This is a genomic window from Anaerobium acetethylicum, assembly GCF_900096945.1.
Taxonomy (GTDB): domain Bacteria; phylum Bacillota; class Clostridia; order Lachnospirales; family Lachnospiraceae; genus Anaerobium; species Anaerobium acetethylicum.
In genome coordinates, this window is record NZ_FMKA01000025.1 from 1 (window position 1) to 55,852 (window position 55,852).

Here is a 55,852-nt window from a genome sequence, read left to right on the forward strand (position 1 = left end):
CTTAGGCCGCGTACTTTGCGGCCTTACGTACCACTACGTCTTCATCTAAGCGAGAGCGCGCTGCGAATGAACATGTTTTGCATCACGTCCTGATTACCAAAACCCCTGCAAATTGACGGTTCCCATTCCGTAAATGGGCTTTTGACACTCCACTCTTACCGTTTAATAAACGTATTCTCATCCAGTTCCCGGAAGGCCAGATCCAGCTCTTCCTTTGTATTCATAACAATAGGGCCTCCCCATGCAATAGGTTCCTTCAGCGGTTTCCCTGAAAAAAGAAGAAACCGGATGCCTCTGTCCGTTGCCTTCACCCTGAACACTTCTCCGTCATTGAAGAGAACCGCATTTTTTTCAGGTATGGTCTGTTTCCCATCAGCATCAAACTCGCCTTCACCCTGCACGATATAAATAAACAGCGTTGCATCCGGCGCGCATTGATAGGACCATTCGTTTCCTGCCACGACTTCGACATCCAGATAATCAGCCTTTACATGGCTTCCTTCAAATGCCCCCTGGATCCCCTGATACGTTCCTGCGATGATGTGCACTCTGGTTCCAGCTTCCTCTGCTACAGGTATGCTTTCTCTTTTGATATCACCGTATTTTGGAGGCGTCATCTTGTCCTTTGCCGGCAGATTCAGCCATAGCTGTGCGCCAAACATCCTTTCAGCCGGCTTTGGCATTTCCTGATGAATAATGCCGGATCCGGCGGTCATCCACTGGCAGTCGCCATCGAGAATGCTGCCTTTGTTCCCAAGGCTGTCACCGTGTTCGATATCCCCCTGGATCAGATAGGTTATCGTTTCAATGCCTCTGTGCGGGTGCCACGGAAATCCCTTCGTATAATCATCCGGATTCGAAGAATCGAAAGCATCCAGCATCAAAAACGGATCGTAATCCTTTGTATCATGATATCCGATGACCCGGACCAGCTTTACGCCTGCTCCGTCAACAGCCTGCACGCCTCTGGTGATTTTCTTCACTGTTCTGATTTTACCCATAGCTTAAAAACCCCTTTCTTCTTCCATTTTTATAGAATTATGATTGCCACGATGATTGTTGCCGTAAATCCTGCAATTACAGGAATTATATTTTTTCTGACAAGATCCGCAGGCTCCACTCCGCATATGGCCGCTACCGGAATTACGGCCCATGGTATGATTGTTCTGTTGCATCGCCGCCAGCCATTATTGTATTTATTATAAACCCGATACACAAACAGGTGCAACTTATTCCGAATCATTTGCTTTTAGATACCGTATTTGTTATCATAAGATTTACAGTGACTATTCAGGACTATGTCCTCTCGAAACAGAGGTTCTGCACAGTTACGCTTTGCATGCTATCACAAACGAAATGAAATTTTGGAGGTTATATAATGGAAAACCAGGAAGGAAAGCACAAGCGACGCGTTCGATATAGCGGAACTCATCCGAAGGCTTTTAAAGAAAAATATAAGGAACTGCAGCCTGAAAAATATGCAGATACTGTAGCAAAGGTCATCCAAAAGGGAAGTACCCCTGCCGGCATGCATCGTTCAATCTGCGTGAATGAAATATTAGAGTTCCTGCAGATCACGCCCGGACAGACCGGACTGGATGCAACGCTTGGTTATGGCGGCCACACTTTGGAGATGCTGAAATGCCTGCATTCAGAGGGACATCTGTATTCCCTTGATGTGGATTCCATCGAGCTGCCCCGCACCAGGGAACGTCTGGCCAACTTAGGTTATGGACCTGAAATTTTAACAATCAAACACATGAATTTTTCCAATATAGATCAGGTTGCTTCAGAAGCAGGTCCTTTCGATTTCATACTAGCAGACCTGGGCGTCTCTTCTATGCAGATCGATAATCCGGACAGAGGGTTTTCATTTAAAATCGAGGGACCCCTTGACCTGCGCTTAAATCCAGAAAAAGGCGAGTCGGCAGCAGCCCGTTTGAAAACCATTTCGCAGGCAGAACTGCAGGGCATGCTCATAGAAAATGCGGATGAACCTTATGCCGTGGAAATCTCCCGCGCCATTATCTCCGCAATCAAAAAAGGAAAAGACATATCCACAACAACCCAGCTCCAGCAGATTATCAGGGATGCCCTTCAGTTCATTCCTGAAAAGACCAGAAATGAGGCAGTCAAAAAATCCTGTCAGCGATGCTTCCAGGCACTGCGCATTGATGTCAACAGCGAATTTGAAGTATTGAACGAGTTTTTGGAAAAGCTTCCTGACGCCCTTGCCGAAGGCGGACGTGTTGCCATCCTCACGTTCCATTCAGGAGAAGACCGTCTTGTAAAAAAATCTTTTAAACGATTCAAGCGCGAAGGCATTTACCGCGAAATCGCACCCGAAGCAATTCGTCCCTCAGCCGAAGAATGCAATTCCAACGGACGTGCCCGCTGCGCCAAATTGCGCTGGGCTATAAAAGCATAAGGTCATTCCCCGGCAGACTCTTTCGAAATATGATCAAAGTGGCTTCGCCCTCAGAATTGAAGGCGAAGCCACTTTTTAGTACAAAAGTTACACAATTTGTAACTATTCATGACTACTGAACAGTTATACGATCTGAATCTTTTTGCCTTTGGGGTCTCCCTCAAAAGCTTCAATGGCATGTTCCCATGCCTCTAATCCGATGTCCTGGTTATAGTATAATGGCACTTCATTCAAATGTGCCAGTGCGATTTTCCCCGTTGTCAAAGGATTGTCATCTGTTACGTTCGTGTCAGGATCAACGATTCCGTGCTCCAATTCTATATTGAGCCCTTCCAGAAATTCTTCCGGAGTAAATCTGGAATTTTCAAAATCCACCCCTAATTGTCCGGCAATATCCATCGCTTCAGGCAATGTGATTTTTTTCATACCATCACTTCCTTTCATTTTGGAGTGACCATTCAGGACTATGTCCTTCACGATCACAGATAATGTACACAAATTGCCAAACCAGCAATTTGGCACGGCTTAACGGGGGATTATACAAGGTCGAAGCGGTCTGCATTCATGACCTTATTCCAGGCAGACACAAAATCCTGCAGGAATTTTTCCTGGGCATCATCACAGGCATATACTTCTGCGATAGCCCTGAGCTGGGAATTTGAACCAAAAATCAGATCAACGCGGGTGCCTGTCCACTTGAATTCACCTGTGGCACGATCCCGGCCTTCGAACACGTCTCCCGCTTCAGAAACCGGCTTCCAGGCCGTATTCATATCCAGCAGATTCACGAAGAAGTCATTCGTGAGCGCCTCTGGCCTCGTTGTAAATACGCCGTGTGGAGACTGGCCGTAATTGATATTTAAAACACGCAGACCTCCCAACAGAACCGTCATTTCAGGAGCCGTCAACGTCAGAAGCTGCGAACGGTCGATCAGCAGCTCCTCTGCGGATACGGAAAATTTGGTTTTCAGGTAGTTGCGGAACCCATCTGCCTTCGGTTCAAGTACTGAGAATGAATTCACTTCGGTCTGCTCCTGGGATGCATCCGTCCGTCCAGGTACAAAAGGTACTGTCAGATTATGGCCGGCATTCTTAGCAGCATGCTCGATGCCCGCACAACCGCCCAGGACGATCAGATCGGCAAGTGATACCTTCTTTTTGCCTGACTGCGAACTGTTGAACTCCGTCTGAAGCTTTTCAAGAGCCTGGAGCACTGCCTGCAGCTGAGCCGGCTGGTTAACTTCCCAATCCTTTTGGGGTGCAAGACGGATACGTGCTCCATTTGCCCCGCCGCGCTTATCAGAGCCGCGGAATGTGGACGCTGAAGCCCAGGCTGTCGACACAAGCTGGGAAACAGACAGGCCAGATGCAAGAATTCTACTCTTAAGCTCTGCGATGTCCTGTTCGTCCGGCAATTCAAAATCAACCACAGGCACCGGATCCTGCCAGATCAGCACTTCCGCAGGAACCTCAGGTCCAAGGTATCTCGAGCGCGGACCCATATCACGGTGGGTAAGCTTGAACCATGCCCGGGCAAAAGCATCCTGAAATTCCTTTGGATTTTTCTGGTAGCGGCGGGCAATCGGTTCGTAGACAGGGTCAAAACGAAGGGCCAGATCCGCAGTCGTCATCATCGGCCTGTGTTTCTTCGACGGATCGTGGGCATCGACCACCATATCCTCTTCAGCCACATCCTTGGCAAGCCACTGGTTTGCGCCGGCCGGACTCTTGACCAGTTCCCACTCGTATCCGAACATCACGTTCAGATATCCCATGTCCCATTTGGTCGGGTTCGGCTTCCATGCGCCTTCAAGGCCGCTGCTGATGGTATCGCCTCCCTTGCCGCTTCCAAAGCTGCTCTTCCATCCAAGGCCCTGATCCTCGATGCCGGCAGCCTCCGGTTCCGGACCGACATGGGTTGCCGGACCGGCACCATGGCACTTTCCAAAAGTGTGGCCGCCTGCTATGAGGGCAACAGTCTCTTCATCGTTCATTGCCATTCTTGCAAAAGTCTCACGAACATCGCGGCCGGAAGCTACCGGATCCGGGTTGCCATTTGGTCCTTCCGGATTCACGTAGATCAGGCCCATCTGTACGGCTGCCAGGGGATTCTCAAGATCCCGTTCTCCTGAGTAACGTTTGTCGCCAAGCCATTCGGACTCAGAGCCCCAGTAAACATCCTCCTGCGGCTCCCAGACATCCTCGCGGCCGCCGGCAAATCCAAACGTCTTAAAGCCCATGGACTCCAATGCACAATTGCCTGCCAGTATCAAAAGGTCTGCCCAGGAAAGCTTCTTTCCATATTTCTTCTTGATTTCCCAGAGCAGACGCCGCGCCTTGTCGAGGTTCACGTTGTCAGGCCAGCTGTTGAGCGGTGCAAAACGCTGTGTTCCCATACCTGCGCCGCCTCGTCCGTCACCCATGCGGTAGGTACCGGCGCTGTGCCATGCCATACGGACGAAAAGCCCGCCATAGTGGCCATAATCGGCAGGCCACCAATCCTTGGAATCCGTCATCAATGCATACAGATCTTTCTTCACAGCTTCCAGGTCGAGCGTCTTGAATTCTTCAGCATAGTTGAAGTCAGCGCCCATGGGATTGCTCAGGTCTGAATTCTGATGAAGTATCCTGAGGTTCAACTGATTCGGCCACCAGTCCCTGTTAGAAGTTCCGCCGCCCGCTATGGCTTTTCCCGTTTTGCCTGTCACTGGACATCTCATTTCTTCCATAAAAATCCTCCTTATCGATATCACTGCTGAAAGGATGGCAGCCCAAAACTGCCTCTTTCGTAGTCACAATTGACCGTGGATCTGAAGAGTTATGTCATCTTATCAGTTATATTATACCCATTACAAATTGTTAATACAATATAAATATGTACTCTGTTGTTTTTTTCATTATTTTATTGTCGTTTCTAATTATCTGTGTGTTTCGCACTAATTTCCGAGTAACCATTCAATTTCTTCTGCAATTCAGGACTGTATTCTTCCCCCTTCACACAGAAGGATAAAGAGTCTGCCTGGGCAGACTCTCGCGCCGAGCGCGGTCGCTTTTGCGACACAATTCCCATCGCGCGAGTGTGCTTCCATGCGGAGCGTTTTTCATCTCATAGGACGAACTTTCCTATGAGATGAAAGAAAAATGGTTTCACCTTTACAGACAGGTGAAACCACGCTCTTAACAACGTATACAAAGTACATAACTGGCACTTCACTTATTTTTTTATGACATAATTCCCGCTCTTCTCGTTCTTGTTCAGATAATTGCTTCTGATTTCTTCCTCTGCTTCCTTGATTTCAGCTTTCAGCCCCTGCGCAGAAAGCCGTCCGGCACCATTTCCCAGCACGATCATCTGCTCTAGTGCATCAGATGTCGCCACTGTCACGTCGTACTTATGTCCGATTTCATGGACAGCCTTTTCGATGTACTGATCTGCAGTCTCCGCTTCTTTCGTGTAGACCACATGTATGTTATGGTACATGGAAATCCCGCCCCGGCCGCCTTCCACTTTGTAGGCGTCGAATACCAGGATGACAGTAATCTTTTTGTAGCTCTGGTAGTTGCTGAGAATATCCATCAGCTTGTTTCTGGCTGCCTCCAGGTTGATTCTGGCCAGCCCCTTCAGCTCATCCCATGCAAAAATGATATTATAGCCATCTACCAGCAGATACCGTTCCCTGATTTCCTGTTTTTTCAGCAGCACCCTTCTGGTTTCCGCTCCGTCACTCCCTTCCTGCTTTTCTGAGCCGGCAGAAATGATCCTCTTGGAAACAGGATTCCTGTCCCTTTTGATGGCGCCATAGGTGCGGACGAAAATTTCCTCCAATTCTTTTTCATCATACATTTCTGTGGCTGCACGGCTTCCGGTCACTGGTGTCTTCCGGGTTTTCTCTTCTCCTGCTTCTATACCAAAGGACAAGCCGCTGTCCACATGCATATATTGTTCCACCTGGTCCCAGGGCACTACGAATCCGGCTCCATGGGCACAGAAAACGGACCCCGTCGGATTCTCCGGATCCTTCTCCGGATCATAAGCATAGGAAGCGATGATTTCTTCCGTATTATGGCATGGTTTGTACCCTTTCGGGGTGCAGAACAGCCTGCCGCGGCCTTTCGTATAGGCAATCACTTCCATCTGGTAGTCCCGCATTCCTGCAACAGGTGCAATACCGCTCAGTATGGCCAGCGCATCTTCTATCAGCGGATCCGCAAAGCTTCCCTGCATTTTCTGGATGTCAGCCAGGGCCCTGCCGACCGATTCCCGCGGGATCTCCAGGCGGTACTCGTAAACCGGCTCTAACAGTATACTTTCAGCCTTCTTCAGGCCCTGTCTAACCGCACGGTAGGTCGCCTGCCTGAAGTCCCCGCCTTCCGTATGCTTCTGGTGGGCGCGTCCTGCCACCAGCGTGATCTTCATATCCGTGATTTCCGAACCTGTGAGCACGCCTTTATGTTTTTTCTCCTCCAGGTGGGTCAGCACAAGCCGCTGCCAGTTCCTGTCCAGGACATCCTCGCTGCAAGCGGCTTCGAACTGCAGACCGCTTCCCGGTTCTCCCGGCTCCATCAACAGATGGACTTCCGCATAATGGCGCAGGGGTTCAAAATGTCCAATTCCCTCTACCGGGCCTGCGATCGTCTCCTTATAGACAATGCTGCCGGCGCCGAATTCCACCTTGACGCCGAAGCGTTCTAAAATCATGCTCTTCAGGATTTCTATTTCAATTTCTCCCATGACCTTTGCATGAATCTCACCCAGCTGCTCATCCCACACGATATGAAGGTGGGGTTCCTCCTCTTCCAGCTGGCGCAGTTTGACGAGCATTCCGTGAACATCGCATTCCGGGGGCAGCTGGATCTCATAAGTCAGGACCGGCTCGAGTATGGGCATGTCAGACGCCGCTTCTATGCCCAGTCCCTCTCCTGAATAGGTCCTCGACAGGCCGGTCACCGCACAGATGGTCCCTGCCAGGGCTTCTGCTGCCGGCTGGAACTGGCTGCCGGAGTAGATGCGGATCTGGTCCGCCTTTTCTTTCCAGATTTCCCTGTTCCCAGGAACCTGCTTCTGTCCGTCTTCCGTTTTTTCATTTGTCAGGACTGCTTTCACCTTCAGGCTTCCGCCTGTTATCTTCATATGGGTCAGGCGGGTTCCCTGTGCATCCCGGGTGATCTTGAATATTTTAGCGCCGAACTCTTCCGGATACTCCGGTGGGATGGTATATTCTTCCATTCCATCAAGGAATGTGTCCACACCCTCTGCCTTCAATGCAGAGCCGAAATATACGGGGAAAATTTTTCTTTCGGCAATGCAGGCGGCAATCTCCCTCTTTTCCAAAGTCCCATTTTCCAGGTACTGTTCCATCAGGTGTTCGTCACACATGGCGAGCTTGTCCCAGAATGCCTCCTGGTCTTTATCATTTCCAAATTCTATGCACCTTTCATCAAGGCGTTTTTCCATCTCCTGAAGCAGTTTTTCCCGGTCCGTCCCTGCCTGGTCCATCTTATTGACGAACAGGAAAACAGGGATTTCATATATGTTCAAAAGTTTCCATAAGGTCAGGGTATGGCTCTCGATCCCGTCTGCACCGTTGATGACCAGAATGGCATAATCCAGCACCTGCAGGGTCCGCTCCATTTCTGCAGAAAAATCCACGTGGCCCGGGGTATCAAGCAGAGTCACCTGCTTTTCTCCCAGCGCAAACTCCGCCTGCTTTGAAAAGATCGTGATTCCTCTTGCCTTCTCCAGCTCGTAGGTATCCAGGAAGGCATCCTGGTGGTCTACCCGCCCCATTTTTCTGATGCTGCCGCTTACATACAGCATGCTTTCCGATAACGTCGTCTTTCCGGCATCCACATGGGCAAGGATGCCGGCTACGATTCTATTCGTGCTCCTCATACAGATTCCAGCAGCAGATCGATATCAGCCTCTGCTGTCGCCCAGTTTGTCGCCAGTCTGACGACAGTATGGGGTTCGTCATAAGATTCCCAAAAGCTGAAGGAAACGATTTCCGATAACCTGTCCATATCCTGGTTGTCCAGAATAAGAAACTGCTGGTTTGTTGGCGACTCAAAATAAAACTCAAACCCTTTTTCCAAAAGGCCGTTCTTCAGTTTTTCTGCCATTCTGATTGCATGTTTCCCGATTTCAATATATAGGTCATCCGTAAAAAGCACATCAAACTGGATTCCCAGAAGCCGTCCCTTGGCAAGCAGGCCGCCTTGCTGCTTCACAAGGGTAAAGAAATTTTTTACCAGGTCCGGTCTTGTGATCACGACAGCCTCTCCAAACAACGCTCCCACCTTGGTCCCGCCGATATAGAAAACATCACAGCACCGGGCAATCACTTCCAGGGTAACATCCGTATCCTCTGCCGCAAGGCCATATCCCAGTCTGGCCCCATCCAGATACAAGGGTATATCGTGTTTCCTGCACACTCTGCCCAGATCTTCCAGTTCCTTTTTCGTATAAAGGGTTCCATACTCTGTCGGATGCGAAATATAGACCATTCCCGGATGCACCATGTGGGCATTGTTCTGGTCATTATTGAATGTTTCCATATAGCGATCCACCTGCTCCGGTAAAATCTTTCCCTGTTTCTGGGGCAGCGTCAACACCTTGTGGCCGCCAGCCTCTATGGCCCCTGCTTCGTGGGTTGAAATATGCCCGCTGTCTGCTGCTACTACGCCCTCGTAAGAACGCAGCAGTGCCTTGATTACCGTGGCATTTGTCTGGGTCCCCCCTACCAGAAAATGTATCTCTGCAGCCGGGCAATTGCAGGCCATGCGTATCTTGTTTTTAGCGCTTTCACAGTACTTATCAGTACCGTATCCCGGCGTTTTTTCCATATTTGTTTCCATGAGCTTTTCCAAAATCAGAGGATGTGCACCCTCCATATAATCACTGTCAAAATATAACATCTTTTAGTATTCCTCACTTTCCATTTCTTTTGTCGAACATCTTATAAATGGATCTTCCCTTTTCGTAGTGCGCCGCTGATATGCACGAATTCACACTTTGGCTTTTCCTAAAGCAGTCTGAATAAATTGCATACTTTCCAATAACTCCCCAATCTGTTCCGGTTCAACCTCTTTCAGTATATCTTCAGCCTGCTTATCAGAAAGCACTTCCAGCTTATTGTATAATTCTCTGCCTGCTTCGGTTAACTTCAGCTGCTTTTTACGTCCGTCACCTGCGCTGGGCAGCCGGCTGATCAGTCCCTTGGTTTCCAGTTTGGCCAGAACCCTGCTTAAATAGCTTTTATCTATGTTCAGATCTTCCGCAATCCTGTTTGCCGAACATCCTTCATTCCGGCCGACCTCTCCTATAACACGGCCTTCCACTAAGGAATATGCCGTTCCGAGCACATAACGGTCAAAAACACTTAATTCCACTGCAAAAAAACGGTTAAAAGCACGTACCTGACTTAATATTTGTTCTTCCATATATACCTCCAGAGTAATACAGGTAATTTTATCATATATATAGTTATACGCCGATTAGTGGACTTCGTCAACCAACCAGCGTATCAGGCTTTCACTATTCCCAATTCAAAAAGTGCTGGTCGGAGATTTCCGACCAGCACTTTTTGAATTTATTCTTTTCTTCGAATCTTCTATTTCTTTAATTTACGACAACATCATTCTTAGTCACATGAAACTTCACATTACCTTCACCACCGAAGACTATTCGGTCTGATTCAATCGGTGTATGGATAATCGATGTCATTGCCTGTTCCCCATCATTCACGAAGACCTCAACCGAATATTTATCCATCAGGATACGTATTCTTATTTTGCCATCCTGATTTTTGACATACATCGATCTCTGATAAATCACGTCTCTTTTTAATCCCGAGTAATTACGGTCGAAAGTCAGCGTATTTTTTGATAAATCATAACAGATTGATGTGCTGTACTTTTCGCTATGCGCAAGATTTATCCTGAAGCAGCCGTAATATCCGGCTTCCACATCTATTGTCATATCCAGCTCACGGCCTCTGATACCCTTCAGTTCCAATGGCTTATCTGCTATTATGTCTTTGTATGTAACCGGATTCTGATAATAATTCTCGATTTCCCTGACTGGATTCTGACACAGTCTTCCATTTTTTATCGTGAGCTCTCTTGGTATTGTCATCATCCCAGACCATTCGAAGCCTTGGGGAACCATATGGTTGTCCCATGACTGCATCCAGCCTATCATGACTCTTCTTCCATCTTCAGTCAGAACTGTCTGTGGTGCATAGAAGTCAAGACCATAGTCGATACTGCCCACGCCTTCTCTCGAAAAATCCTGCTGTTCTCTGTCGTAATTTCCAATCAGATACATTGTTCCATTTCCATTATGGAATTCAAGTCCTTCGGACCTCATTTCCTGCGGGGAAGTCAGCAGTACGTATTTTCCATCCAGCAGAAAGAAATCCGGACATTCCCACATAAGGCCATACTGGTTATTGCATCTTTCCAGAATGGAGACAAACTCCCATTCCTTCAGATCCTTTGAAGAAAAAAGTGCGATCTGTCCGCTATTGTCCTCATGCCTGCTTCCAACAACCGCATAGAAGACTTCTCCCTCTTTCCAGATTTTTGGATCTCTGAAGTCCACGGCGCTGCTTCCCTCAGGAAGCTGCCAGCTTTGGATTACCGGATTGCAGCTCAGTTTTTCGTAGTTATAACCATCGCCTGCTGCGATGCACTGCGTCTGTCTTGAAACCTTTGTACCATCCTCCAGGACCTTGTCCTGAACTCCCGTATACATTAAAATATGTCTGCCCTCATGCTCTACGGCGCTGCCCGAGAAGCAGCCCTGTTGGTCATACTCTTCATCCGGTGCTATTGCAGCCGGAAGCTGATCCCATTTGATAAAATCATCAGTCTTACTGTGTCCCCAATGCATAGGCCCCCAGTTGGTGCTGTATGGATGGTACTGATAAAAAAGGTGGTATTCTCCTTTATATAAAGAAAATCCATTGGGATCATTAATCCATCCTATAGGCGCACTGACATGGAAGGCGGGTTTCTGACCCTGCGGAATTTCCTTCTGCTTTCTGTTTTCATATTCCCTGGCCTTTATTAATTTCTCACTTGCTAAAACTCCATTCATCTTCCCGTCTTGTCCTTTCACTGATACTTGGCAGCTATTCAGCCAGTAGTAAGGCTGAATAGCTGTGATTAAGTACTACAAATTTCTATTCTGCAAAATATGCATCCAGATATTTCTGCTTGATTTCAAGGAACTTGGACAATCCGAGCCCTTCCATCTTTTCTAAATACGCATCCCACTCTTCATCAACTCCGCCATTCAGGATCCATTCTGCCTTCTTCTGTTCTGCATATTTCCTGATCTCTGTTTCATACTGTGTAACCAGTTCCGCATCCTCCTGTGACATGAATGCAACTGGATATACGTATTCTTCCTTCATGTCTTTCACATATGTCTCGTGAAGGATATCAAGTCTCCACTGGGCATCATCAGGACATGTAGTCACTGTTCCATAGTAGCTGTCCAGGATTGCAAGCGGTCCGCCTACTGCCTGTGCCTCACGTACTTCCACCGGTGATTCTGTTCCAAGATCCATATGTGCTAAAGTACCATCTTCTTTTAATTCAAATATGTTGAACTTGCCTTCTTCTCCATAAGTTCCCCAATTGTTCTGCACTGACTGTATAGGTTCATACATCAGATCGATCCATTTCGCAGCCAGTTCCAGATTTTCACATGCGCTTGTAAGTACACAACGTCCTATATCAACACCACTTGTTGCACTTCCACTCTGTCTTGGTGCATTTACGGTTCCGTCCGGTCCCGCCAGTGCCGGCAGCGCAATGTAATCATCCTGATTTGAAACGATATTTCCGCTATCCCATGTAAAGAACATCCCGTAACGTCCGCTCTTTCCTTTCGCTACATAGGCCGCCCAATCCTGTGTAAATGCTTCAGGATCAATCAGGTTCTCTTGCTGCAGGGTATGAAACCACTCAATACCTTCTTTATAACCTTCCTGCACGTTTGCATAAACAACTTCTTTATCACTTGTTACAACAACATGGTCGCCCGGATCTCCATATCCGAAAGCTCCTAACAGGAATCCCGGATCCTCGCCCCCCTTGTTAATCATGAAGGACATTGGTATTACATCGTTCCTTCCTTCCGGACTGCTGTCACGGAACGCTTTCAATACTTCAACCAGCTCATCAGTTGTAGTCGGCACTTCGAGTCCGAGCTCATCAAGCCAGGTCTTGTTGATCCAAGGGATATCTGCTATAGCCTGGATTGCTTCCTTGCCGGAACCCAGCTGTTCAAGCCACGGGAAGGAATAAATGTGTCCGTCCGCTGCCGTAATCATTTTACGATAGTCAGGATTCTCATCTAAAACCTTTTTCAGATTAGGCATGTACTGGTCTATCAGCTCTTCAACCGGGATAATGACACCCTGCTTTGCGTAACGCAGAAGATCGTAAGTACTCATGCCTGCATTGAAAAGTCCGTCAGGCAGACTATCTTTTTTAGAAAGTGCCAGATTTTTCTTGTCAGCAAACTGATCTGACACGAAACATGTCCAGTCAATCTCAACGTTGGTCTTTTCCTGCAACCTTTTAAAAATAGTCCTTTCATTCGGATCCTGTGTTGAGGTTGGCGAAGCACTCGTGATGAATGACAGGGTTGCCGTTTCCTCTAATGGGAATGATACATCTGTCAACACTTTCTGTTCAGTCTTAGTGCTTCCTTTTCCACATCCAGCCAGCGAGCCTGCTGCCGTTACCGCAATCAACATGACTGCCAATGCTCTTCTTACACTTCTCTTCATTGAATTCTCCATGATTTTTTCTCCTTTTTATTCTTAATTTTTTAAGTTAACCCTTAACAGAACCTACCATTACCCCGCTGTCAAAATACTTCTGGAAGAACGGATACATAATCAGCAGCGGAAGACTTGATACTACAATAGTTGCATATTTTAAAAGTTCGGCTATTCGCGACATCTCTGCAGTACTCTGGATATCCGCAATCATACCGGGTCTTGGTGTGTTTTGAATCAGGATGGAACGAAGCACCAGCTGCAATGGCTGCATGTTGGCATCTTCCAGGTAAATCATAGCGTCAAAATAGCTGTTCCACATTCCGACGAACTGCCATAATGCCAGCACGGCAATGATCGGTTTGCAGACCGGAAGCAGAATCTTGAAAAAATGCATCAGCTCTGATGCGCCGTCAACTGCCGAAGCTTCTCTCAGTTCGTCCGGCAAAGACTGGTAATAGGTTCTCGCAAGTATGATATTCCATACGCTCACCGCGCCCGGAAGCAGAACCGACCAGACTGTATTGATCAGTCCCAGGTTGTCTACAAGCAGGTATGTGGGCATAAGTCCGCCTCCGAAAAACATGGTGATAATAAAAACAATATTGAAAAATCCTTTTCCTACAAAATCCTTTTTTGACATCGGATAGGCTGCCAGCAGCGTTACAAATACCGAAATCACCGCAAACGATACCGAATAGAACAGTGAGTTGACGAACCCTCTCCAGATCATCTCATCCTTGAATACCCTCTTGTATGCAGATACCGACCACTGGCTGAAATCAAAGCTCAGCCCCTGGCTGTTCAGTACATTCGGATCCATGAAGGATGCCACCACCACATAGACAAGCGGCAATATGATTGCCAGTACAAACAGACCCAGCACTATATATCCCATAGCCATCAGAATTTTGTCCCCTATGGACAGCTTCGAAAATTTCTGTATCTTCATCTCTTCCTCCTTATAGGCCCTGGCCTTCATTCATTCGTTTGACAATCGTGTTCACGGCAAACAGAAGAATAATATTGATGACCGAGTTGAACAGTCCTACCGCTGTCGAGAAACTGTAATCTCCCAACTGAAGCCCTAATTTGTAAACATAAGTTGCAAGTATTTCCGATGAAGGCAGATTCATCGCCGTTTGAAGCGCAAAAGCCTTTTCAAATCCTATGCTCATGATGTTTCCAGCCTGCAGGATAAACTGTATAACGATGATTGGCTTAATTGCAGGTATGTCGACATTTTTGATCTGCTGAAGAATATTCGCCCCATCCACGATTGCCGCCTCTGTCAGCTCCTGACTTGCATTCGACAACGCTGCCGTATACATGATAGATGCCCAGCCTGCACCCTGCCAGACGCCTGATGCAATATATATGGTACGGAATGCGGCAGGCATGGTCATAAAGTTTGCATTTGTCCCAAAGAATCCATTAATCGGTCCAACCGGGGACAGGAATATAAACACCATACCACAGAGAACAATAACCGATATGAAATTTGGCGCATACATGACTAACTGAATTTTTTTCTTGATCCCAGCCCTCTGTATCCTGTTCAGAAGCAGCGCCAGGATAATCGGAATAGGAAATCCCCACAGGAGGCCGAAGAGGCTCAGCTTCAATGTGTTGCCCAGATAGTTCATGAAATCCGGCGACGAAAGAAACCTCTCAAAATGCTTCAGCCCGACCCATTCACTTCCAAAAACCCCCTGTATGGCGCTGTAATCCTCAAAAGCAATCAGCACGCCTCCCATTGGTATGTACTTGAAAATAATGGTAAGCAGAAATGCCGGCATCATAAAAATCAGATATAATTGCCAATTCCTTTTCATGTACTTCCATTTGTTATTCCACTTGCTTTGTCCTGCCGTAGCTGCAGCCGTTTTTATCTCTTTCACTTTTCCGTCCCCTTTCACTTAGAATGAAACATTACACTCACTGTTTTACATATGTAAAATTCTGCACTTCGTTTTGCCACATCTTTTTTCGTAATGTTTTGTGCATTTGCTATACTTTATAGTGTTATACTATCAAATATTCACCGTTTTGTCAACTACAATGTTACATTTTATTTTTATTTTTTTACTATTGCACTTTATTAATTTTACATATGCACTTATATTAGTGGTTTTTAATTGAAATACTATCGCTGACATCACATTCTGCAATCAACCACTTTTACATTTGACACATTTTCTTCTATCATGTATATTAATTACAAGGGCAAATGTAGTTATTCTGTGTCATGCCCTTCATCGTCACATATCATGCATACAAATTCCAGAACTATAAATCATTCCACAAAAACAAGCAGGAGGAATACCATGCCCCAGAAAGTTACCATACAGGATATTGCCGACGCATTAGGCGTCTCCAGAAATACAGTTTCAAAAGCGCTGAATAATACCGGTGTGCTGGCCGATGCCACGAAAGAAAAAATATTGCAGAAAGCTGTTGAAATGGGCTACAAGCATTTCGCCTATATGCCTGCACTTCCAATTCAGCCAAAAGCAGGCGAAATCCATGAGATTGCGTTGATGACCTGTTCAATGCCAACCGGCTCGCACTTTGGCGCTCATATGCTGAACACCTTCCAGGAAAAAATCAGTTCCCAGGGCTGCCGTCTTTCCATATACATGATTCGTGAAAATGACATTGAGTCTCTGAGTCTTCCCAACGGATTCAATGCCGAATCGACCGACGGAATCATATGCATTGAGATGTTTGACCAATCATACAGCCAGCTGATCTCTAATCTGGATTTGCCTACCCTCTTTGTCGATACCGGTGCCAATCCCTCCAGCTGCTCTCTGGATGCTGATCTTCTATATATGGAAAATCACGACAGCATCTACCAGCTGGTCTGCAAAATAATAGAACACGGAAAGAAAAACATCGGCTTCGCCGGTGATATTTACCACTGCCAGTCTTTTTATGAACGCTGGAAAGGCTATCGCGATGCGCTGGAAGATTCAGGTATCCCTTTTTCGCCTGACAACTGCTTTACCGAAAGTGGAAAACACCCCTATAGCGACACAAAATGGCTGTCAAAAAAACTAAGTGCACTTCCACAATTGCCGGAAGTTTTCATCTGTGCAAACGACTTTATTGCAATTGATATCATGAAAGCTCTGAAAGCGTTAGGTATTTCCGTTCCCGATGACATCTGGTTATGCGGATTTGACAATTCCATGGAATCACGCATTATCGAACCCCACCTGACAACAGTTCACATCCCCAGTTCAGCAATGGGTTACATCGCTGCCGATCTGCTACTTTCAAGAATCGATGATCCCGGCATTCCTTACAGGACGATGCACGTGAAAACCGTAGTGAAATACCGTTCTTCAACTAATATTACGGAATGATCTATCGGAAACTTACATGCGCAAAAAAACAGAGAGCCCTTTCCGTTCAAACGGACAGGGCTCTCTGTTTCATTTTTATTCTGGAGCAAAAGGTTCAATGCCTCATTCCCAACACCTTCATCTGGATTTCAGTATAAGGCATGCACTTTTTGACAATACTATAATACTTGTCTTATTCATCAAACTTCTTTAACTTCTCTTCGTATTTCAGCATACGCTCTTCATAACCATCTATTTTTTTGTCCAGATATGCAAGCGTATTCTGAAGCTCTTCAACTTTTGCCACTATCTGCTTTCTCTGCTCCAGTAACAATTCTTTTCTTGCGCCTGTTGTCTCGTTGCCCTGCTGAAATAAAGAAACATATTCTATCAGAACTTCGATAGAAAGCCCTGCACTTCTCATGCATTTAATAAACTGAACCCATCGGCAGTCTTCCTCTGTATAGTCCCTGTTCCCGCTGCTGTTACGATTAACCGTCGGTAATAATCCGATCCTTTCATAATAGCGCAAGGTATCTGCTGTCAAATCAAACTTTTTGCTTACTTCAGCGATTGTCATCGTATTACACTCCTTTTCTTCTAATCCTCTATTTTTTTATAGCCATTTTGCGATTGCGCTTTTTGCTCCGCTTACGCTTCCTCCTTGAATTGCAAGACCCTTTTCAACTTTTGCACCGGAACATAATTTTCTGATGTCATTTTCACTGCTTCCCATTCCGCTGCCTTCGTGGGTGCACAATGGTTTTATGGTCTTTCCCGTAAAATCATATTTTTCAAGAAATGTCCACACATGCATCGGCATGGTTCCCCAGTAATTTGGATAACCCAGATAAATGGTATCGTATTCAGCAATGTCTTTCGGTGCATTTTTAAATTCCGGTCTGACATTTGCTCTTTTGTCTCTTTGTGCTTCTTCTATGCATATATTGTAATCAGCGTCATACTCTGTCACAGGTTCGATTTGAAACAGATCTGCCCCCGTCAGGTCCTGAATCATCCCTGCTGCCACTTCCGTATTTCCGACAGTTAAGTTCTTAATGGAACCATTTACATAATTATTTCCTTTTCTTGAAAAATATACAACTAACTCTTTTGCCATGTTTTATAACCTCCTGATTATATTTTTATAAAAGTTTCTCTGCTTCATTTACACAGCGCAATGCATTCAGGGAACGTGGATATCCGATATAGGGCAGGCATTGCGATATGATCTTTATCAAAAATTGTTTGTCATTTCCCATTTTCATATTTGCAGCCGCATGACTTGTCAGCTGCGGTTCACAGCCACCCTGCGCTGCCAAAAAGCAAAATGTGATCATTTCCCGCTGCTTTAAATCCAGTCCGGTTCTGGTATAATAATCACCAAAACAGTTGTCCGCCAGCCAGTGATTGATATGTCTGGATTCTTCGGGTCCTGATTTATAAAATTCTTTCATTCCTTCACCGAAAATATCAACCTGTGCCTGAACCCCCTTTTCCAGACGATCATCTGGTGTAGTCGTTGATTGGTTTTCTAATGGCAGCTTTATTCCTCTTGCAGTCAGCACATCATTTACGGCATGCAGAAATGGAAATACTCTCCCTATCCCCAGATAGGCTGCTGCCTGATAAACGATTTCTTTTTCTTCCACCGGCGTCACGACAAAGTTTAACGCTGCCGGAAGCATTTCCTTAAATTCGTCAATTCCCTGGCAGCCAAGGAGTGCAGCCAGGATTGCCATAAACCTGGTTCTGTCATCAAAATCATCCTGATTAATCACTTCATCAAATGCGAAGTTATCAAATAATTCAATAAACTCAGGGTCCGTTTCTAAAAACCCGGATTCATATCCCGGTAACATTTTTTCATGGTATCGTTTTGAAAATTCTGTAATTGCCATGGTATCCTCCTCTTTATTTGAAGCCTAAATGACCTGGAATGTTATCCACTTATTCTCTTTATAGTGCCACTCGAAAAAAATAGATTTTACAATCCAGCCTGTAGTAGCATCTTTCTATTTGGCTGATTCAAGCATATCACCTGGAGTTCACTTCAAGGCAAGCAAAATCGTAATTGTCGTTAATTTTCTTAGTTTTCTGATTAATTTCATTGATTTTATTCGTGTGATTTGTCGTGCAAAAAACAGAGAGCCCTTTCCCCAATTACGGACAGGACCCTCGTGTTTCATTTTTCTTCTGGCTGCAATATTGTCACAGACAATCGTTTTATGCCATTACTCTGTTTGTTTTATGAAATTACACTCCTTCGAACACGTCTTCTACAACCAGAGTATTCACATTATCCTTTTTAAATCCTTTGATTGCAAATACTTCAAGTATTACGATAATGCCTGCCAACAGAACATCAATGGCAATCGCCATAATCTGCCAGTTCAAAAGACCGGTCTGTAAGTTTGCCGGAACATATGCACGGCTGTTAACGACGGTGTAAAGGATATCCTTTGATGCCTGACGCATTGCCTTTACGACTGTTGGATTGTCTGTATCAACAATATAGTTTGATCCTGTATCGTAAGTCGAGAGGCAGAAAGTACCGCCATTTAAGATAGAACGCTCAGCATCCATATATCCAAAGTTTGCGAAGTAATCCGTAAGAACCATTCCTTTGAATCCCCATTCTCCACGAAGGACATTGTTCAGTAATCCATTATGAGCACCTGCCCATGTTGATCCGATGTAGTTGTAGGAGGACATGATTGCTTCCGCTCCACCCTGCTTTACAGCGATTTCAAAAGGTTTCAGGTAATTTTCACGGACTGCCTGCTCTGTACTCCAGGTGCAGACCATAGACCATCTGTTGGTTTCCTGTTCATTCAAGGCAAAATGTTTTACATAAGAATATACGCCGTGTTCTTTTGCTCCCTGAACACTGTTTGCAACCATGGTTCCTGCAAGGAATCCATCTTCTGAATAGTATTCAAAGTTACGTCCTGCCAGTGCATTTCTATGCGTGTTTGTAGATGGTGCATACCATCCGGACACATTCATCTGATCTGCCATTGCCCCGATACTTTCACCGAATTTTAAGGAAAGGTCTGTATTCCATGTATTTGCAAGTACAACATTGCTTGGCATTGCGATGGAACCTACTCCAGTGAAGTTGTTGTTGATTGCAGCCGGCCCATCACAGTCCGTGGTACGTACTTTTACGATACCCGAAGCTTCCGCTGTTGAGTACCCTCCAAGAGCGATCATGTCTGTCATCTCGGATACAGTCAGCTCGTCCAGCAACGCATCCCATCGCTCATCATCATACTCTGCACCACGAAGATCCGCCAGCTCCAGACCATTATCAGCTCCGGTTGCAGGCATTTCATCTGCTTCGTCGGTATAGTCATTTACATCAAAGTTGCTGTTATTTACGAAGCTCGCCTTGTCTTCTTCTGACATGCTGAATGATGTCGGTGCAGCTACAGCCTCTTCGTAATTTGCGAATCCGTCTGCACGGCTCAAATAAATGTTCTCTGTGCCTTCAGAAGCTGCAAACTGATTTACTGCTGCTGTTTCATCTGTAGAACGCGGATTGCCTTCATCATATACAATTTTAGCATCAACTGTATAAGTTTCAGAATCAAGTACTGTATGAGAATCGCTATTAATACTGATTGCATAATCACCAGCATCCAGTATGTAACTGCCTTCTCCATAAGTATCATAAGAAGCCATATCCTCTTCGTTGAATGTGATTGTGATTACTTCAGATTCGCCTGGCTCTAAGCTTTCTGTTTTATCATAAGCTACCAGATTTGCAGCAGATTTCTCCACTCCTCCATTTTCGTATGGCGGATTATAATATACTTCTACCACATCTTTTCCGGTGACATCACCTGTATTTGTTACAGTTACGTCAAAACTGATACTTCCATCCGATACCTGTAACCCGCCCATCTCCTGTTCAAAAGAGGTGTAGCTTAATCCATGTCCAAATGGATACTGTACCGTGCTGCCATAGTCAATCAGTCCTTCTGCTGCAGCAGTCTCATAATAACGATATCCCACATAAATGCCTTCCACATAATTAACGAAGGTCGGGAGTGCATTCGGCATAAATGCATCGTCTTCTGAAATCTGGAATTCATCCATATTGTCATAAGTAAAGGAGCCAAAATTGTTCCATGATGGAGACTGGGTCAGATCATATACGAATGTATCAGCTGATTTACCGGACGGGTTTACTTCTCCAGCGAGAATTTTACCAAGGGCATTGAATCCGCTCTGTCCCATTCCCGGACACCAGATAACGCTCTTGATCTGGTCGTATTCATCTGCAATGCCAAGTTCCATAACATTGGCACTGTTGCATACCAGAATAACGTTATCAAAGTTTTCACAAACATATGCAACCAGGTCTTCTTCACTCTGGCTCAGCTGCAGATAATGCTCTCCGGCTTCAAAATCATTGTAATCCTCGGAGTTGTTCTCATATGTCACCTTACTCATATCCCTTGGCAGATCATAATGCTCTCCGCCAACTCTGGATACAACGACCATTGCTACATCCGAGAATTCCTTTGAATCTTCCATCAATTCATCTGAGTAGCTGTCTACCGTTGGTTCTGGTAAAGTGAAATCCTGTGCCCACATACCAATTTCCGGTCTTGCTTCCCTGTATGCTGTGTAGAAATCACTTAATCCTGCATTGGTCTCAAGTCCGGCATTGTTTAACCCTTCCAGAAGACTTACGATCGGATAGTCATCATTCATGGATCCTGATCCGGTTCCCCCATAACAAGGATTTGTGGATGACCATCCAAACACGTTGATTGTATTGTTATCTGCTAACGGAAGAAGACTATCATCATTTTCCATCATTACAATACCTTCTGCCGCAATTTCTTCGCTTAATGCGGATGATTCCTCTAGTGTTTCTTCTTCAATGGATCCATTTCCTGTTGCCAGGGAAATCATTGTTGACATTGGTCCGAAACAAACCAGATTCAAAATGACTACGACTGCCATCAGCATGGCGATCCAGGATTGTCTTCTTACAAATTTCTTAATTGGCGTCCTTCGCTTCCTTACTGCAATTGTCACCACAATTGCCAAAACAAGAAGAACTGCGAAGACGATCAAATACACCCTCAGCAGATTCAGGATCGATATTACATCACTCCAGTTAATACCTAACATTCTTCATCCTCCTTAAAAATATCCCTAAACCTAATGTGTTGCAAAGCTGCTGCATGCATGTCAGACTTTATTAATATATATAAACACAAAACCAGAACCATAACCGTTTGTGGTGATAATCGGTTATGGTTCTGGTTTTTTCGGTCAGGATTCTGTTGGGAAGAAGATATCAAGATAGAAGGTATCTTTCCTGTTCTGCATCACAACGTTTCCGTGATATTTTTCTGTAATATACTGAATGGATTGTACTCCGAATCCATGGTGATTTTTATCTTTCTTCGATGTTACCGGCAGGCCATTCTGAAATTCCACTTTTTCTTTACAATAATTCTCCACATGGATACTCTTCATCCCCTGTCTGAAGCCTATGTTCATGCTTATGACGCGCTTATCTATATCATGTTCTTTCATGACACTTTCGATTGCATTATCCAATGCATTTCCCAGAAGCACATAGAGATCGTCCGGAGAAATAAAAGAAAGAATATCCCCATCCGCCATACAGCTGAACTGGATCCGATACTCATCACAGAGGAGTGTTTTCTCCTGGAGCAAAAGGTTCAGCGCCTCATTCCCGGTATGATAGACTGAATCGTAGATAGAAATCGCTTTTCTCAGATCATCCACATATTCCTGTCTTTTATCTGTATTGTTCATCATTCCCAACGCCTTCATCTGATACTTGATATCATGACATTTTCGGTTGATGATAGAAATGCTTTCCTTGGACATCTGTAACTGACTGCCTTGCGTATGGATCAGCTGCTCCATGAATTCGTTCTGCTTACTGATCATATTCATACGCGATACCGCATATTCCATGCTGATGACCAGTGCACAGCTGATAATGGCATATAATTTGCAGATCACAGTTCCAAGGATCTGAGCTGCTTCACTACCGTCCTGGCTTTCAACAGAGGTCCAGACGCTCAGGCACACAGAAAAGAATAAAATCAGCACCGCCAAAGCCACCATCCTCGGGTCTCGTTCCCGCCGTTCTCCGGCGAACTCATTTCTTCTTATGACCTGAAAATACGCGGCAAGCAAAACCAAGAACTGGACGCCCATATTAAAAAGTGTATCCGCAGCTGCACCTATATCTGCTTCAAAAAGATAGTACTGCATTATTGCATAAATCGAATATCCCATATGCTGCAGTGCATATCCGCATGTTGTAATGAACACAACTTCAATATTAGGGATGTCGTAACACAGCTTTATCACTGCAACGCTGCATGCAAATATGATAAAATACATAAGTATGTTGGATCCGGATAGCCTTCCGTAATAAATCGCCGCTATAATTCCTATTCCGCACAACACATACAGCAGCTCTGCAAATAGAAATCTCACTGCAAAATGTTCTCTGTGTTTTGCCCTCCACGCGAACAGCAGCTGAGAAATCTGCAGGGGGGCCATAAATCCGAACAATGCAATGCCGTTATCAAAAATAATATCCATTATACTGCCCCTCCAAAATACTGTGCAAATTTCAGCATGAACTCTTTTTTCTGCCTCCTGGCAATTGGAAGCAGATCTCCATTCACCAGCAGATTGTCTGCTCTCACTTCGCTGACATGGGCAAGATTGACAATAGAGCCAGAGCAGCATTTAGAAAATCCGTATTGTTCTAATTCCTCTTCCATCGCGGTAATCGTTGTTCTCTGCCGAAATTCACCTTTTTGTGTGTGAAATACCACATAATTTTTATCCTTTTCCACATAATAGATGGACTGAATCGGAACAATGACAGCGCAACCATCTTTATACAGAACCAGGTGTCTGTCTTTACTTCTCTGCGCGTAAAGCAATGCTTTTTCCATTTTTTTTGAGAAATTATAATAGGTCACCGGTTTTACCATAAAGTCAATTGCATTGACTTCATATCCATTGATTGCATACTTAATCATATTTGTGACAAAAACAAGTGCCACAGAACTATCTATTTTTCTTAGTTTTCTGGAAGTGTCAATTCCATCAAGATGCGGCATCTCTACATCCATGAATACCACATCAAAATCCGGTGTATATTCATCCAGAAAATTCAGGCCATTTGCGAAATGTATGATTTCTGTCGGAATATTATTTTCCTTTCCATACCTCATGATATATTCTTCTAAAACACGATAATCATCGATCTGATCCTCTACGATTGCAATCCTAGCCATTGGTCGTTCCCCTATCTTAAAATCCTCCAGCATTTTGCCGGTTTGCGTGCATCATCTGGATTCTAGTCCAAGAAATGCACTTTTTTGACAATACTATAATACTTGTCTGTGAAATGCAATAGTTATATTTATGAATATCTACTTGTAACTGTTCAGAACCCTTGTACTGCGAGGTTTTTTTCTTTCACTCTTGGTGACTTTGAAGGACATCGTCGTGAATAGTTACACTTGTTATCTGATGCATGAAGAACTAAGTTTTTTTATGATACATTGAACAGCTGCCCATTACATAGTATAATACAGGTATAATTCTATTATAATATTACAAGAAAGTGGTGATTACTATGAAAACGATTATTAAACCATCCGCAACAATCAGACAAAATTACAACGAAATTTCAAAGTTATGCAGAGAAACAGGCGAGCCTGTTTTCCTGACCAAGAATGGTGAAGGTGACTTAGTTGTTATGGACATCGCGACTTACGATCAAAGAGAAATACAATTAGAACTTCGCGAAAAACTGGTTGAAATCGAGGAACAAAGACGTGCTGGGATTTCTGACATTCCAGCACGCACAGTTAGCAATAATCTTCGTGCTTTAATCAAGGAGAAAGCCCATGTATAAAGTTGAGGTCTCTCCTGCCGCCAATGGCATTTTAGAAGAATATGCCTTAAGATGTCTTTCGGATAATGGAGAAGAATGTGCACTTAGGTTGCTGGATTCCTATGACCAAAAAATTTCTTTTCTAGAATCCGAACCTCTCATTGGATGTGCCAGACTTCGTTATGTCCCTTCTAAATACCGAGTCTTAAATTTCTGGCCGCATCTCTGGTTTGTTTTTCAAATCAAGGAATCCGAAAACTGCGTAAAAATCGACTATATTATTGATGACCGCCAGAACTATGGCGCTTTTCTCCGCTAACTGATTATGGCACACAAAAAGCACTCATCTCTGAGTGCTTTTTATCTGAATGTGTACCAGGTACCAGGATTATGGTACCTGGTACCAAAACATCTACTTGTAACTATTCAGGACTACGTCTTTCATAGTCACAAATGATGCACACAAATTGCAAAATCTGCAATTTGGCGCATGCATGTCTCGGGTTTTTATGCAAACTCAGCATAAAAACACCTCGCGAGACAGGAGTTCTGAACAGTTACATCTACTTTTCCATTGCCATACTTCTTAGATCCTCGGGAAACTTCTCTATAGCGTACCTGAGTGCAGTTCGCGGCATCTCCTGTTTGTTTTTCATGACGAAATCAAACACTTCTTTCTGATGGGCTTTGCTTGCTTCTTTCAGCATCCAGCCATAACCCTTTTGAACCAGGTCATCTTTATCCTTCAACAGGCTTTCAGCAATTTCGAAAATGTCATCGAGAAAAAGACCTTTCCTCGCGGGCAGGATCAGGGATACTGCAGAGGCACGCCTGTACCACCTGTTATCAGACTTCGTCCACTTTTTGAGTTCCTGGATATATTGCGGATACTGTTCCACGAAAGAACCGACTGCATGATTGCAGAGCGTATCGCATTTAGCCCAATTGTCTACATAGTTTCCGACCCAGCGTTCGAACATCTGAAAATCATCAGGCTCATATTCTTTACGGGTCAGGAACGCCCACTCGAATGCTATATATGCGTCTTCGCAATAACCCGATTTCATCAGCTCCTCGCACAAAGAAAATATTTCCGTTTTATTCTTTCCCTTTATCTCTCCATAGTACTTCTTAGCTAATTTCCCCACAATTGCAGATCTTACGCCATAACATACTACCTCTTCTTTAAAAAAGCGCTGCGTACTGTTTTTCGTTTTATCATCAGCGTTTTGTTCAAGCTCTTTTCTGATTTCTGATATCATGTGGTCCATATTTTATCCTCCCGTCAAAGATTGCTGCTGAATTTCAAACCAAACTTCTTTCGTATAAATTTTACCACTACGGAATTTTAATTGCTATAGGATATCCATCAATCATCTGTACAATCCTCTATGAATCCGTTCTTCCATATGCACTTCCAGTGCAATCATCGCACTATTCCTATACATAGCGATATGCCCGGCAGTGTCCACTGCCGGGCATATACGGATTTCATATATAGTTATTTTTCTGATGGTTATCTACCGCGACTTTCGCCACCCATCTGGGACTGGGTAGTTGCAGAATCTTTTTTTGCAGCATGCTCTTTTACATTCTACAGACTTTCCTGTATCTGTCTGTGGTGTTCTTCTAAAATCGGTTTCACAATTGTCTTTTCCATATTTTTATTTTCTATAATCAGCACATCCGTTCCTGGATCTATTACAATTGCATGCCATTCTTTTTCTTCTAACACGACTGCCTCTTTTCTTTTCAGGTCATGAATCTGTACTTTTCCATCATTCTCATCCAAAACCAGAAGTTTCGCTTTTCCATCTAGTAAAACAAAAGCCTCGTCTGAATCCAGATGGCACCCCCAATTACTAAGAGCCTCTATTCCATTTATCTCCTTCTTATAGCTGTGAAGAGCAATCCTCCATGACTCACTTTCATATAACACATTGAATCCTTCGCCATGCACTTTACGAAGCTTCATATTGCCTTCCTTTCTTATGTAATAATAATGACAAGGTGTTTTTAATACTTCGCAGCCTGTGATGCACCTCTGATCAGCGCTTTCACATTCTCTAAAGGCGTCCCGATTTCAAGATAATCCGAGCATGAAAAGATAAAGTGTCCGCCTTTTTTTCCTGTCATCATCTGTTCATATGCGGCTTTTTCAACCTCATCCGCTGATGCCGTTTTCAAAAAATTAATCTGATCAAAATTCCCAGAAAGTATAAGGCTATCTTTGAAATATTCCTTTGCCTCTTCCAGAGTATTATCTCCCTGCGGTTTTGGCGATACGGTTTCCCAAACGGTAATGCCTGATTTTTTATAGGAGGGATACAAAATTTTTGCATTTCCACAATTGTGATACACAGTAGGCTTCCCTGCCTCTTTCAAAATATCAATTGCACGTTTTTCATATGGAAGCACGAACTCATCAAAATATTCATTGCTCATAATTGCACCGTTTGCGATATTTCCCTGAATGCCTACGGCATCAAATTCGCTGCCTGCCAATACTTTATATTCGTCCACTACCATATCTGTAAAGAAATTCATATAATCTTCATAATATTCCTCATCAGTCAATGCATCGCACAACATATCCTGGACATCCATATAGGTTGCGACCAGATTGTATACACCACCAATTCCCCAAGGACAAGTTATCCCCAAGTCGCCAATTGCTTCCCGGGCTTCAACTCCCGATCCTAAAATATGGTCATCATCCTGTTTCTCGCGTTTTGGACAGTATTTCTTGAAAATCTCGAATTCTTCCTGAGACTGAAGCATATACTTAATCGTGCTAAAATGAATTCCTGCTAAAATCTTCTCATTGTATTCGGCACCTTCCACCTGCTTCAGTTCTCCTTCAGGAGTCGTAATAGTTGTGGTGCGAATGTAATTATCTTCCACTTTTTCTTTCGTTACGGCAACCTTCCAATTCTCAAAATCCCTCTGCAGGAAATATGGCGTAGGGTTGATATACTGTCTTGTTATCAAATCAAATCCCAGCTCCTTGCTCAAGGCTATCGCATCATGCAGTCTGCTGGTATTTTTCTTATTAAAGTAATAGGAAAGATATTCTTCCTGTACAAAGGGACTGATTGGCACCCTGTCCGGCATCTCTCCTCTTAAAACACTTAACAAACGTTCTCTTGAAGTCATTGTCTTTCTCCTTATTTATATAAAAGATTTGGAATTGTCATTACTACTCCCGGAAAATAAGTAATCAAAATCAAAACCAACAGCATTACTGCGTAAAAAGGAATCATGCTCTTAGCCAGCTTCTCTATCTTAATATCAGATATGGCACTTCCGATAAACAGGGTAGTTCCAACTGGAGGGGTCAGCAGTCCGATTCCCAGATTTAAAATCATAATCACGCCAAGCTGAACCGGATCAATGCCTATCTGAGTCATAACCGGAAGAATAATCGGTGTTACGATCAGAATTATAGAGGCCATGTCAATCAACGTTCCAAGTAACAACAACAAAATATTCAGGAATATCAGAATCACGATTCTGTTATCTGTAATACTAAAAACGGCTGCAGATATCTTTTCCGGTATCTTCAGGTATGTAAGCATCCATCCAAATGCCCCTGAAGTTCCCATAAGTATCAGGATTTTTGAGATTGTGCTTACACAATTCCCCAGCAAGCGTCCAATATCCTTCACTTTTATTTCTTTGTAAATAAACAAACCGACAAACAGCGCCCATACTGCCGCAATTGCTGCTGATTCCGTTGCTGTAAACAGCCCTGCAACAACTCCGACGACTACAATCAGAACCGTAATAAGTCCCCAAATAGAATCTTTCAGATTTACCACAACTTCTTTAACCACGAACTTATTGCTGATTGGATAATTTCTTTTCACTGATACACGATAACTGTATATCATAAGCGCTACTGCCAACAATACTCCCGGAACATATCCCGCCATAAAAAGTTTTCCAATTGAAACACCGCCTGCGGCTAATGAAAATATAACCATATTCTGACTTGGCGGTATTAAAATCCCCTGTACAGAGCTTGCCATCGTAACACATGTCGAAAAATCTTTATCATATCCTTCTTTTTCCATCATAGGAATCATGATTGGACCAATCGAAGCTGTATCTGCTGAGGAAGATCCGGATATTCCACCGAAAAACATGGATGCCACGATGTTTACCATCGCAAGTCCTCCCCTTATCCAGCCAACCATAGCCCTGGAGAGTCCGATCAGTCGCGCTGAAATTCCCCCGGCTCCCATTACCTCGCCTGCAAGAATAAAGAACGGTACTGCCAACAATGTATAAACATTGATATTCTTAATTACATTCTGAGCCATCATCATCAAATCAATATCAAGATACAGGCTCGTAACCAGGGTTGCAAAACCTATCGCATAAACCATCGGAACCCTGATCGCAACCAAGCCGATGAAAACAAGTACTAAAAGGGCTGTTGCCACTACTTCTGGTGCCATGTTTCAATCCTCCTTCTCCATTGCTCAATTAAAGCAATTACATATAACACCCCTGTTACCGGGAGCACCGAATTCATCCATGATGCTGACAAGTTAATTCCCGGTACTATATTATTACTACTTATGACGGTAAGATTGAAGCCTGCATATATCATAAATATGGCAAAGCTGAAAATCACAAACGTAGTAACCATGTCTAAAGCCAGCAGTAGCTTTTTCGGCATTATTTCATCGAAGATAGTCATCCTTAGATGACTGTCTTCCGCAACCGGCAAGGAGGAACTCAGGATACATAGCCACACCAGACAGAACAGCGCTGCTGGTTCTCCCCATGCAGGGGTAATCTTGAAAAAATATCGTCCAAAGAATACACCTGCGCAGATAATAATCTGAAAAGCCAGCATAATTCTACATAACCAGCCTGCCAATGTTAAAATCATTCCGTTTGTTTTTTTTAATAATAAATTTAATGTATGCATATTCTGTCTCTCCACACTACTTCGCCTGAATACGGGTTACTAAGTCCTCTATTTCCTGTCCATATAATGAATATACTTCTTTGACTGCATCACGCCATTTCTCGATATCCTCTACTTCTAGTACTTCTGTCCCTTTTTCTTCAAGCAGCTTATAATATTCTTCCTCAAGCTCTTCGGTAATTTCATAAACATAATCCTGCGCTTCACCCGCTGCTTCCTGCAAGATTGCCTGGTCTTCGGCCGACATAGTATCCCATACCTTCTCTGAAATAACGATAAGACCCGGTCCGAATGTATGTGCATCCTTTACATAGTACGGAGCCACCTCATTAAAGCTGTTTGTCACATAACCGGTCACTGCATTTTCCGCACCATCAACCACACCTGTCTGTAAGGAAGTGTAAAGTTCCGCATAAGAAATTGGTGTTGGATTTGCACCAAGAGCTTCCATCGTCTTGATCATCAGCTCTGTTTCCGGCACTCTGACTTTCAGACCTTTTAAATCAGCAAGAGTTGTTACTGCCTTTTCGGTAAAAAACATATTTCGCGGCCCCTCTTCCAGATATCCCAATGCAACCATCTGGGTTCCCGAAGTCTGTACAGCATCCAGAAGTTCCTGTCCAATTTCACCTTTTAGTGTTGTATGAAGATGCTCTAAATCTGTAAAAACATAAGGCAGAGCTAATGCATTCATAATTTTACAGTTATAATCTCCCATGTTGTTCGTGTTCGCACGAAACATATCAATGGTACCAATCTGTACTCCCTGCATAGAGCTTTTTTCATCACCCAATGTCGCATTAAAGTAAAGCTCTACTTTAATCCTGCCGTTTGATTTTTCATTTACAAGTTCTGCAAATTTCGTACCTCCCTGTGCCATCGGATGCTCTGCCGGATTGAGCTCTGCATACTTCAGAACAATAGAAGCTCCCTCTCCGCTTGCCTCCGTTTCATTTCCTTCGTTTTCTGTTGCCTTACTTTCTGTCGCCTCATTTTCTGTAGTCGCACTTCCTGAAGCCCCCAAACTTCCACATCCAGTCATAACGACTGTAAGACAGGCTGCCACTAATACGCTCGTTAACTTTCTTTTCATATTTTTCTCCCTTCTAAAATGTTTTACTAAAACGTTTTCTTAGTTATATATTATATTTACACTCATGGTTTGTCAATGTATTTGTCTATTATTTATTTTTTTTGTTAAAATCACACAAGATTACTTTCAACACATGAGCCTTACCCACCTTCGGAATTGTCTAAATTCACAAAAAGCCTCTGGCAGACTGGTTATCTTTTACTGATAAACCATCTGCCAGAGGCTGTCTATATCCTAATGCATATAATATTCGTAATTACTTTTCATCACAATGCTTACCGGCATTTCTTCGGTTTTCTTATCTCGGCTTCCCGTTGTCAGATATTGATACAATACATTAACCGCCCGTTCTCCCTGCTCAAAATTCATCTGACTGATCACAGCTGTAAGTATCCCATTATCCAGATAGGGCTTTAACTCACTAAATACATCCGTTCCCAGAAAAATAATATCTCTTTTAGGGTATTCATCCAATATCTCACATAATACATATGTGTTTCGCGCATTACAGCAAAAGATAGCCACAATATTTTCCGATTTTAACAAGTCCCTGCATTGTTGTTCTATTTCCTTTCTCCCAAAACCATCCACTTTAATCAAAGGATTTGAAATTTCGTATTTATTCAGGTAATTGATAAAAGCATTCCCATAATTCTGGTTCGTATACGCTCCTTGATTTCCCGTCAGAAGCATGATTTCTCCTTTTCTGCCCCCTAACATCTTCTGAATAAATTCAGCAGCCAACTCTCCTGCCTTCTGATGATTCACTTTAATGCTGCTAAATACATTTTCTATTTTCCCATAGCTTGCAAGCAGCACCACCGTCACACCCTGATGATAAAATCTGGATATCCATTCATTAGACTCTTTATCATCAGACAGTGTAATCAATCCATTGATTTCATCCAGTTCTGTATCAAACAGCCTTTTCAATTCTAAGGATATTTCATTTAAATTATACTCCGATTCAATATATGTGAATTGCACTTTATATTTTTCCAGATTATCTGAAGCTTTCTTAATCCCCTCCCAAATTCCTCTGAAGAAGAAACGTTCCTCCCCACTGGCTTTCGGCAGCACCACCGCTATTCTGAGCTCTTTTCGTTTTAAACTCGAAGCTACTTCGTCTACTTTATAATTCATCTTCTCTACTTCAGCTAATATACGTCTTCTGGTTTCTTCTCCTACACCTTCTTTGCCGTAAATAGCACGATGTACGGTTCCGATTGACACACCTGTTTTTTCAGCAATCTCTTTAATTGTTGTTTTTTTACCTGCCATATCCGCCTCCACTAAAACGTTTTATTCGAATTTAGTATCCCATATTCGATAAAAAATGTCAAATACCTATCGGCGTCTACTTTTTACTACCTGTATGATTTGTTTTCTCCTCGGGTTATCTGCCACGCTTTCCACCACCCATCTGGGACTGTGTAATCTGCGTGATTGCCTGTCCGTTCACTGTAACGTCTCCGCCGTTCAGCTCTGCAGTACCATTCGAATCAAATGCTGAATTTGCTTCGATGTCAATTGTTCCTCCGTTAATGGATATCGTACCGTTCGAATCAAATGCGTCCGTATCTCCGCTTGCCATGCTTACAGAAATGGTACCGCCATTCACTTCAATAGCAACGTCATAAGCAGTGCTTTTCGTTGTCGCATTGATGCCGTCATCCGCCGCATAAATAGCTGTCTCGCCGCCGTTGATCTGGATATAGGTTCCTTCAATGCCTTCTGTGCATGTCTCTATATTGATGGTGCCGCCGTCTATCTGCACAATGCTGGTTCCACGGATCGCATCATCATCGGCCTTTATATTGAATGTTCCATTCAGGATATAAATATATCCAAGAGAAGCGTCATCTTCGTTTTCACTATGAAGGGCATCTTTTCCAGTTACAATGGTAATATCTCCATCGTATATGCAGATAGCATCATTTGCCTCTATGCCGTCTGCCGATGCGGTGATGACATATTTTCCTCCGGTTATTTTCAACTCATCCTTTGAAGCAATTCCGTTGCCTTCATCCGATACAACTTCCAGCGTGCCGGTTCCATTCAGTACCAGGTCTGCTTTAGAAAAAATGACTGCATCCAGATTGGTATCTCCGTCAGCTTCATAGCTTCCTGAAACTTCCATGTAGTTTTCACTCCCGGTCGTGGTAACAAATACCTTATCTGCTGATTTTGCATAGATTGCAGGTGCAGTTTCATTGGTGATGCTGATGCCATCCAGTACGATCTGTACTTTCGCTTCGTCACCGGCATCCACTATAACAGTGGCATTCTCAACATCACCGCTCAGCACATAGACGCCTTCCGCATCAATCGTCACGTCTTCACCGCTTTTTAATTCAATGGAAACTGCACCCGTAAGGTCAGCCGACTGTTCCAGATCCCGCTCCGAAAATAATCCTGTCGTGTCAAGAATGGATCCTTCAACAGATGAGATAATGCTTGCTGCACTGTCTTCCGTTTCCGTGTCCGTCTCAACAGCCGACGTTTCATTGATGACGGCTTCTGTGTCTGTTATCTCCGTAGCTGCATCTGCAGCATCTTCCCGGGCTGTTGTGCAACCCATCAGGGATAAGGCAAGCAGCATGGTTAATGCAATTGTTCTGATGCCTTTTTTTCTAATCGTTTTGGTCCTCGTGTTTTTTATTCTCATAAAGTTACGCTCCTTTGCTATTCGAAAGCAATGATGCCTGGTTTTCATCAGGCAGTATTTATCTGGTTACTTGTCATCAACTGATAACCAAATAATAAAGCATAAACCTTAAATCAAACTAAAACATTCCGGACAAATACGAATTCTTCTGTTTCGATATGATCATCACATCGCCGAAATCCTTACACGGTCGTCAGCAGCGCTTCAAAAGAGCCTTCCAGCTCATACTCCCCTGTGTTGGCCGTGATAAAGATACTGTCCCCTTTTTTCACCGCCAGCTCTTCTTCACGGGAGCGCACGGTGCCGCTTCCCTCCAGGATCAGCAGGCTGACAAAGGAGGACTTGTTGATTTCTCCGAATATTTTTTTCATAAGCTGTCCGTCCAGTACAATCTTATCTACCGTGAAGTAGTCGCAGGATACGATATGAGGCTCGAAGGTTCTTCTTCTCATGATCGGGACCCTTTTTGTCACCTGCATCGCTTTTTCAATATGCAGGTCCCTTTCCTTCCCGTCTGCATCCTTTCGTCCATAGTCGTATACGCGATATGTGACATTCGAATTCTGCTGGATTTCTGCAATGACATTTCCTTTTCCGATCGCATGGATCGTGCCCGGTTCAATAAACAGCACATCGCCTTTGCGCACCTCTACCTTGTTCAGGACCTCCAGCAGCGTTTTCTTTTCAATCCGTTCTGCAAACTCCTCTTTGGAAACCTCTTTGGAAAATCCGTAATAAAGGCTGGCGCCTTCCTCGCAGTCTGCAATGTACCACATTTCCGTTTTTCCATACTGCCCTTCCGTCTCCAATGCAAAGGCATCATCCGGATGGACCTGGATGGACAGGTCGTCTTTTGCATCTATGAATTTGATCAGCAACGGAAACTGGTCATACCGCCTGCCTTTTGTGCCGATTACTTTTTTCCCTTCCATAAGGATGTATTCGCTTAAGGTCTCGCCTGCATATTCCCCGTTTTCCAGAATGCTCGGGCCGTCAGGATGACAGGACAGCTCCCAGGTTTCCGCAAGTTTGTCCCCCTGATAGTCCTTCCCGTAATCCAGCATCAGTTTCCTGCCGCCCCATAAATATTCTTTATAACCTGGTTTTAATTTTAATATAGCCATACCACACACTCCATCCCTACTGCTTCTCTAAAATGGCAGCCTGAAGCTGCTCCGCTTTTTCACATGCATCCGCTGCATCTGACCCCTTCACACCCATGTAATATTTAATCTTTGGTTCCGTACCTGAAGGCCTTACGCAGAACCATCCGTCATCTTCCAGTTCGAAATAGAGCACGTCAGACCCGGGAAGATTCAGCCTCTCTGTTTCGCCGGTTTCCATGTCCTTCCTGATGCCTGCCTGATAGTCATGTACAGACAGTATTCTGTATGCTCCTGCGTTTTTCGGCGGTGCCGTCCTGTAGCCTTCCATCATGGCTTCCATCTGCGCTTTTCCTTCCAGCCCCTTTAAAGTCCGGGTGAACAGATCTTCCTTAAAGTACCCGTACTTCTGATAGATCTGTTCCATCTGATCGCAAAGCGTCCGCCCTCTCTCTTTATAATAAGCCGCAGCTTCACAGAGTGCCATCACTGCCACAACTGCATCCTTATCCCTTGCATGCGTTCCAATCAGGCATCCATAGCTTTCTTCAAATCCAAACAGGAATTCACAGGTGCCTTGTTCTTCAAAGAATTTAATCTGCTCGCCTATATATTTAAAGCCCGTCAGGGTCTCTATATGCTTTACGCCATATTCTCCGGCCATGGTTTTAGCCAGGTCAGAAGATACGATCGTGCTGACAATGGCTCCGTTTGACGGCAGGATTCCCATTTCCCTTTTAGCCGACAGCTGGTACTCGCATAAGAGGAGCCCTGACATGTTTCCTGTAAAAGCCATGTATTCTCCTGTTCGGCTGTCTTTTGCGTAGATTCCCAGACGGTCTGCATCCGGATCCGTTGCAAGGACAATATCCGCATCCACTTTTCGCGCCAGCTCCAGCGCCATGGAAAATGCTTTCGGATCTTCCGGGTTCGGGTAGCTGACTGTCGGGAAACTGCCGTCTGGAAGCTCCTGTTCCGGAACGACATATACCTGTTCAAAGCCTAACTCTTTCAGTATCCTTCGGACAGGCACATTCCCGGTTCCGTGGATCGGAGTATATACGATTTTCAGGGTGGAAGCCATGTTCTGAATGCTTTCCGGATGCAGAATCAGCTTTTTCAGCGACGCCATATAGCGTTCATCAATCTCATCGCCGATCACCTGGTAAAGTCCCTGTTCAACAGCTACCGATTTTTCCATGGTACGGATTGCAGAATAGTCTGTTACCTGATTGACACGGGCAATGATTTCTTTATCCCTGGGCGCTGTAATCTGAGCGCCGTCTTCCCAGTATACCTTATACCCATTATATTCCGGAGGATTATGGCTTGCCGTAATCACAACGCCGGCAACGCAGCCAAGCTCCCGAAGCGCGAACGAGAGTTCCGGCGTAGGTCTTAAGGAATCAAAGATATACGTTTTGATTCCATTCGCATTCAGGCAGAGTGCCGTCTCCTTTGCGAATTCTTCAGAGAAATTCCTTGAATCACAGGCAATGGCAACTCCTTTTTCCTGCCCTCCCTGCTCGCAGATATAATCTGCCAGGCCCTGGGTTGCTTTTCGGACAGTATACCGGTTCATGCGGTTTGTTCCGGCTCCCATGATGCCGCGCAGGCCGCCCGTTCCGAATTCCAGTTCCTTATAAAAACGGTCTGCAATCTCTTCTCTATCTCCTGAGATACTTCTTAATTCTGCTTTCGTATCTTCATCAAACAGCTCTGCTTCACACCAGAACCAGTAATTTTCCATGTTTTTTTCCTGCATGTGCAAATTCCCCTTTATACCTGCTTCATTTTCTTTAAATAGTCCAGATTCTGATCAATCAGCTCAATCCTCTGTGCAACACATTCCACTGAGCGCAACGGATCTTCCGGTGTCTGAAATACATAATCGATCAGTTGACCGACTGTCGTTGTTGCCACATGCAGCCTTGTATCAGATGAAGCATAGTAGATCAGAACATCTTCATTTTCCTTCGCGATGGCACCGTTTGTGAAAACCACGTTCGATACATCCCCGACCCGTTCTTCTCCAAGGGGCCCGATCAGCATACCGGACGGTTCTGCGATGACGCGTTCCGGATGCTCAAGGTCTGTAGCAAATGCATAGATCACATACCGGAGTCCTGCCGCCGTATTTCTCACGCCATGGGCGATATGGATCCATCCCCTGTCCGTCCTGATCGGCACTGCACCAGCTCCATTTTTCGCTTCTGTAATCGTATGATACTTTCTCGGACTTGTGATGGTTTCCACATCGATGACAGCATGTTCAATGTCATCACACAGACCGAATCCAATCCCGCCACCGCTGCCGGTGTTGATGAAGTCATCCATCGGTCTTGTGTAGAATGCATACTTTCCATTGACGAATTCCGGATGGAGCACCACGTTCCTCTGCTGCGGTGAATGCAGCGTGATGAGGTTATCCAGCCTCTCCCAGGTCTTCAGATCCTTTGTGCGGACGATGCCCGCTGCCGCCACTGCTGCCGACAGATCGTTCGTGCTGTGATCCTTGCTTTCCGAACAGAACACGCCGTAAATATATCCGTCCTCATGCTTTGTAAGGCGCATGTCATAGACGTTGGTCTCTTCCCTGCATGTATCCGGAAGCAGCACCGGCTTATCCCAAAAACGGAATCCATCGATTCCTGTTCTGCTTTCTGCCACTGCAAAAAAAGATTTCCTGTCGTTTCCTTCTACCCTTACGACCAGATAATGCATCCCGTCTAATTCGATGGCTCCTGCATTCATGACCGCATTGACTCCAAGACGCTCCATAAAGTACGGATTCGTCTCGGGATTGAGGTCATATTTCCAGATGACAGGAATATGGTTTCTTGTCAGTACAGGATCCTGATAACGGTCAAAAATCCCATTGTAAAAGCTGCTTTTTTCATTTTTCTTTGCAATTAATCTTTCCAGTTTATCCTGTTCTACATGGTATTGTTTATGCAGCATCAGACAATCCTCCTCATCATTTCCAGACACATTCTTCCATTGTGGTATGGACATTTCCACGGCTCCACAATCGGCTTCCCGCTTTCCGGCTTCCCGTCTTTGTCAAGTTCCCAGAACCATTCGGATCCTTCCCTTTGATCAACGACATACTTCTTAATATAGTTCCACAATCCTTCTGTTGCTTTTAAGAACCTTTCATCCGATGTTTTCTGGTACATATTGTAAAATCCTACCATAGCTTCCGCCTGTACCCACCAGACTCTGGTCGTATCCACCTCTCCACGGAAACATTCATTCTTCATGGAGCCATCTATATCCAGAGCAGTACGGCAGACAGCCTCTGCCAGAACATTCGTATATTCCTTCGTTTCATCCTCCAGCTCTTTTACCTGCAGCACTTCGCATGCACGGTCCAGCAGCCAGGATGCTTCTATATCATGGCCATAGGAGTACAGGTCAGATATGGTGTTGAGTCCGGAATCGAAGAAAACCTCCAGCTGCTTCTTGTCCGGATTGTACACCTTGTTCCTGAATGCACGCAGCGCATCTTCCAGCCTTTCCCTGACAGCGTCATTTCCCGACACCCGGTAAAGTTCCGTGTAAGCCTCCAGAACATGAAGCAGCGTGTTCATGGTCTTATCCGCCAGCAGTCCGTTCTCTGATAATTTTTCATTATTCTCCGGCCGCCAGTCTCTGGTGAAAGATTCCAGATATCCGTATTCATCCACGCAAGTCGTTTCGATGCGTTCAAACAGATCCATTGCCAGCCAAAGCGCTTCCTTGTCCCCTGACGCATCATAATAGGAGGATAGTGCATAGATGGCAAATGCCTGGTTATAGGTGTGTTTCGTGGTGTCGGCAATGTTTCCGTCGTAATATGCCGACCAGTACACGCCGCCGTATTCCTGATCAAAACAGACACCCTTCAGAAACCTGTATGCATGGGCCGCCTCCTCTAAAAGGCTGTCATCCCTCAGCGCCAAGCAGGCATTTGAGAAGAACCAGAGGATCCTGCTGTTCAGGATGCAGCCTTTCTCATGTTCCTTCTGTACGTTCAGGTCATAATCCACATATCCGTAATATCCGCCATTTTCATTGTCACGCAGCCCTTTCCAGAACGGAATGATTTTTTCTTCCAGGTGCTGTTTCACTTCTTTTGCTAACGTCATATAACATGTCTCCCTGTATCTTCTTACCGAATTCCGATTTCCGTATCGCCAGCTGATACGACACTGTGCTCTTTGATATAGCGGATCAGCTCGTCTGCATATGTAAACGCAAGACCTACATAGCTGTCTGCTGCCCCGTAATAGATTGCCATCTTCCCTGTTTCGCTGTCGTGGATGGTTGCGCACGGGAATGTTACATTTGGAACAAATCCCCTTTCTTCATACCATTCTTCCGGAGTCAGAAGGAAGTTTTCACAGCGGTATTTTACGATTGAAGGATTGTCGATATCAAGAATCGCTCCGCCAATACTGTATACATATCCGTTGCATGTGCCGCTTACACCATGGTAAATGAGGAGCCATCCTTCGCTTGTCTCGATCGGAGCCGCGCCTCCGCCAATCTTAAGAGACTGCCACCATTCGCTGCCCTTGCCCATAACGTGCCTGTGTTTTCCCCAGTAGACCATGTCCGGGCTTTCTGACAGAAAGATATCCCCGAACGGCGTATGCCCGCTGTCGCTTGGTCTTGACATCATTACGAAGTTTCCGTTGAGTTTTCTCGGGAATAGCACTGCATTTCTGTTGAATGGCAGGAACGGATTTTCTATCCTTACAAAGGTTTTGAAATCTGTCGTTTTTGCCATTCCAATTGCCGCACCGTAAAAATCCTGACACCAGATGATATAGTAGATATCATCTATTTTCACAAGACGGGGATCATATGCATATACAGGCATGAAGGGATTTCCTGCTTCGTCTGTAAACGGAATTTTTTCTTTATCAAATTCCCAATGAATGGCATCTTTGCTTCTTCCGAGATAGATATAAGGAATGCCGTTCGTCTGTTCGCCTCTGAATACGCCGATGAATTCATCCCCGTAAGGCATCACTGCGCTGTTGAATATCCTGGCCACTCCCTCTGCAGGGTTTCTTCCGATAATCGGGTTGCTGCTGTATCTCCAGACAGGTGCTCCCGTTAACTTTTCTGGTTTCTCCTGCCAGGGCACATTCGCTACCCTGGGACTTATAAGTTTGATTTCTTTCATACATATCTCCTTTTTACTGATTGATCCATATTTTCCAGCCTGGATCTTCTGCGGATCCGGCTCTTTTTTCATCAAATTATCCTTTTACAGCTCCGGCGGCCATGCCTCCGTATACCTGCTTCTGGAAAATCAGGAACAGGATCAGGATCGGGATGATCGTAATCAGCACGCCTGCACAGATATAGTTATACTGGTTTCCGTAAGGTCCCGTGAAGGTATACAGCGCCGTGGAAATCGTCTTCAGTTCCGGCGTCTGCAGGTATAGATTTGACATATAATATTCATTGTAGATGCCCACACCCTTCAGTACGAGGGACGTTACGATTGCCGGTTTCAGCAGCGGAAACAGGATTTTAAAGAATACCCCGAAGTAGGTACATCCATCCATAATCGCTGATTCATCCAGGGATACCGGAAGGTTCTCGAAAAACTGAAGGAAAATATAAATCGAAATAATGTCGGTTCCCATCATGACGATCATGTATCCGTACAGATGATTGATGAACCCTAACGTATGCATGATCTGATAGACCGTAACCTGTGTCGCAATTCCCGGAATCAGGGCCGCAAACATGAACAGGTTCTGAACGACTGCATTCCCTCTGAATCTGAAGCGGTTCAGCACGAAGGCAAGCATGGATCCGATAAATACGGATGCGGTCAGTACAACAATCATAACCAGTCCTGTATTAAAAAATCCCCGCAGCATATTCGCTTTTTCAAAGGCTATTTTAAAATTTTCAAAATACAGGAAAGATTGCGGCAGTTCCAGAACCGAAGTGGTCGCGTATTCCTCATTCGTCTTGAATGCAGTCAGAATACATACCAGAACCGGTATTAATGCTGCTATTGATGCCGTAGCAAGGGCCACGTATTTCAGGACTGTAAATATAAATGTTCCTGCTTTCATCTTTTTCATACCTTACTTTCTCCTTCCCGAAGCGCTTTTCTGTTTATTTTTTCATGCTGCTTTCTTTTCTTTACTGCAGCTTTTGATTCATCTGCTGTTCCGTCATCGAACATATACTTAAAGAATAATTTCTGGGCTACCGTACACACAATGATGATTGCAAGCAGCACAATTGCCATTGCACATGCAAGCCCTACTTTCTGATTCTCGTGAGCCAGACGGTTCATGATAACGAAATAGGTTCCCGTTCCCATTGTTCCATTCGTAATTACGTATGGTGGTTCAAATGCGCTCAGAGAACCGCTGATTGACAAGATCAGGTTCAGCACGACGATGGATTTGATGCTCGGTAAAATGATATATCTGAACTGATGCCATTTATTTGCCCCATCCAGCTGGGCTGCTTCATAAAGTTCGGTATCTACAGACATCATCGCTCCAAGAAAGAGAATCATGTTCTGTCCCAGATATCTCCATACAGAGGTTGCCGCCAGCGAGATATTGTTGATCCTTTTATCCTGAAGCCATAACGGAATGTCATCAAAGTCAGTTCCGAACAGGTTCAGGATAGAATCCAGAACAAACCCTCTTGCATAGAAGAATTTGAAGATAAATCCCACCGCAATACCGCATATCAGGTACGGGAAGAACATTGCGCCTTTAAAGAGGGAACTCCCCTTCGTCCCAAAAACGAGAAGCGTAGCGAAAAACAGGGCCAATCCCAGCTGTACGACAGCTCCTCCCATGTAGTAGACACTGACGATCAGCGACTTGAAGATGTCGCTTCTCTGGAATACATCTTTATAATTCTGAAGACCCACAAATTCACGCGGTCCGATATATTTCATTTTGTAAAAGCTGAACTGTACCATCTTGAAAAAAGGGATACCGGTAAATACGATCAGCAACGTTAACGGAACTATCATAAACAGTGTGATGACAAGAAATTGCTGTCCCTTCTTGCCTCTCAATATATCCTTTAATGATTTTTTTTGCTTCTGAGCAGCCGACATTATTACTTCACTCATAAAAGCCTCCTCGCTTCTGCTAAATAGAAGGCAGTTGCGCTTCCTAGCAACTGCCCCGTAATTTCAGTATAAACCTGTTATTTTGTGATCTCCACACCTAACGACTCCTGTGCCGCCGACCATTTTGCATTCCATTCTCCCATGAGTTCATCTAATGTCTTTGTGCCATAAAGAGCTGATTCTAATATCTCGCATTTTGGATAATCATCTTTATTGATGCCTACTTCGCTTTCATTGTTGACTTCTTCGAAAAGGTTCTCTTCGCCTTCTTTAGCAGGGTTATTTGCAATCATTTCTACACCCTTGAAATCAGCGAGTGCTGCTGGAAGCTCCTGTGATTTTAATGCCGGGATACTTCCTTCATCATCATAAATAGAAGATTCTTCGATGAGCCATTTTACATATAACATTGCTGCAATCTGATTTTCTTCTGATGCTTTGTTATTGATACCAAAACTGTAATTTCCGCCTGCTCCTGCATACTGCTTTCCGTCTACAGTGACCGGGAAAGGCATGTATGCCACATCGTCAGCATTCTCTCCGGCATCTTTACACTGCTGCACTGCCCATGAACCAAGAACCATCGCTCCGATTTCTCCAGTGTTCATCTTTGATTTGGAAGATTCCCAGTCACTGCTTGCAGGATCTTCTTCCACAAGCCCTCTTTTTACAGATTCATACAGCGTATAATATACGGCATAAGGTCCTGTCATATCATCCTGTTTTGCGAAAGGATCTTTCACATGTACGATGTCATTCATGAAATCAGGATCGCCTGTAGCTGATATGCCGATATAGGAATCCCACTGTCCCAAAGTCCATCCTGCCGCAAAGTTCGTATACAGCGGAACTGCATCTGTGTTGTCTTTGATCTGCTGCAGGCAGTCAAGAAATTCATCCGGTGTTGCAGGTTTTTCTGTGATTCCTGCTGCTTCCCATACCTTTTTGTTGTAAACGACACCGCCTGCTGTTCCACCATTGGCTATACCATACTGCTGTCCGCCAAATGTTTTTTCTGAGCAGAAGTTGTAGATTTCATTTAATGTTTCAAAGTCACCAAGTGATGTAAAATATTCTGAAAGTTCACTTTTGTTTACCGATGCTGGTATAAAACAGATATCTCCCCAGTCACCTGCTGTCAGACGAAGGTTCAGAGACTCTTCATAATCTGTCACCGCTTCATATTTAACTTCAATATTCGGATACAGTTCCATGAATTCTTCCGCATACCCTTTGTATACAGTATCTACGATATCCGTCCTGTTTGTAAGGATTTTGACTGACGTTTTCAGATCCTGGTAATCCTCACCCAATGTGATAGAATCGATTGTAGGCACTTCCACTTTCTTCACTGCATCAACATTGTCTGCTTTCCCACATGCTGCCAGTGACATAACCATCGTTACTGCAAGGCAGAGACCAATTACTTTTTTCCCTTTTCTCATACTCTTATTTCCTCCTTGTTTTTTAACTTTAACAACTTGTTATTTAACTTGTTTTTTAAGTTGATTTAATTCTAATGCATGACGCTCCATTTTACAACACTTTTTTATCTAATTTTGTCATTTCGTTGCTTTTACTTAATTTAATTCGTATTTATTATATATTATTCACAACATTTATCAACTTTACAAGATTAATTATTTTTTTAATTTAAGTTGCAGTCAACTTATTTTAATTCATTTTTAATTATTTTCCATTCATAAATACCGGCTTTCGTTTTTGTATTTCAAAAATCCCTCTCTTCAAAATCCATTCTACTCCGGTAATCAGATCGGCATGTTCAGCAATTCGTTTTTATGTCCATAATTTACATACATTGATACCTGAACAATCAAAGAATTTCGCCTGCGAAACCCTCTTACTGACGCCCAGTCACTTCTGCGACATATTCTTCTTCCGCGTCATGCCCTCCTCCCCGAGCATTTTTATATATAGGAAATCCGCCGAATTTCTCATAACGGCCAGCATGTCAAAAGCCCTCTTAAACGTCCGCTTCGTCAATTTGCACACTCACCACCTGCAGCACAGTGATACAAAACATGATTCAATGAGCAGCTTTATGAAGACGTTGGTACTTAGGCCGCGTATTCTGCGGCCTTACGTACCACTACGTCTTCATCTAAGCGAGAGCGCGCTGCGAATGAACATGTTTTGCATCACGTCCTCATTCGAAGACCCGTGCAAATTGACGAATCCAATTCTGTAAATGGGCTTTTGACTCCACTTCTGTATATAAAAAAACTTCCTTCAACATCTGCGCTCTGCAGAAACTGTTGAAGGAAGTATATAATAATGCTATTAAATTTTCTCTATGTTCAGCACAGGCTGTCATTTTGGACTGCACAACCTGCTCACCTGCGATAAAAGATTATCTGAAAGTTCAAATCGCCTTTCCTTTCATCTTCACGCTTTGTTTTATAACCATATGCCCCGCTACGATATCCAGACCTCTTCCTGCTTTTGGATTTTTAATCTGTTTCAGGACTTTTTCCAGCGCAACCTTGGTCATGGCTTTTGTGTTCACTTCATAAGTTGAGATTTTCATATCCGGAAATCCCGGATAAAGGTAGTTATCGAATCCAACTACTGAAATATCCTCCGGCACGCGGTACCCCTGCTCCTTCAGCTTCAGGATCAGCATTCCCGCTACCAGGTCACAGTTGCACACAAATGCTTTCGGCAGTTTTTTAGGAAGATCAAACTCTACCTGTCCCATGTCATCACGGTCTTCAATGAGCCATTCCGGATGAATGTTTTTTCTGTGCTCCATCATTGATTTCATAAAACCGCAGTAACGGTCCATAATGCTGCTCGTTGCATAAATGGAGCCGATAAAGCCGATGTCTTCTATTCCCTGTTCAAAAAGGAGCTCCGTCATCAGGTACATTCCATAAAAATTATCGGTTATCACCGCATCTGCTGCCAGATCTTTGTCATAAAAATCCAGATACACGACCGGCATGCGTGCAGCTTCGCGGATTTTCCGGATATACCGCTTATCAATTTCTCCTATCACGATCAGGCCTTCAATGTTCTGCTCCGTCACGATTTTCGGAAGAGTCAGAGTTCTCTTTTCCTCTTCCTTTTTCAGGACCTCTATCGTTGTAAAGCAGCCTTTCTCGCTTGCAAGAATGGCAAGCTCCTGATACATCTTCCAGTAAAAGGTCGCATACTGCGCCAGATAGTTTTCCGCTATGATAACTCCTATTTTTTTGAATTCGCCTTTATTCTCATCCTGCTTTTTTGGAGACGAAGACAACTGATACCCCAGGAGTCTTGCCTCTTCCTGGATACGCTGCCTCAGTTCTTCGCTGACGCCTTTCTGACCCGATAAAGCATTATGTACAGTAACTGTACTGACGCCTACTCTTTCCGCAATATCTGCCATCCTCACTTTTCCCATAGAAATACCTCACTGCTCATTCTTTATTTGCAACTCTTCAGTCTGTCTCCCACATAACCCCATATAACAACCTAATAAGTAACTATTCAGGACTATGCCCTTCATAGTCACATATGATGCATATAAATTACATTTTCTTAAACATACAGATTAAATTATAGTTTTTTTAATTAAATTTGTCAACAAAACTACGTTTTTATATACGTGTAAAATGATACAGTCTGCTCTGGTAATCTCCCCACATGCCCTTAATCAGAAATCCGCCATTTACAAGCATTTCTCCAGAATATATTTCATCTGTTCCTTCCAGACGGTAATCAGAATTCAGATCCAGGCCTTTTAACCTGATTTTTCTGCTATGGCTGTTCGGCACTCCCAATACATGCACATAGGTTACGAGCGATTCGCTTTTATCTTTTGCCACTACTTCCCAGCAGTCATAGAGATGGTTTTCAGACCAGGATGCGATGCGGTAATAATCGCCTTCCCGGACCAGTTCATGATATTTGTGGTACATCTCCACCTGTTCAGGAATCATGGCGCGGTCTTCTGCAGGAATTTTCGTAATATCCAGCTCATATCCGAAGGTTCCGGCAAGGGCCACATGCCCTCTGGTACGGAAAGGCGTATTCCTGCCCACGGAATGGTTCGGACAGTCGCTGACATGTGCTCCCATTGCCGAAAGCGGATAGATAAGGGCTGTCCCTTCCTGAATCTTCAGGCGTTCAATGGCGTCCGTGTCATCAGAACACCAGATCTGCGGACTGTAATAGAGCATACCCGGGTCAAATCTTGCACCGCCTCCCGAACAGTTCTCCAGAAGCAGCTCCGGAAATTCCTGTATCAGCCTTTCCTGCATCCGGTAAACGCCCAATACATATCGATGGAAGAGCTCCTGCTGGGATTCCCTGTCAAGATACGCACTTCCCAGGTCGCTCAGCTGCCTGTTCATATCCCATTTCACATAAGAAATCGGAGCACTCCTCAGGATCTTTGCAACGCATTCATAGGCATACTCTTCTACTTCAGGATTCGACAGATCCAGCACATACTGTTCACGGCTCTGGGTCGCTTCACGCCCCGGAATCTGAATAGCCCATTCCGGATGTGTGCGATACAGATCTGAATTCGGCGAAATCATCTCTGGTTCAAACCATATGCCAAATTCCAATCCGATTTCATTGACGCGTTCCGCCAGATCCTTCAGTCCCGTCGTGATTTTCTTTTCATTGACGACCCAGTCCCCCAGGGAACAGTTGTCGCTGTTTCGCTCCCCGAACCATCCGTCATCCATGACAAGCATCTCAATCCCAGCCTTCTTCGCTTCTCTGGCGATATCAAGGAGCTTGTCCGTATTGAATTCAAAATAGGTTGCTTCCCAGTTGTTGATCAGGATCGGCCTTTTCTTATGCTTATAAGGGCTGCGTATCATATGCTCCCTGTAAAAATCATGCAGCGAACGCGTCATTTTTCCAAGCCCTTCACTGGAATATACCAAAATGGCTTCAGGTGCCTGGAAGCAGTCGCCTGGCTTCAGGTTCCAGCAGAATTCCTCATGATGGATACCCATGACCATCCTGACCGAATCAAACTGGGTAAGCTCCGCCTGCCCGATGAAATTCCCTGAATACACAAAATGCATGCCATATACTTCCCCCTGATCCTGGGTCGTATCCGGCGTCACCAGCGCAACAAAAGGATGCTCCTGATGTCCCGACTCTCCTCTGGCGGAAGAGACCACCTGTTTCCCATATCTGACAGGCCCTCTCTGAATATGACGTTCCCTTGCCCATGAGCCATGAAGGGTCATCATTTCGAACTCCTGGTTGTCCATATCGATGCATGCGCTGTAGATCTTTTCGATTTTCAGGTTCTGCACTCCCTCATTAACCACCTTTATGCTCCTGGCAATCACATCTTCCTTTTCAAACACAGAATAGGATAGCACTACCTTCAGCTGGAGCACTTCATCCACGCAGGTAATCAGCAGCGTGGAGACTTCCTCCTCCCTTCCGAAAGAAGCCGGCAGCCCTTCCAGCCACGGTTTTCCTTTTTCAATCACATGGGACACATAGCGGATTTCACATCCCATGCAGCCGTCTTCATTTCGCACGTTCAGGCAGCTTTCCCTGTAGTCTCCGATTCCTCCCGTCGGATATTCCATCGGAAAGAAATCCAAAAAAGAAGACTTTTCCCTTTTATGCCTTTCCGGGGTAAACGGCGCCTCCTCCGTCCTGAGCAGATAGCTGCCGCCGGCATTGGCAAGGCGTTTTCCATAATAAATATGCCCGACGTACCCTTCTTCCGTCATCCCGATCATATAGGTCGTATTTTCTGTATCAAGCTTAAATATTCTCTCTGTTTCCTTAAATTGAATTCCCATATTTTCCACCTCGTTTAATCATTATTGGTATCGTACTGATTTTCCATTCCTATTTCCCACTTCTGCATTTACCGCATCCGCTTTTACTGCATCCGCATTTCACCATAGATGTATTCTACATCCAGTATCTTTCCCTCGACACAAAAACGCTCTTCTCCTTTCTCCTTCAATCATGCAGATCGATTTAAATTTAATATTAATTTAATCATCTTATTTAGTTTAACAAAACTTTAATTTAAGTCATTAATTATATTAAACACTTAAGCAGGCCAAATGTCAATCCAATCGTGCAATTTATTTCTGATTTTTGTTTCTGGTTACTGTTCACTCCGTGATTAGTAACACGCTTCGCGATGCACAGAAATGGTTGAAATGCACCATTTCGTGCTGCAATCCCCGGGTTTTATGTGACTTTCGCTTCGCTACACTCACAAAAACACCTTGCGTTGGATGACGTGTGAACAGTAACTGTTTCTGTTCTAAATTCAGCGAAACATCTGAACGGAACTTGACATCCACATGCGAATTATGATATAGATAACATTGTGCGTTTTTTCAGGACTGCAAATGTACTGAACAGATACCATATAACTTATATAAGTCTGAGATCGGTCAGATGTTTCTACCAACTACCGTAATAGTTGTCTATAGGTTTTTCACGAAAAACATGGGCAGGCTGGGACAGGTGGTCTTTTTTTGCCCAAAAATGAAAGCCGGAGGAAATTTATATGAGAAAAAATTATGTTCTAAAAGGAAATATCTGCTACTGCATTGAAAGCAGCCGGATAGAAATTTCAGATGGTGCATATCTTGTTTGCGAGGACGGGAAATCTGCTGGGATATTCCCTTCGCTTCCAGAACAGTATCAGGATTTTCCGATTACGGACTTTGGAGAATGCCTGATTATTCCAGGGCTTGTGGATCTGCATACTCATGCACCCCAGTATGCCTTCCGGGGTCTGGGAATGGATATGCCCCTGATGGAATGGCTTGAGACCCATACCTTCCCTGAGGAAAGCAAATACGGGGACATGGAATATGCCAAAAAGGCTTATCAGATCTTTGCGGATACTATGAAGAAAGGTGCAACCACAAGAGCCTGCATCTTTGCAACCATTCATTCTGAAGGCACCGATTGCCTTATGAGCCTTATGGAAGAGACAGGACTCCACACCATGGTCGGAAGGGTCAACATGGACCGGAATGCCCCTGTCAATCTGTGCGAACCTTCACCCGAACAGGCGCTGGCCGATACGGAAGAATGGATCATCAAGAGCAGGACGCAGTATCGGAATACAGAGCCGATCCTTACTCCCCGTTTCATTCCCACCTGCTCGGACATGCTGATGGAAGGCCTGGGCATGCTCCAGCAGAAATATCACATGCCTGTACAGTCCCACTTATCCGAAAATGACAGCGAGATTGCTTTTGTGCAGGAACTGTGCCCGTGGTCCCGGTGCTACGGTGACGCCTATGACCGGTTCGGCCTCTTCGGAGGAGCCGATTGCAGGACCGTCATGGCACATTGCGTTCACTCAGGTGACGACGAGATTGCGTTAATGAAAAAGAACGGCGTTTTCATAGCACATTGCGCCCAGTCGAATACCAACCTCATGTCGGGTGTGGCGCCCGTCCGCAGATATCTCGAGGAAGGAATTCCAATGGGATTGGGAAGCGATGTGGCCGGCGGCTGTACCACCGATATGTTCCGGGCTATGGTGGATTCCATACACGCCTCCAATCTTCGCTACAGGCTTTTTGATGACAGCCTGAAGCCATTGACGCCGGCGGAAGCGTTCTATCTGGCTACCAAGGGAGGAGGCGCCTTCTTTGGTCAAGTAGGAAGTTTTGAGCCCGGCTATGAAATGGACGCGCTGGTGCTCGATGACAGGAATCTGCCCCACCCGCAGGAGCTGACGACCCTTGAACGGCTGGAGCGGATGATTTATCTGGCTGACGAGCGGAATATCGTGCATAAGTATGTGGCGGGGAGAAAGCTTTTCTAACCCTGCATTTCAATAATTGCGCAAAGAAATGCCACTGCAGAATTTTCACTCTGCGGTGGCATTTCTCTTCTATCGTAATCTCCCTCAACACCTTATTCCATCCCCTTACATTCAGCGGTATGCAACCGGAATCCAGATGCGCATCTCATCATACCCCCTGTTATCCCAGGCGAAGTACGGCACCAGGCGCATGGAAACCGGCTCCAATACGGGCTGCTTCATCGTCTGGTATAAGCTGTCCCTGTTATACTGATTTCTATTGATCTGATTTCTATTGATCTGATTTCTATTGATCTGATATCCGTTTCCTTCCAATGCTACTGTTTTTCTTCCCGCTATCTCGCAGGAAACAGGCATGAATCGGGCATTCAGATCCAGCATAAGGTCATCCAGGGTTTCCACCGGGGCATCCATTCCTTCCATGCAATAGACAAGGGGACCCCTTTCAACCGCAGCCTGTCCCACAGTTTCTTCCACCATATTGTGGGCCTGCGTCAGTCTGACCGGCATGTCAAATAAGATCTGGACCTCCTCACCCTCGACAAGTTCCAGCTTCACCGTCAGATATCCCGTCTCATCCTTTTCATCCAGCTGATATATCCTTTGGGCCATCTTGATATAGCCGCTTTCTGCCCAGGCTGGAATCCTTATCTTAAGATTGATTTATAACGCGTTCCTCCACGGCTTCCTGCAACACCCGCTCCAGGGCATTGTCCAGGGCATTGTCCAGCGCATTTCCCATAAGCGCATAGACATCTGCAGATGCCATGAACGCAATCATTTTTCCTTCGACCATGCAGCTGAATTCCAAATTATGTTCATTATATATCAGTGTTTTCTCCCTAAGAACATAATCCAATGCTTTGCAGCCTGTATGGTACGTGGCATCATAAATAGACACTGCCTGTTGAATCTCCCTCAAATATTCTGAACGTGCCTGGCTATCTTCCATATTCTCAAGTGCTTTAATCTGGTGCTTTAAATCATGACATTTAATATTGATAATATCAATTGCTTCCTTTGCACTTTTTTGCTGTACACCAGACATCTGTAACAATTGCTCCATCATTTCATGCTCATGTTTCATATTGTTTTCATGTAAAACAGAGTATTCCATCAAAAGAACCAGTGTACAGCATAGCAAGCTATAGAATGGACAGATTACTTCCCCTATCAGTGTTCCAGCATGTTCCTCCGGATATGACCAGTAAACACTAAAACCAATTGCGGCTATCATCACGATTACTGCAAGTATTGCTATGCGGATATCTCCATCCTGAAATCTATTTCTCTTTTGTTTTTTTCGAATAATCAGCACATAAACTATGATTGCTCCTATGATATAAACAAGATATCTTGTGATCAGAATATGTGCAAAGTTTCCATTTAATGCAAAACTTTGATTTGTAAAAAAAAGTATGATTTTTGAAAGTGTGAAGCTTATATGTTCCGTGGCATAACCTCCTGCCATTATGAAAAGCACTTCCAAAATTCCAATATCAAAGCTGAACATAATCGGGAATATCGTAATTACTGCATACCCCAAATATAGAAGCACAAATGGGAACAACGACTGACCGGTGTAAAAATTTATAATAGCCATCCAAATATAGGAAAGGGTAAACTGCAGCACAAATCCGGCTGTCAGTCTGACAAAAAAATGATTTCTTCTTTGGACTCCAATCAAAAATATGATTTCCGAAACAATTAATTGAAATGGAAATTGTATGAAATTGTTTTCTAAAAACTCATATAGCAAGTCACAGCCCTCCCATATAATTGATATAATCCTGAGTAAACTGTCGTTTTAATCGTCTGGACAGTGGCAGTACTCTCTCTGAAACTAATGAAACTGCATCTTTCCCAACACTCTTTACATGGGTTAAATTCACTAAGCACCCCGCAGTACATTCTGAAAAAGGCAGATTCACCATTTTTTCTTTTACCGCTTTGATGCTTCCCCTCTCTCGAAGACATTCTTTCTTTGTACGAAAAATCAGATAATCACGTTCTTTTTCTATATATAAAATATCGGATACGTTGATTCGCAGGATTCCATCTTTACTATTTATCAGAATATCCTGTTTTTTGTGGCTTTGAAAAAAGCGAAATGCTTTTTCCAGCTTCATAGAAAAATTGTAATATCCAACCGGTTTCACCATGAAATCAATTGCATTTACCTCATAACCATCAATTGCATATTGTGCCATACTAGTAACAAATATTATTCCGACAGCCTGATCCTTAGATCGTATTTCCCGAGCCACCTCCAGTCCATTGCATCCAGGCATCTCAATATCAAGGAAAATAACATCATACTCTCCACGATATTCTTCCAAAAAATCTAAGCTGGCATAAAAAACCGTCGTCTGAAAGGAAACATTATTTTCAGACTGAAATTTATTCAAATATGCAACGATATGCTGTGCATCTTCTTTCGAATCATCTACCACTGCAAATCTCATCAATGCTCTTCTCCTCTTGAAAAATCCTCTCCCAGGTTACAGGGCTGCTTTCAATCTAGTACTCGAGCCTGCCTTTGTTTCCTTAAGAACCGCATTAAAGCAGTTTTTTTATAATCATCATTATTTTATCAGCCGCCTGTTTAAACAGCAAATACTTATAGTGAATACATACCCATGCTTTACAGGCATGGGTTCGCTATTCAATATCTCTAAAACTCTTTTGCCATATCTTCACCCTGTCTCTTCTCTAATTTTATACACGCCAGCATGAGCCCCATTACGATTGAAAGGAATGCGGATGCGATAACACGGTATTGCGGCGGCAGTAAAAATACAAGCGTATGTACTGCTATCCAGAAGAACAGGCATGCCTTTATCCACGCAAACTCAACCAAGGAATGCCAGTCATTCTTTTCAACCAGATCAGACAATGTAATCTTGCGATTTTTATCCTCATATTTCAGATCGATATACATATCCGTAAACCGGTGAAATGTCATCATAACCGGTCCGAATGTTACATTCATGATGGCACTGCCGAACAAAGCCTGGGCAAATATGCTGCCCTGGAATGGCAATCTGCCTGCTGCCTGTGCCGCTGCTGTTCCGCCCATATAGACCGTGAACACCAGTGTGACCATAATACCGATGGTTCCCCAGACCGCTGATTTGGCCAGTGTACTTTTCGGCACCGCCCACCCCTTGTTTACGATTCTCATTCCCAGCAGATCTCCCATGGTTGCTAATATAGAAAATTTTATAAAACCTGCTATATATGGATGTATTTCTGTAATTTCGATGAATCGGTCTCTTGAAGCGGGTACCGCTAATATCAGAATCCAGAATGCAAGCACCCCTCCCCAAATAGAATCTCCTTTTTTCATATCTGCCTCTTTCTATGCTGGTATTTTTATAAATTTAAAAGTTCTTTGGCGATCTATAAAATTCTTTTCCTGACCTGCCAGATCGAAATTCTCTTTGAATTATCATCTGCTATTCTGCAAATCCGTGCTGACAAATGACCTGTCTGTACCATTCAGAACTCTTTTTGGGAATTCGCTCAAGTGTCTTATAGTCTGTATAATAAAGACCATATCTCATTGCAAAGCCGCCATTCCATTCATAATTATCCATAAGAGACCACATGTAATACCCTTTTACGTCAATCCCATCTTCCATTGCTTTATGAAGGAAAACCAGAACATCCTTTACATAGTCGATTTTTTCCTGATCATCTAAAAAGAACTCCATGCTTTTCGTTCCGTCATCTGGCTGAGGCAATCCATTTTCGGTTATATAAATCGGAATGCTGATCTTGTATTTTCCCTTAAGCATATGAAGCACGTCCTGGATGGCCTCCACATGACTTTCCGGCTTGTTCTGATAATTTCCACCATTGTCGACTGCTTCCTTCATTTTTTTGAATTCATCCGCATTATCATATAATCCATTATAAAAATTAAGTCCATAGAAATCCAACTCCTGCTTCATGATTTCAAAATCTCCATCCTGCATGTCTGGAACCATGTCATTTTCTTTTAGATAATGATTCAGTTCCTCCGAATACCCTCCCAGGAACAGTGGATGGAGGAAAATCCCATATCCTTCTATTTCATTATTTTTCTTTGCAAGCGCTTCATCTTCTCTATTGCCAGGTCTGGATGGATAATGCTTCCAGACATCTACAACAATTCCTATCTTCGACTTTTCAAAACCATAGCTTCTAAACATTTTCACCGTTTCCCCATGGCATAAAAGCAAATTGTGAAGACACTGTCTTGCATATTTCTCATCTTTTATTCCTGGTGCAAAGAAACCAGCAGCGTGTCCCACATAAACCGCAATCGGTTCATTAAAGGTTACCCAGAAGTCAACGTCATCACCAAAATGATCGAATAAGACTTTTGCATAATTGCAGTACCACTCTACGATATTACGGTTTCCAAAACCTCCACGCACCTGCAATGCATAGGGAAGATCCCAGTGATATATTGTTGCATTTGGAATGATATCATTTTTCTTAAGGCAGGCAATCAGCTTTCTGTAATAGTCTATACCCGCCTGATTTACGTGCCCGATTCCATCTGGCATAATTCTCGCCCATGAAAAAGAAAAACGATAGGATTTTACTCCAAGAGACTTCATCAGTTCAATATCTTTCTCATACAGATGATACGAATCACATGACACCTCCAGGCTGTCATTTTCATGGATTTTTCCGGGGATTCTGCTGAAAACATCCCAGATCGACGGACCTTTTCCATCTTCAAATGCCGCACCTTCAATTTGTGCCGCTGCTGTAGAAACACCCCAGATAAACTCTTTTGGGAACTCATATCTCATCTTAATATTCTGCATTCATTTTCTTCCTTTCCTGCTAATTTCGAATACAAACAATCTGGAAACCAGCCCTAAATCAAACTACTCTGCTGTTTTATAAGACGTACCGCCATATATTGTTTTGCCGGCAACAACACCCTTGTATATCCACTATGGATTCCCATATCCGTAACCGTCATATTCCAGGTATCAATAACCTCTATTTTATATTGCGAGTCTTCTGGCAAATCAAAATCTCTGTAGGACGGTCTGCCAAAACCATAATAGTGGATTTCATAATCATAGTACTGTTTTGGTCCAATCCAGGGATTAAAATCCTTCGTTGCAGTAGTATATGGTATGGCAACCACTTCATCAGATATTCCTATTGAATTCTTTAAATATTTCCCTGGGGTTTCTTCTAATATTTTTTTCAGGAAGTCGATTCGCGGTTCACTATTTCCATGTAATATTCCTCCATGGGACCACCATAATATATCCTTTTCATGCACATAGGTCTCTCCATGTCCTGCATATCCTCCGCGAAGTGAGGCTTCCCAAAACCTTCTTACCAGTTCTTCACCGGCAATGTTTCCCCAGCCCATTTCAATATTTCCCTCATACGCAATTTCATCCCAGACAACAGGCTTATTATATAGTTCAAGATATTCCTCTGTACTTTCAACATGACGATACAGATCAATACGCTGCATGCTGCAATGAGTAATCCAGTCTCTGCTATAATCATAAAATTTCATACAATTATGGATAGATGTCAGCCTGCCGTAACAATCACATTCTTTAATGGCTGCCGCAATTTCTTCCCAGTCCTGCTCTGTTTTCGTCATCAGATCATATTCATTGGCAAGTGACCACCATACATTTCGATATGCACCATATCTGGCAACTACATATCGAATATAAACCAGATCACACTCTCTGGTCATGTTAGCGAATCCCCACTTGTCATAAGGGTGCATCAGGATGATATCTGCTTCGATTCCAAGCCCGCACAAACGGCTGATTTGTCTGTCAACATGCTGAAAGAACTCCTCATTAAAATCATAAAAATCGAAATCTGTAATGTCTTCAATTTTTGCATCTGTATGAAATTTCATATCCAGATGCTTTTCCAATCGTTTTGGATCCTGTCCTCTTTTTATTCCTCTTTTATACGGATACATGACAGGTTCCTTCAAATTGTACTGATAATACTTCGGAAACAGCCAAAACCTTATTTTATTAAAACAACTTTGCTGTAACGTTTCTAATGTTTCTTTCTGAATCTCCTCCGGCTGGTGTATCCAGGCATAGCAGGTTGTTCCTACCGAATAATAGGGGGATCCATCTACATATTCCAGATATCTTTTTTCTACGACACCAACAGGTCCGTGATTATTAGTATTTACTGGTGCTGTTACCTGTATTTCTCCTTCATAACTCTCCTTTGAAAAAGTTCCATAAACGTGATATTTATATCGCCCTTCAAAGGATGGCATAAATCGGACACGGTAAATTCCCGCCCCGTCATAAAATCCTTCCACCTTTTTCGTTTCATGTTCTCCTTCAAATTCTGCGTAAATATGATAATCCAAAAAAGGATTACCTTCCAATTTCCCACTGTACTCTAATTCAAAAATTTCCCATCTGACCACTGTTTTCATAAAATCCTCCTCTATTAATAAATACTTTCTCGGAATCTCTAGCCCTTATTCTATAAGGGGTTCAACTCCTTTATTTTTAAAATCACCCACTTTTTTACCGAAAAAACTTGACAAATAGCCAAAAATTTGCGGCGAAGCCAATTGATTATATTAATTTATTTCAATTGGAGGCGATTTTAATGTTACCTATT

46 protein-coding genes and 1 riboswitch are annotated in these 55,852 nt (G+C 43.9%); of the genes, 5 read left to right on the top strand and 41 right to left on the bottom strand.

Features of this window, described 5'->3' with window-relative positions; translation table 11 throughout:
• Window positions 1-155 precede the first annotated feature (155 nt).
• Together BJR36_RS14955 and BJR36_RS14960 are read right to left on the bottom strand one after the other, a co-directional pair.
• The gene (locus BJR36_RS14955; protein ID WP_091235828.1) at window positions 156-1,001 is read right to left on the bottom strand and encodes a pirin family protein; all 846 of its coding nucleotides are present in this window, start codon (window positions 999-1,001) and stop codon (window positions 156-158) included.
• A 29-nt stretch (window positions 1,002-1,030) separates the two neighbouring features.
• Window positions 1,031-1,243 carry a hypothetical protein gene (locus tag BJR36_RS14960; protein WP_207648885.1) on the bottom strand — a complete coding sequence of 71 codons (213 nt, stop codon included), beginning with the start codon at window positions 1,241-1,243 and terminating at the stop codon, window positions 1,031-1,033.
• Between the two features lie 135 nt (window positions 1,244-1,378).
• On the opposite strand from BJR36_RS14960, the gene rsmH reads away from it, so the two are divergent.
• Window positions 1,379-2,428 carry a 16S rRNA (cytosine(1402)-N(4))-methyltransferase RsmH gene (rsmH, locus tag BJR36_RS14965; RefSeq protein WP_091235832.1) on the top strand — a complete coding sequence of 350 codons (1,050 nt, stop codon included), beginning with the start codon at window positions 1,379-1,381 and terminating at the stop codon, window positions 2,426-2,428.
• Window positions 2,429-2,551: 123 nt separating this feature from the next.
• Here rsmH and BJR36_RS14970 read toward each other — a convergent pair whose 3' ends face one another.
• The 9 genes from BJR36_RS14970 to BJR36_RS15010 all read right to left on the bottom strand — a co-directional run bounded on the left by BJR36_RS14970 (window position 2,552) and on the right by BJR36_RS15010 (window position 15,059).
• Window positions 2,552-2,854: a DUF5661 family protein gene (locus tag BJR36_RS14970; RefSeq protein ID WP_207648886.1), complete on the bottom strand. Its 303-nt coding sequence runs from the start codon at window positions 2,852-2,854 to the stop codon at window positions 2,552-2,554.
• Window positions 2,855-2,964: 110 nt separating this feature from the next.
• Window positions 2,965-5,157 (bottom strand): catalase/peroxidase HPI, encoded by a 2,193-nt coding sequence (katG, locus tag BJR36_RS14975; protein WP_091235833.1) that lies wholly within the window; start codon window positions 5,155-5,157, stop codon window positions 2,965-2,967.
• A gap of 485 nt (window positions 5,158-5,642) precedes the next feature.
• Entirely contained in the window at window positions 5,643-8,321 is a 2,679-nt protein-coding gene (locus tag BJR36_RS14980; protein ID WP_091235835.1) for a translation factor GTPase family protein, read from the bottom strand.
• The gene (locus BJR36_RS14985; RefSeq protein WP_091235838.1) at window positions 8,318-9,343 is read right to left on the bottom strand and encodes a threonine aldolase family protein; all 1,026 of its coding nucleotides are present in this window, start codon (window positions 9,341-9,343) and stop codon (window positions 8,318-8,320) included. The genes BJR36_RS14980 and BJR36_RS14985 overlap by 4 nt, the downstream gene beginning before the upstream one ends.
• A gap of 90 nt (window positions 9,344-9,433) precedes the next feature.
• Window positions 9,434-9,868 carry a MarR family winged helix-turn-helix transcriptional regulator gene (locus BJR36_RS14990; protein WP_091235841.1) on the bottom strand — a complete coding sequence of 145 codons (435 nt, stop codon included), beginning with the start codon at window positions 9,866-9,868 and terminating at the stop codon, window positions 9,434-9,436.
• Window positions 9,869-10,046: 178 nt separating this feature from the next.
• Entirely contained in the window at window positions 10,047-11,528 is a 1,482-nt protein-coding gene (locus BJR36_RS14995; RefSeq protein ID WP_091235843.1) for a glycoside hydrolase family 32 protein, read from the bottom strand.
• A gap of 85 nt (window positions 11,529-11,613) precedes the next feature.
• A complete protein-coding gene (locus BJR36_RS15000; protein WP_091235913.1) occupies window positions 11,614-13,233 on the bottom strand; it encodes an extracellular solute-binding protein in 1,620 nt (539 codons plus the stop codon).
• Window positions 13,234-13,279: 46 nt separating this feature from the next.
• Window positions 13,280-14,176, bottom strand: a complete 897-nt coding sequence (locus BJR36_RS15005) for a carbohydrate ABC transporter permease (protein ID WP_091235846.1) — start codon at window positions 14,174-14,176, stop codon at window positions 13,280-13,282.
• A gap of 10 nt (window positions 14,177-14,186) precedes the next feature.
• Entirely contained in the window at window positions 14,187-15,059 is an 873-nt protein-coding gene (locus BJR36_RS15010) for an ABC transporter permease (protein WP_091235915.1), read from the bottom strand.
• A 492-nt stretch (window positions 15,060-15,551) separates the two neighbouring features.
• Between BJR36_RS15010 and BJR36_RS15015 the strand changes: the two genes are divergently transcribed.
• Window positions 15,552-16,595 (top strand): LacI family DNA-binding transcriptional regulator, encoded by a 1,044-nt coding sequence (locus BJR36_RS15015; RefSeq protein WP_091235849.1) that lies wholly within the window; start codon window positions 15,552-15,554, stop codon window positions 16,593-16,595.
• Window positions 16,596-16,767: 172 nt separating this feature from the next.
• Here the strand turns inward: BJR36_RS15015 and BJR36_RS15020 are convergent, their stop codons facing one another.
• The 6 genes from BJR36_RS15020 to BJR36_RS15045 all read right to left on the bottom strand — a co-directional run bounded on the left by BJR36_RS15020 (window position 16,768) and on the right by BJR36_RS15045 (window position 23,893).
• Window positions 16,768-17,154, bottom strand: a complete 387-nt coding sequence (locus tag BJR36_RS15020; RefSeq protein WP_091235851.1) for a MerR family transcriptional regulator — start codon at window positions 17,152-17,154, stop codon at window positions 16,768-16,770.
• 36 nt (window positions 17,155-17,190) lie between these two features.
• Window positions 17,191-17,694 carry a flavodoxin gene (locus BJR36_RS15025; RefSeq protein WP_091235853.1) on the bottom strand — a complete coding sequence of 168 codons (504 nt, stop codon included), beginning with the start codon at window positions 17,692-17,694 and terminating at the stop codon, window positions 17,191-17,193.
• 25 nt (window positions 17,695-17,719) lie between these two features.
• On the bottom strand, window positions 17,720-18,475 hold the full coding sequence (locus BJR36_RS15030; protein ID WP_091235855.1) for a carboxymuconolactone decarboxylase family protein: 756 nt from the start codon (window positions 18,473-18,475) through the stop codon (window positions 17,720-17,722).
• A 355-nt stretch (window positions 18,476-18,830) separates the two neighbouring features.
• Window positions 18,831-21,725, bottom strand: a complete 2,895-nt coding sequence (locus BJR36_RS15035) for a glycoside hydrolase family 3 C-terminal domain-containing protein (protein WP_091235857.1) — start codon at window positions 21,723-21,725, stop codon at window positions 18,831-18,833.
• 144 nt (window positions 21,726-21,869) lie between these two features.
• Complete coding sequence (locus BJR36_RS15040; RefSeq protein ID WP_091235859.1) at window positions 21,870-23,186, bottom strand: ATP-binding protein; 1,317 nt, start codon at window positions 23,184-23,186, stop codon at window positions 21,870-21,872.
• Window positions 23,186-23,893, bottom strand: coding sequence for a LytR/AlgR family response regulator transcription factor (locus tag BJR36_RS15045; RefSeq protein ID WP_169823725.1), 708 nt, complete (start codon window positions 23,891-23,893; stop codon window positions 23,186-23,188). The genes BJR36_RS15040 and BJR36_RS15045 overlap by 1 nt, the downstream gene beginning before the upstream one ends.
• Before the next feature lie 344 nt (window positions 23,894-24,237).
• On the opposite strand from BJR36_RS15045, the gene BJR36_RS15050 reads away from it, so the two are divergent.
• Together BJR36_RS15050 and BJR36_RS15055 are read left to right on the top strand one after the other, a co-directional pair.
• Complete coding sequence (locus BJR36_RS15050; protein ID WP_091235863.1) at window positions 24,238-24,519, top strand: type II toxin-antitoxin system prevent-host-death family antitoxin; 282 nt, start codon at window positions 24,238-24,240, stop codon at window positions 24,517-24,519.
• On the top strand, window positions 24,512-24,817 hold the full coding sequence (locus tag BJR36_RS15055; protein ID WP_091235864.1) for a type II toxin-antitoxin system RelE/ParE family toxin: 306 nt from the start codon (window positions 24,512-24,514) through the stop codon (window positions 24,815-24,817). The genes BJR36_RS15050 and BJR36_RS15055 overlap by 8 nt, the downstream gene beginning before the upstream one ends.
• Window positions 24,818-25,061: 244 nt before the next feature.
• On the opposite strand, the gene BJR36_RS15060 is transcribed toward BJR36_RS15055, so the two are convergent.
• From BJR36_RS15060 to BJR36_RS15145, 18 genes are all read right to left on the bottom strand, one after another.
• Window positions 25,062-25,769: a DNA alkylation repair protein gene (locus tag BJR36_RS15060; protein ID WP_091235865.1), complete on the bottom strand. Its 708-nt coding sequence runs from the start codon at window positions 25,767-25,769 to the stop codon at window positions 25,062-25,064.
• 323 nt (window positions 25,770-26,092) lie between these two features.
• Window positions 26,093-26,473 (bottom strand): cupin domain-containing protein, encoded by a 381-nt coding sequence (locus BJR36_RS15065; RefSeq protein WP_091235867.1) that lies wholly within the window; start codon window positions 26,471-26,473, stop codon window positions 26,093-26,095.
• A 41-nt stretch (window positions 26,474-26,514) separates the two neighbouring features.
• Window positions 26,515-27,654, bottom strand: a complete 1,140-nt coding sequence (locus tag BJR36_RS15070) for a uroporphyrinogen decarboxylase family protein (RefSeq protein WP_091235869.1) — start codon at window positions 27,652-27,654, stop codon at window positions 26,515-26,517.
• Window positions 27,655-27,665: 11 nt separating this feature from the next.
• Entirely contained in the window at window positions 27,666-28,961 is a 1,296-nt protein-coding gene (locus tag BJR36_RS15075) for a TRAP transporter large permease (protein WP_091235871.1), read from the bottom strand.
• On the bottom strand, window positions 28,946-29,440 hold the full coding sequence (locus BJR36_RS15080; RefSeq protein ID WP_091235872.1) for a TRAP transporter small permease: 495 nt from the start codon (window positions 29,438-29,440) through the stop codon (window positions 28,946-28,948). The genes BJR36_RS15075 and BJR36_RS15080 overlap by 16 nt, the downstream gene beginning before the upstream one ends.
• A 16-nt stretch (window positions 29,441-29,456) precedes the next feature.
• Entirely contained in the window at window positions 29,457-30,533 is a 1,077-nt protein-coding gene (dctP, locus tag BJR36_RS15085; RefSeq protein ID WP_091235874.1) for a TRAP transporter substrate-binding protein, read from the bottom strand.
• Window positions 30,534-30,767: 234 nt separating this feature from the next.
• Window positions 30,768-31,814, bottom strand: a complete 1,047-nt coding sequence (locus BJR36_RS15090; RefSeq protein WP_091235876.1) for a substrate-binding domain-containing protein — start codon at window positions 31,812-31,814, stop codon at window positions 30,768-30,770.
• A 115-nt stretch (window positions 31,815-31,929) separates the two neighbouring features.
• Window positions 31,930-33,201 carry a carbohydrate-binding domain-containing protein gene (locus BJR36_RS15095; protein WP_091235879.1) on the bottom strand — a complete coding sequence of 424 codons (1,272 nt, stop codon included), beginning with the start codon at window positions 33,199-33,201 and terminating at the stop codon, window positions 31,930-31,932.
• A gap of 182 nt (window positions 33,202-33,383) precedes the next feature.
• The gene (locus BJR36_RS15100; RefSeq protein ID WP_091235881.1) at window positions 33,384-34,325 is read right to left on the bottom strand and encodes a type I phosphomannose isomerase catalytic subunit; all 942 of its coding nucleotides are present in this window, start codon (window positions 34,323-34,325) and stop codon (window positions 33,384-33,386) included.
• A 16-nt stretch (window positions 34,326-34,341) separates the two neighbouring features.
• Window positions 34,342-36,069, bottom strand: a complete 1,728-nt coding sequence (locus tag BJR36_RS15105) for a phospho-sugar mutase (protein ID WP_242875599.1) — start codon at window positions 36,067-36,069, stop codon at window positions 34,342-34,344.
• Window positions 36,070-36,083: 14 nt separating this feature from the next.
• Entirely contained in the window at window positions 36,084-37,265 is a 1,182-nt protein-coding gene (locus BJR36_RS15110; protein ID WP_091235884.1) for a glycoside hydrolase family 130 protein, read from the bottom strand.
• On the bottom strand, window positions 37,265-38,434 hold the full coding sequence (locus tag BJR36_RS15115) for an AGE family epimerase/isomerase (RefSeq protein WP_091235886.1): 1,170 nt from the start codon (window positions 38,432-38,434) through the stop codon (window positions 37,265-37,267). The genes BJR36_RS15110 and BJR36_RS15115 overlap by 1 nt, the downstream gene beginning before the upstream one ends.
• 23 nt (window positions 38,435-38,457) lie before the next feature.
• Entirely contained in the window at window positions 38,458-39,480 is a 1,023-nt protein-coding gene (locus BJR36_RS15120; protein ID WP_091235919.1) for a glycoside hydrolase family 130 protein, read from the bottom strand.
• Window positions 39,481-39,556: 76 nt separating this feature from the next.
• Window positions 39,557-40,399 carry a carbohydrate ABC transporter permease gene (locus tag BJR36_RS15125; protein WP_091235889.1) on the bottom strand — a complete coding sequence of 281 codons (843 nt, stop codon included), beginning with the start codon at window positions 40,397-40,399 and terminating at the stop codon, window positions 39,557-39,559.
• Window positions 40,396-41,418, bottom strand: coding sequence for a carbohydrate ABC transporter permease (locus BJR36_RS15130; protein ID WP_091235891.1), 1,023 nt, complete (start codon window positions 41,416-41,418; stop codon window positions 40,396-40,398). The genes BJR36_RS15125 and BJR36_RS15130 overlap by 4 nt, the downstream gene beginning before the upstream one ends.
• A gap of 77 nt (window positions 41,419-41,495) precedes the next feature.
• The gene (locus BJR36_RS15135; RefSeq protein WP_091235893.1) at window positions 41,496-42,863 is read right to left on the bottom strand and encodes an ABC transporter substrate-binding protein; all 1,368 of its coding nucleotides are present in this window, start codon (window positions 42,861-42,863) and stop codon (window positions 41,496-41,498) included.
• A gap of 938 nt (window positions 42,864-43,801) precedes the next feature.
• Window positions 43,802-44,824, bottom strand: coding sequence for a LacI family DNA-binding transcriptional regulator (locus tag BJR36_RS15140; RefSeq protein ID WP_091235895.1), 1,023 nt, complete (start codon window positions 44,822-44,824; stop codon window positions 43,802-43,804).
• Window positions 44,825-45,020: 196 nt separating this feature from the next.
• A complete protein-coding gene (locus tag BJR36_RS15145; protein WP_091235897.1) occupies window positions 45,021-47,207 on the bottom strand; it encodes an alpha-galactosidase in 2,187 nt (728 codons plus the stop codon).
• 572 nt (window positions 47,208-47,779) lie between these two features.
• A riboswitch (purine riboswitch) is annotated at window positions 47,780-47,875 on the top strand.
• Between the two features lie 60 nt (window positions 47,876-47,935).
• Between BJR36_RS15145 and BJR36_RS15150 the strand changes: the two genes are divergently transcribed.
• Entirely contained in the window at window positions 47,936-49,213 is a 1,278-nt protein-coding gene (locus BJR36_RS15150; protein WP_091235899.1) for an amidohydrolase family protein, read from the top strand.
• A gap of 111 nt (window positions 49,214-49,324) precedes the next feature.
• Here the strand turns inward: BJR36_RS15150 and BJR36_RS15155 are convergent, their stop codons facing one another.
• The 6 genes from BJR36_RS15155 to BJR36_RS15180 form a co-directional block, all read right to left on the bottom strand.
• Entirely contained in the window at window positions 49,325-49,825 is a 501-nt protein-coding gene (locus BJR36_RS15155) for a glycoside hydrolase family 127 protein (RefSeq protein WP_091235901.1), read from the bottom strand.
• Window positions 49,826-49,865: 40 nt separating this feature from the next.
• Window positions 49,866-50,816: an ATP-binding protein gene (locus BJR36_RS15160; RefSeq protein WP_169823726.1), complete on the bottom strand. Its 951-nt coding sequence runs from the start codon at window positions 50,814-50,816 to the stop codon at window positions 49,866-49,868.
• A gap of 157 nt (window positions 50,817-50,973) precedes the next feature.
• Window positions 50,974-51,678: a LytR/AlgR family response regulator transcription factor gene (locus tag BJR36_RS15165; protein WP_091235906.1), complete on the bottom strand. Its 705-nt coding sequence runs from the start codon at window positions 51,676-51,678 to the stop codon at window positions 50,974-50,976.
• A gap of 209 nt (window positions 51,679-51,887) precedes the next feature.
• Window positions 51,888-52,562, bottom strand: a complete 675-nt coding sequence (locus BJR36_RS15170; RefSeq protein ID WP_091235908.1) for a hypothetical protein — start codon at window positions 52,560-52,562, stop codon at window positions 51,888-51,890.
• A gap of 109 nt (window positions 52,563-52,671) precedes the next feature.
• Entirely contained in the window at window positions 52,672-54,036 is a 1,365-nt protein-coding gene (locus tag BJR36_RS15175) for a glycoside hydrolase family 1 protein (protein ID WP_091235910.1), read from the bottom strand.
• A 53-nt stretch (window positions 54,037-54,089) separates the two neighbouring features.
• Window positions 54,090-55,661, bottom strand: coding sequence for a DUF5605 domain-containing protein (locus tag BJR36_RS15180; protein ID WP_091235912.1), 1,572 nt, complete (start codon window positions 55,659-55,661; stop codon window positions 54,090-54,092).
• Window positions 55,662-55,852 lie beyond the last annotated feature (191 nt).

Bases quoted from the DNA above. Each gene is read 5' to 3' on its own strand.
- BJR36_RS14955 (WP_091235828.1), bottom strand. From the start codon at position 1,001: ATGGGTAAAATCAGAACAGTGAAGAAAATCACCAGAGGCGTGCAGGCT.
- BJR36_RS14960 (WP_207648885.1), bottom strand. From the start codon at position 1,243: ATGATTCGGAATAAGTTGCACCTGTTTGTGTATCGGGTTTATAATAAA.
- rsmH (WP_091235832.1), top strand. From the start codon at position 1,379: ATGGAAAACCAGGAAGGAAAGCACAAGCGACGCGTTCGATATAGCGGA.
- BJR36_RS14970 (WP_207648886.1), bottom strand. From the start codon at position 2,854: ATGAAAAAAATCACATTGCCTGAAGCGATGGATATTGCCGGACAATTA.
- katG (WP_091235833.1), bottom strand. From the start codon at position 5,157: ATGGAAGAAATGAGATGTCCAGTGACAGGCAAAACGGGAAAAGCCATA.
- BJR36_RS14980 (WP_091235835.1), bottom strand. From the start codon at position 8,321: ATGAGGAGCACGAATAGAATCGTAGCCGGCATCCTTGCCCATGTGGAT.
- BJR36_RS14985 (WP_091235838.1), bottom strand. From the start codon at position 9,343: ATGTTATATTTTGACAGTGATTATATGGAGGGTGCACATCCTCTGATT.
- BJR36_RS14990 (WP_091235841.1), bottom strand. From the start codon at position 9,868: ATGGAAGAACAAATATTAAGTCAGGTACGTGCTTTTAACCGTTTTTTT.
- BJR36_RS14995 (WP_091235843.1), bottom strand. From the start codon at position 11,528: ATGAATGGAGTTTTAGCAAGTGAGAAATTAATAAAGGCCAGGGAATAT.
- BJR36_RS15000 (WP_091235913.1), bottom strand. From the start codon at position 13,233: ATGAAGAGAAGTGTAAGAAGAGCATTGGCAGTCATGTTGATTGCGGTA.
- BJR36_RS15005 (WP_091235846.1), bottom strand. From the start codon at position 14,176: ATGAAGATACAGAAATTTTCGAAGCTGTCCATAGGGGACAAAATTCTG.
- BJR36_RS15010 (WP_091235915.1), bottom strand. From the start codon at position 15,059: ATGAAAAGGAATTGGCAATTATATCTGATTTTTATGATGCCGGCATTT.
- BJR36_RS15015 (WP_091235849.1), top strand. From the start codon at position 15,552: ATGCCCCAGAAAGTTACCATACAGGATATTGCCGACGCATTAGGCGTC.
- BJR36_RS15020 (WP_091235851.1), bottom strand. From the start codon at position 17,154: ATGACAATCGCTGAAGTAAGCAAAAAGTTTGATTTGACAGCAGATACC.
- BJR36_RS15025 (WP_091235853.1), bottom strand. From the start codon at position 17,694: ATGGCAAAAGAGTTAGTTGTATATTTTTCAAGAAAAGGAAATAATTAT.
- BJR36_RS15030 (WP_091235855.1), bottom strand. From the start codon at position 18,475: ATGGCAATTACAGAATTTTCAAAACGATACCATGAAAAAATGTTACCG.
- BJR36_RS15035 (WP_091235857.1), bottom strand. From the start codon at position 21,725: ATGTTAGGTATTAACTGGAGTGATGTAATATCGATCCTGAATCTGCTG.
- BJR36_RS15040 (WP_091235859.1), bottom strand. From the start codon at position 23,186: ATGGATATTATTTTTGATAACGGCATTGCATTGTTCGGATTTATGGCC.
- BJR36_RS15045 (WP_169823725.1), bottom strand. From the start codon at position 23,893: ATGGCTAGGATTGCAATCGTAGAGGATCAGATCGATGATTATCGTGTT.
- BJR36_RS15050 (WP_091235863.1), top strand. From the start codon at position 24,238: ATGAAAACGATTATTAAACCATCCGCAACAATCAGACAAAATTACAAC.
- BJR36_RS15055 (WP_091235864.1), top strand. From the start codon at position 24,512: ATGTATAAAGTTGAGGTCTCTCCTGCCGCCAATGGCATTTTAGAAGAA.
- BJR36_RS15060 (WP_091235865.1), bottom strand. From the start codon at position 25,769: ATGGACCACATGATATCAGAAATCAGAAAAGAGCTTGAACAAAACGCT.
- BJR36_RS15065 (WP_091235867.1), bottom strand. From the start codon at position 26,473: ATGAAGCTTCGTAAAGTGCATGGCGAAGGATTCAATGTGTTATATGAA.
- BJR36_RS15070 (WP_091235869.1), bottom strand. From the start codon at position 27,654: ATGACTTCAAGAGAACGTTTGTTAAGTGTTTTAAGAGGAGAGATGCCG.
- BJR36_RS15075 (WP_091235871.1), bottom strand. From the start codon at position 28,961: ATGGCACCAGAAGTAGTGGCAACAGCCCTTTTAGTACTTGTTTTCATC.
- BJR36_RS15080 (WP_091235872.1), bottom strand. From the start codon at position 29,440: ATGCATACATTAAATTTATTATTAAAAAAAACAAACGGAATGATTTTA.
- dctP (WP_091235874.1), bottom strand. From the start codon at position 30,533: ATGAAAAGAAAGTTAACGAGCGTATTAGTGGCAGCCTGTCTTACAGTC.
- BJR36_RS15090 (WP_091235876.1), bottom strand. From the start codon at position 31,814: ATGGCAGGTAAAAAAACAACAATTAAAGAGATTGCTGAAAAAACAGGT.
- BJR36_RS15095 (WP_091235879.1), bottom strand. From the start codon at position 33,201: ATGAGAATAAAAAACACGAGGACCAAAACGATTAGAAAAAAAGGCATC.
- BJR36_RS15100 (WP_091235881.1), bottom strand. From the start codon at position 34,325: ATGGCTATATTAAAATTAAAACCAGGTTATAAAGAATATTTATGGGGC.
- BJR36_RS15105 (WP_242875599.1), bottom strand. From the start codon at position 36,069: ATGCAGGAAAAAAACATGGAAAATTACTGGTTCTGGTGTGAAGCAGAG.
- BJR36_RS15110 (WP_091235884.1), bottom strand. From the start codon at position 37,265: ATGCTGCATAAACAATACCATGTAGAACAGGATAAACTGGAAAGATTA.
- BJR36_RS15115 (WP_091235886.1), bottom strand. From the start codon at position 38,434: ATGACGTTAGCAAAAGAAGTGAAACAGCACCTGGAAGAAAAAATCATT.
- BJR36_RS15120 (WP_091235919.1), bottom strand. From the start codon at position 39,480: ATGAAAGAAATCAAACTTATAAGTCCCAGGGTAGCGAATGTGCCCTGG.
- BJR36_RS15125 (WP_091235889.1), bottom strand. From the start codon at position 40,399: ATGAAAAAGATGAAAGCAGGAACATTTATATTTACAGTCCTGAAATAC.
- BJR36_RS15130 (WP_091235891.1), bottom strand. From the start codon at position 41,418: ATGAGTGAAGTAATAATGTCGGCTGCTCAGAAGCAAAAAAAATCATTA.
- BJR36_RS15135 (WP_091235893.1), bottom strand. From the start codon at position 42,863: ATGAGAAAAGGGAAAAAAGTAATTGGTCTCTGCCTTGCAGTAACGATG.
- BJR36_RS15140 (WP_091235895.1), bottom strand. From the start codon at position 44,824: ATGGGAAAAGTGAGGATGGCAGATATTGCGGAAAGAGTAGGCGTCAGT.
- BJR36_RS15145 (WP_091235897.1), bottom strand. From the start codon at position 47,207: ATGGGAATTCAATTTAAGGAAACAGAGAGAATATTTAAGCTTGATACA.
- BJR36_RS15150 (WP_091235899.1), top strand. From the start codon at position 47,936: ATGAGAAAAAATTATGTTCTAAAAGGAAATATCTGCTACTGCATTGAA.
- BJR36_RS15155 (WP_091235901.1), bottom strand. From the start codon at position 49,825: ATGGCCCAAAGGATATATCAGCTGGATGAAAAGGATGAGACGGGATAT.
- BJR36_RS15160 (WP_169823726.1), bottom strand. From the start codon at position 50,816: ATGGCTATTATAAATTTTTACACCGGTCAGTCGTTGTTCCCATTTGTG.
- BJR36_RS15165 (WP_091235906.1), bottom strand. From the start codon at position 51,678: ATGAGATTTGCAGTGGTAGATGATTCGAAAGAAGATGCACAGCATATC.
- BJR36_RS15170 (WP_091235908.1), bottom strand. From the start codon at position 52,562: ATGAAAAAAGGAGATTCTATTTGGGGAGGGGTGCTTGCATTCTGGATT.
- BJR36_RS15175 (WP_091235910.1), bottom strand. From the start codon at position 54,036: ATGCAGAATATTAAGATGAGATATGAGTTCCCAAAAGAGTTTATCTGG.
- BJR36_RS15180 (WP_091235912.1), bottom strand. From the start codon at position 55,661: ATGAAAACAGTGGTCAGATGGGAAATTTTTGAATTAGAGTACAGTGGG.